Raw genomic sequence first — 45,743 nt, 5'->3', positions numbered from 1 at the left:
TATTAAATTTATTAATAATATTTTCTATAAATATTATTATACAATAAATAATGACTATATTAACGAAGAAATCTAATACATTAATATTTATTCCATAATTTCCATGAAACAAATTATAAAACAATCTAAAATTATTAATATTTTCTTGATATATAATTAAATAGCTACACGGAAACCCAAACGATAGCCCTTGGTCTTGAAGTATATTTCCTGATAGAAGAAATGAAATAAATATAACTATAAATACAGCCAATTTAAGCTCCCAAGTATTTATTCTTCTAATACCATTATTGCCAGAACCTAAACGCTTAATTATTTTTTGCATAACTCCTCCTCTTATATCCTTCCAATTCTATTTCCTTATTATAACATAAAATTAAAATCAGTAATAAAATCTTTAAACATATCTAAGAAATAATTATATATAGTATGTTTCAATTAGTTTCATTTATTTTTCATTTGATATTTACTTAGCCCACAGACATTCCAAATGTAATTTCATTATTGGAATATATATTAAATAAAAAACTATAATACTTATACAACTACATTTCCTTAACTCTGATAAGCCATTCTTTTACTAGTGAATTAAATAAATCTTCCTGTTCTATTTGCAGATTATGTCCAGCCCTATCTAATACTGCAAAAGCTGCTCGAGGAAAACTATCTAATAATTTCCACGCATCTTTGTAACCTACACAATCATCTTGTCTTCCCAATAAAATTACTGAAGGTTTATCATAAATTATACTTAACCTATCTACATCAAATGAAAATCCATATCCACCATTTTTCATAATATTTTGTAAAAATTCACTGTTTGCAATTTCTACTCCACACATTATTTCTTCCTTATATCGTTTATATATTTTTTCATTTTGAACCACTACATTATTCTCAAAATCTTCCGCTTCTTCTGATGTTAATCTTGATAATAATTCTGAATCTTTTACTAAAACAACATGTTCAGGCACATTTCTATCTTTATATTCTGGTATTATAAGTGGACAAATTAATGCCACACCATCAATTCTATCCTGCATTTTATAAATTATGCCTCTAGAGATATATCCTCCATAAGATTCCCCTACTAATAAAAACTTTTCGTTAGGCACAGCCTTCTCAATAAATTCAATTACTACATCAAGCATAATATCAGAATTTGAAATCCAATCAGCACTTTCTGATTTACCCATGCCTGGTAAATCAACATATATTCTTTTGTAGTTATTTTCGTCTTTAAATAAAGGTTCCATACACCCAGTCATTAATCTATGATCTGGATAATACCCATGTATCATAATAATTGGTTTTCCTTCTCCTATTACTTCATAATTTATGTATATATCTCTTATCTTGCACTTCATAATCTTGCCTCCAATCTCATCTCTTATAATTTATTATAATACTGCTTATGTGGAATTAATAGGTAATAATAATTTCTATATTATTTGTTACACAAAAAGAGCTATCACTAAATTAAAATAGCAATAACTCTTTTATACTCTTATTCATCCTTTGAATATATAATTTTTCTTATACTTTCCAAAGAAAGAAAAAACTCTTCGGATAATTCTTGAATTTTATAACCAGATTTATGTTTATTTTTTATTTCAGCATTTCTATTTCTTATATACATCCTACTTCCTGAATTTTCGCCCCACTTTTTTCTCTTTTCTGCTTGAGTAGGAACATATATATATTCACCTTGAATATATTTTTGAATTTCCTTAACCAAATCATCTGGTAAAATCATTTCAGCTTTTCTATATTTCACAAAGCTCAGCTCCTTAAATTAATATTTCAAATTTAAGATACAAAGCCTGTACTCTATGATAAACAACATAGAATTATAAATATTTTATTTACAACTGCCTTTGTGCAAATTATCATACATTCTGATTACAGACTTTGCACAAAATCTTTTGAGTTCTTCGCGTTCTAAAAGCTCAAACCTCATATTTTAACACCTCCAGTAAATTAAAACATTAAAATGAGTATTGCTTATTAGCAAAATTATATCGGAATATAATTCCTTTATATTAATATTCATTTAAATTAACTACATTTATTTATACTTTATAATAATACTTTTCTCGCAATTTCAACTGATTCTTTTGCATCTTTTGCATAGAAATCAGCTCCTATTCTTTCTGCCGTATCTTTTGTAAGTACCGCCCCTCCAACAAATATTTTTCCATTGTAGCCATCTTCCCTTAGTGCTTTTATTGTTTCTTCCATACTCTTAAGAGTTGTAGTCATAAGTGCACTTAATCCAATTAAAGAAACTTCATGGTTTTTAGCTTCTTCTACAACAGTTTTAATTGGAACATCTTTTCCTAAATCTATCATTTCATAGCCATAGTTTTCCAAAATAACTTTTACTATATTCTTTCCAATATCGTGAATGTCACCTTTTACTGTTGCCACTATAATTTTTCCTTTTGAGATACTCTTCGTATTACTTTTTACTATTTCTTCCTTTAAAATACTGAATGCATTTTTTACAGTTTCGGCTGATTGTATTAACTGCGGTAAAAATAATTCACCTTTTTCATATTTACTTCCTACTTCGTCTAAAGCTGGAATCAAATATTCATTAACTATTTCAAGCTCTTTTTTGCTCTTTAAAAGCTCTATAGTAGCTTGTTTAGCTTCCTCTTTTAAACCTTTAATAACAATATACTTTAAATCATGATCTGCATTTGCATTGCTATTAGCACCTAAATTATTCTTTGCTGTTCCTTTAGCAGTAACTTCTGTTGATACTTCTACATTGGCATAATTATTTATATAGCTTTCAGCACCTTTATCATAATTATATAAAACATTGTAAGAATCAATAACTCTAGTCATTCCCTTGGCATTAGGGTTAATTATTGGTAAGTCCAAGCCGTTTGCAAGAGCTAACGCTAAAAATGTTTCATTTATCAACTCTCTATTTGGAAGTCCAAAGGATATATTCGAAACTCCAAGTACTGTTTTAACCCCTAATTTTTCTTTAACCATTCTTACAGCTTTTAGGGTTTCTTGAACCTCTTCCTGCTGCGCTGATACTGTGAGTACTAAACAATCTATAAATACATCTTCTTTTTTTATCCCATATTCTACAGCCTTATTTATTATTTTTTTTGCAATCTCAAATCTTTCTTCTGCTTTTGCTGGAATTCCTCTTTCATCTAAGGTTAATCCTACAACACTTGCTCCATATTTTTTAACTAAAGGAAGTATTTTATCTAAGACAGTATCTTCCCCATTTACAGAATTTAAAATTGGCTTTCCATTATAATATCTAAGCCCAGTTTCTATAGCTTTATGGTCAGAAGAATCAATTTGAAGAGGTGTATCTATAATACCTTGTATTTCTTTTATAACTTTATGCATCATACTTGGTTCATCAATTTCAGGAAGTCCTACATTAACATCCAAAATGTGTGCTCCAGCTTCAATTTGTGAAACGGCTTGACTTAAAATATAATCTAAATCTCCATTTTTTAATGCCTCTTTAAATATCTTCTTTCCAGTTGGATTGATTCTTTCTCCAATAATTCTAACCCCATCTATTCTTACAACTTTTGATGGTGTACAAATTGCAGCGTAGCGCTCTCTTGTAATAGGAATAATTTTTTTCTCTTTGACTGTGTTCGATAATTCCTTAATATATTCTGGAGTTGTTCCGCAACACCCTCCAATAATTCTAACACCAGAATCTATAAAACCGCATAAAGTATCTGCGAATTCTTCTTTAGTAACATCATATCTTGTCTCATTTCCTATTGATAAGGTCGGAAGTCCTGCATTTGGCTGAACCATTACTGGTATATGCGCTATACTGCAGATTTCCTCAATTACAGGTTTTAATTGTTTTGGTCCAAGAGAGCAGTTAACCCCAAGTGCATCAACTCCTAAACCTTCCAAAACAAGCACCATAGCTTCTGGGGAGCACCCTGTAAAAGTTCTAAGGTTTTCTTCAAAGGTCATAGTACAAAACACAGGTAAATCTGAGTTTTCCTTTGCTGCAAGTATTGCTGCTTTAAGCTCATATAAATCAGTCATTGTTTCAATCAGGATTATATCTACCCCTGACATAGTTCCTTGAATTACCTGGCGTCTAAAAATCTCATATGCTCTATCAAAACTTAGAGTACCCATAGGCTCTAAAAGTTCCCCTATTGGACCAATATCTAAAGCAATATATGTATTGCTGTCACCTTTAGCTCTTTTTGCAATCTTTACTGCTGCATCTACTGCATCTTCAACTTCTAAATTACAAAGCTTAAGCTTAAGTTCATTGGCACCAAAAGTATTTGTTGTTATCACATTTGCTCCACTATTAATATACTCTTTATGAATTTCCTCTATAATATCTGGCTCCTTTATATTTAAAAGTTCCGGATTTTCTCCAAGTTTTAAACCTTTTTTTTGAAGCATTGTTCCCATTGCTCCATCAAAAATTAATATGTTATCCTTTATATATTCTTTAAGCTCCACAGTTTTCTCCCTCTCTTCTAAAGCTGCAATTCTCATAGTTATTACATTCTTTGCAGCCCTTCTTTTTCTTTTTAATTCCATTATCAATTATTCCTATTATAGCCGTAACAGATTTTCTAGGAAACAACAAATTATTTTCAGATACAGTAAGTCCTATTTTCCTTTGAGCATCTAATGACCTTAAAAAATTATTTTGTACATCCAAAGGTAAATCTCCATAACCTGGACTATACCTAAAAGTTATATCCATACCTTCTTGAATAGCTTTTTCCTTTATATTGCTCTCTACTATATCGCAAACTTCTTCAACTGCAGTTGTAGCACAAGCATCTAATATAAGCGCTCTTGTTAAATTAGTTTTCTCATACAATCTAGTTTTCCTTTCAATTTCATTTCCTAAGGTTACAGCCATAAGTACGCATTGTTTCGAATTTTTTAAATGTTCCCGTATATCCTTTCCTTTCAAAATCAAATTAGTAGTAATAACTTCTACACCTTCATCGTCTTGCCTTATATCATTATAACTATACACAACTCTAGGCATAATTATCTTTTTGATTTCCTCTCTGCATTCATCAATCATTGTGCTAATGTTTTTATCTATATCCTGTCCCTTATAGCCAAGATACCTAAGAACTTCTTCCTTATTTATATCTAATTTCAAAGATTCTATAATAACGCCCCCCTTTATACAGTTTGCAATTAAATGCTGATAAGCTTTAAATTTCAATAGTTATATTAAAATTGTACTTAGATGATTTACAGTGCACAGTTTTCTATTTTTAGTTCTATTGTTTTTTGCATAATAAAAAGCCTAAAGGCATTCCTTTAGGCTTAAAAGCAATCAAAAACACCTTATCTTTCAGCTCTATTACGCTGCAGGATTTAGCACCTTATATATAAATATATCGGTTGCTGGGTTTCTTCGGGCCAGTCCCTCCACCACTCTTGATAAGTCTTATAATTAATTATTATATCTTTGAAAATCTTACTTGTAAAGATTTCATTTCTAAGTTTTAGTTACTTGTCTTATATTATTTATCTATTACTTCTTAACTAATAATAAAATTATGGATAATATACTAAAAGTTAAGCTGATTAACATTATGTATTTTACAACTTGAACAGTAGTAAGTCCTCTTTCCTCTAATCTAAAATGAATTTGACTTCTATCTGCCTGATAAACTGGTTTTCCTTCAGAAAATCTTTTAAATATAACAAATAAATTATCAAAAATCGGTACTGCTAACGCTAATATTGGTATAAACAAACTAAAAACAGTTGCCTGCTTAAATGCTCCCTCTAATGCTGTGATACTCAACATAAATCCTAAGAAATTAGCTCCAGAATCCCCCATAAACACTCTTGCAGGAAATTTATTATAATATAGAAATCCTAAAATAGTTCCCACAAGCATTATAGATACTACTGCTGAATCATTTTGATTTAATATTATTGCTGCTGCAAAAAATGTTGCTGCTGATATTAAGGATAAACCTCCTGCTAATCCATCCATTCCATCAGACCAATTAATTACAGTGGTAACTCCAAATATCCAAGTTATCGTAAGTATAAATTGTACTATTGGACTTAGCTGTATATAACTACCTGTGAAAGGATTCGTAAATCCACCCAAAAAAATACCTGCTTTAAACACTAAAATTGCAGATAACAATTGAACAACAAGCCTAGGAAATATAGCAAATTCCTTTCCCTTTGTCTTATACCAATCATCAATTAATCCTATTAATAATATCATAGTAGCTGCAACAAACACTGTTAATTGCTTGTATGGTTGATCTTCGTCTTTATAAAAAATAAAATATGATATAAAAAAGCCAATATATAAAGCTATTCCTCCACATAATGGTGTTGGCATTTTATGCTGTTTTCTTTTATTAGGCTTATCCGTAAAATGTACTTTATTAGCTAGCTTCATAAGAAAAGGCATGGTAATTAATGCTCCTAAAAGAGATACTACCATTGCTAAAATATAATTCATCTTTTCTACTCCTTAGTTAAGTCTATGAAAGTAAATTATATCCAAATGTTCCATCTTGGCTTACTTCCTATTTGATTATACTATTAAAGATATCGTATATCAATTACAAAATTATTAAGGTTATACCCTAAAACTATTTATATTTTTTATTCTGTTTTGATATCACATCCAAATTCTTCGTAGATTATATTGCTAATGGGGATTTCAAATGCTACAATTTAATAGAAACAAATGTAAATAAGGTTTTACTAAATACAGTTATATAGTTTATTATTAACTTTTATATTAAGGAGTGACTTTGATGGAAAAAATAGCGAGTTTTACAATTAATCATTTGGAATTACTTCCAGGTGTATATGTTTCAAGACAAGATAAGTTTGGGGATACAGTTCTTACAACCTTTGATATAAGAATGACTAGACCTAATTTTGAACCAGTTATGAATACAGCAGAAATGCATGCAATTGAGCATTTAGCTGCTACTTTCTTAAGAAATCATAAAGTTTATGCAGATAAAACTGTTTACTTTGGACCTATGGGATGTAGGACAGGCTTCTATTTGATTTTACATGGTGATTATAAATCAAAAGATATAGTTCCTCTTCTTACAGAATTATATAAATTTATGGCCGATTTTGAAGGTGATATTCCTGGTGCGTCTGCTAAAGATTGCGGTAACTATTTAGACATGAATCTACCAATGGCTAAATATTTAGCAAACAAATTTCTTAACGAAATTTTATTAAACATAAAAGAAGAGAATTTAAATTATCCAGCCTAAAGTAAATATAGAAAAGCATTAAACCAGCATACTAAATAAATAGTATGCTGGTTTATTTTTTTAATTTCTAAACCTTTAACTCCTTATGCATTCTTACTAAAATTTTTGTATTGGTATTAGCTTTACAACATATTCACTTAGGTACCCATTAATTCATATAATGTAATAGACTTTTAACAAACAAACCATACTTTAAAAAATTGATTAACTAAAAAGGGTGTGAATATAATGAAATATACTGACGTACCTGTACAAAAAATTGATCCATCTAAACCAGATACAATCCCAAAATTTATAGATAAACTACAAATTCCAGAAGTTGCAAAACCAGTTGACTGGATTGGAAAAGCTGCATATTATGAAATTCATATGATACAAGCATATCATAAATTTCACAGCTCATTCCCTTTTACCAGAGTTTGGGGATATGAAGGCCGTTATCCAGGGCCAACTATTGAAACTATGAAGGATAAGACCATTTATGTAAAATGGATCAATAGCCTGCCTTATAAGCATCTTCTTCCAATAGATCATACTCTTCATGGAGCTATTGATACACCTGATGTAAGAACTGTTGTTCATGTACATGGTGCCAATATAGAACCTCATAGTGATGGTTATCCAGAAGCTTGGTATACTCAGAACTATTCGATTACCGGGCCATCATTTACCAGAAAAATATATGAATATACAAATCATCAACAATCTGCTACACTATGGTATCACGATCACAGCATGGGAATAACAAGACTAAATGTATATGCTGGACTTGCTGGTTTTTATTTAATTAGGGATCCTCAGGAAAAAAGATTACATTTACCAGGAGGAATCTATGAAATACCAATGATGATACAAGACAAATCATTTAATGCTGATGGTTCATTATTTTATCCTGATACCCCTCCATTTCCTGTACCTGTTAAACCGTCAATAGTGCCAGGATTTTTAGGCAATACAATAGTAGTGAATGGTAAGGTGTGGCCTTATTTAAATGTTGAGCCTAGAAAATATAGATTTAGAATATTAAATGCTTCCAATAGACGAGATTATAACCTAAGCCTATCCAATAATTCTGAATTCTATCAAATTGGTACAGACAGTGGGCTTTTACACCACACAGCTAAAATATCTTCCTTCATCCTATATCCAGCTGAAAGAATAGATATTGTAATAGATTTTTCAAAATTTAAAGGTGAAGAAATAACTCTTCTAAATGCAAACACTGATCCTAATTTGTCAGTAATAATGAAGTTTAAAGTAACACTTCCTCTAAAATCTAAGGACACTAGTGACGTTCCAGAAGAATTATATCCTTTTACTCATATAGATGAAGAAATGGCTACAAATGTTCGTGACTTACCTTTAAATGTATCTACTGATCATTATGGCAGGCCAATGCTTTTACTAAACAATAGAATGTGGTCAGATCCTGCTACAGAAAAGCCTGAACTAGATAGCATAGAAATATGGAATTTAATTAATCCTGTTGCGAACCTTTCACATCCTATTCATGTTCACTTAGTTCAATTTAAGATACTAGACAGAAGACCTTTTGATATTCAGAAATATCAAACTGATGGTAAGATCGAATATACTGGTCCAGCTGAAGCTCCTCTACCTTTTGAACAGGGCTGGAAGGACGTTGTCAGAGCTGATGGTGGAAAAGTCACACGAATTATTATGCACTTTAAAGACCATTCAGGTGACTTTGTATGGCACTGTCACTTTCTCGAACATGAAGATCACGATATGATGAGGCCTCTTAAAGTAATAAAAGATTCCTTTTCTATAAATTAGAGCCGTATGAAATATCGTACAGTTTCATAAAACAATATAAAATTAGGAAACCATTAATAGGTTTCCTAATTTTATGCTTTCAATATATTAGTTAAACTCTTTAGCAATCGAGATATAATCAGCTTTTTCATTAAATAGATAATAAGTATTTTCCTCTAGTATCTCACCAGTTTCAATATATTTTTCAACATTAATTTTAAACTTCTCCAAATGATATTCTTTAAATGAATACTTTTCTTTTAACGTCTCTTTTATGCTCTTTTCCTCTTCTTTTTCCATATCACTTCTTATAAACTCTGGTAATCCCCTTTTTTTATAATAAATCAAATAATTGAACCTTATTATTTCTTTTACATATTTATTACTTTCTCCCAATATGTCTTCATTGAAGTCTAAAAATACTTTATAATATTCTACATTCCCTATATTCTTATTAAAATATCCTTGACTTTCAAAAAACATTCCTAAACTATAATAAAATTCAAATGGTGAATTGAACTTTTTCTCAAAATACCCAATTATATATTTGAACTTTTGTGAGTTATAATATTTATCCACCATTTCTTCAACTTTCTTAAGCTTTAATAGCTCTTCATAAGAAAGTTTATCGGTTTTTAAAATTTCATATGGTGGATATGGTGAATATTCCATCCCATATTTATCTGCATCTTCTCTCATAGAAGATCCCTTTAATAGTTTTAAGAAACCAAGTTGAATTTCTTCTGGTCTTATTTCATACATATCATTAAAAGATTTTTTAAAAGATTCATAATCTTCTCCCGGAAGTCCTGCTATTAAATCTAGATGCTGGTCTATATTTCTCAACGCTTCAATTTCTAGAACCTTTTCTTTTATATCATTAAAATTAACAAATCTATTTATATTTCTTAAAACTTCGTCATTAGTTGTTTGAACTCCAACTTCAAATCTAAATCTTCCTTTTGGAGCCTTTGATAAAAGTTCTATTTCCTGAGGCTTCAATATGTCTGCTGATATTTCAAAATGAAATTGAGTATTTGTATCTTGTTTTATTAAAAAGTCCCATATTGCCATAGCAAATTTAGAATTGCAGTTAAATGTACGATCAACAAATTTAACTAATCTGACTTTTTTATTAACAAAATACATTAACTCTTTTAAAACTCTCTCTATTTCTAAAAATCTAACTCCATGACTTGTAGACGAAAGACAATATTTACAATTAAAAGGACATCCTCTTGAAGCTTCATAATATACAATCTTATTGCTTAAATCCTCATCTTCATCATATGGAAATACTATTTCATCCATAGACATTAATGGACGCTTCTCATTAGAATAAACCTCGTCATTAATTTTATAATGTAACCCTCTAACATCTTCAAGCTTCATTTTTCCTAGTTTATATAAAATAAAATCTTTATAAGTCTTTTCACCTTCCCCTTCAATAACGTATTCTCCTACATTATTTTTTAGAAAGCTTCTTGAATCAAATGAGACTTCTGGCCCACCATAGAGAATTTCTATTTTAGGATTTACCTTTTTTATTAAATTGGAAACTCTTGAAACAAGTTCAACATTCCAAATATATGTAGAAAATGCTACAACATCTGGCTTTTCTTCAATTATTTCTTCTAATATTCTTCCTTCTCTATCATTTATAGTAAATTCCTTTATTCTTCCTTCATAATCCATATCTCTTGTAAAATTCTTTAAATATCTAACTGCTAAATTACTATGAATAAATTTAGAGTCTATTGCCGTAATCAGTACCTTCATCCTTAACTTTCTCCTCTGCTATAACTTTGGTTTCCAGTTTCCTTCCTCTAATAAAAAAAACATCTTCCCATGCTTTAGTTTCTTCTATTTTGAAGTATTTTTCAAGGATTTTTTTTAATTCTTCTATATTTGAGCTTAAAAGTATATTTAAGTTCTTAAATATAAATTCTTTTATTTTCCTATTCGGTAATATAACTCTTATTTTGTTATTGAATACTTTTCCTCTTTCCTTTTTTATGTCCCATATGAATATTTCTCCATCATCTCTTATATATGAGCTTACTTCCTTAATCAATCTTTCTTTTTCTAAACTAGTCCATATTTTATTTAGATCAAAAAAAAACGTACACGCATCATATTTTCTACTCTTTAATTCCATTTTTGTATCGCTACGTACATAATCTAAAGATAATTCTTCTTCTACTTCTTTAGAAATATTATATATAATACCGAGATTTTTATCTCCTACATCTAATATATCCCCTTCAAAAACAACATCTTCTAAATTTATTACTAATGTTTTGCCCATGCTGTTCCCTCCTACTTCATCTGAACCTTTGGTTATATTTTAACATTTTTTACATATTTTTGAACACATTATTTTTATTTTTTTAGATTCAAAAAAGATTCCTATATTTTTAGTAAAAAAGCTGCCTCAAAACAAAATTAATCTTGAGGCAGCCTATTGCTTTTCCGAATTTTTATACTAAAAATATTCAACTAAATAAATGTGTTTATGCTATTTTGTACGTTTTTTAGTATAAATCTTATATATAACTAAACCGATTATTGTAGCTAAAAGAACTCCTATAAATATCCAGATTGATTTTGGAAGGTTGAATTTGAATCTAGGTCCTTCAGACTGCAACTTATAAATACATCCAGTTCCACTATCTAAAATATAAATATCTCCATCTAAATATTTTATTCCTTTTATATTGCTATTGTCCTTTAACTTCAATAAATCATATACCATACTTTTGCTATTTATTGCCGATATAACGTTATTCTTACTATCATAATATACTTTAGTATTTTTTTCTAATATTTTTCCTTCTTTATCAATAGCTAAATATCTTATGGCACTAACATTTTTAAATTGATAAATTGGCCCTGGAACAATTTTATTTGGCGGATTTTGAATAAGATTTGATACAAGCTTATCTCCTTTAAATCTAGAAGATGTTATGGGATCCCCTCCACTAAAATCTGGCCAACCATACCATTTACCTTTATCTATTTTATAAAGATAATCAAAATCTCTATTTATAGCCCTATCCCCAACATTCTCCATTCCTCCGACAATTCCAATAAGATTTCCATCATCATCTAAATCCCATCCAGTTATATTTCTTATTCCTGATGAATATAAGGTTGATTTATTAGTGCTTAAATTTATTTCTACAACACATGCATTGGCTAAACTCTGCGCCCTTATTTTCTGTCCTTCTTCACTAGAATTTCCATAAGGCATAAAAGCACCTGTTTTCTTTTCTCCATAGTTAAAACCATTTAATGTTATATCTATTGGACTCTTATCGTATGGAACTTTATTGATTGAATAATCACTTTCATATGCTGCTATCCCTGAATTAGTAACAGTTCCTATAGACAAAAGAAGTCTTGAATTTCTTATGATCATATTTCTATCTAAATATTTGCCTTCACAAGGTATATTATCTATTACTAACTGCAGACTCTTATCACTTAAATCATATTTGTATAAACTATCCTTAGCAATAAAGTATAATTTATTATTGTAAAATAATAAATTTTCTATTTTTAACGTATTATCTTGTAATAAAGTTTCTTCTCTCCCATCTTCCTTAATCACTTTAATATAATTTTCATATGCTACATAAGTATTTTTATTATTGTCTTGATCAAAAGCTACTGAGTCATTACAATTCTTATACGCGACGCTCCAACTTATATTGTTTTTTAGCGTATTCATTTTATATTGATTTGAAAAATTAAATACTCCAAATGCTACTACAACTATTATAATTGAAATAATTAAAAATTTTAGAAACCTTTTCACTTCATTCTCCCCTTACCGCTTTAATTAGAAATCTATAAAAACTAATTAACCTTCTTCTGAATCAAACTTTTCTTAATACATAATGTATAATATCTATATTAGATTTATATTGTAAATCTAATGAAATAAGACCTTTAATTTAAAAATGTTCTTTATATGATATACTATATATATTGGTCATATATAATTTTATTGGTAAATTTACCAGTAGCTTATTGATATCCATATATGGATATCAATAAAAATACATTATATTAAATTCTACATACTCTTTACGAGTATAAAGTCATTAATATAATTCTAAATATAAATAATTTATACAAAATATAAGGAGGAATGACCTATGACAGATCCTAGAAATACTAAACTTGCTAGCAATTTAATAAATTATTCATGTGAACTTAGAGAAGGTGAAAAAGTCCTTATTGAAGCTAATGGAGTAGAAACGCCTTTAATTAAAGAGTTAATCAAAGAAGCTTATAAGGCAAATGCAATTCCTTTTGTATCAATAAAGGATAATGAATTAGAACGTGAATTGCTTATGAACGCTTCAAAAGGACAATTAGATCTCAGAGCTAAATACGAGGCTTTAAGAATGAAAGACATGGATGCCTATATAGGTGTCAGGGCTAGTAACAATTCTTCTGAACTTTCAGATGTTCCTGAAGAAAAAATGAATTTATATAATAGATACTTTAAAGCTCCAGTTCATTCAGACATAAGGGTTCCAAATACTAAATGGTGTGTCTTAAGATATCCTAATTATTCTATGGCTCAAAGCGCAGATATGAGTACAGAAGCTTTTGAGGAATTCTATTTTAATGTATGTAATTTGGATTACTCTAAAATGTCAAAGGCTATGGATTCACTAGTAGAATTAATGAACAAAACTGACAAAGTAAGATTAGTCGCTCCAGGTACAGATTTAACTTTTTCAATAAAAGATATTCCTGCGATTAAATGTGATGGTAAGGCTAACATTCCAGATGGAGAAGTTTATACTGCACCAGTTAAAAATTCAATTAATGGTACTCTAGCTTATAACACACCATCTGCTTACAATGGATTTACTTTTACTGATATTAAATTTGAATTTAAAGATGGTAAAATCATAAATGCTACTGCAAACAATTCTAAGCGATTAAATGAAATATTAAATACAGATGATGGTGCAAGATATGTTGGTGAATTTGCAATTGGTGTTAATCCTTATATTCTTCATCCTATGAAAGATACCTTATTCGATGAAAAAATAGCAGGTTCAATTCACTTTACTCCAGGTGCTTCTTATGATGAAGCTCCAAATGGAAATAGCTCTGCCATTCACTGGGACTTAGTTTTAATACAAAGGGCTGATTATGGCGGTGGTGAAATTTACTTTGATGACGTTCTAATAAGAAAAGATGGAATTTTTGTAATTGATGAACTTAAAGTACTAAACCCAGAAAACTTGAAATAGCATTTATTTCGTTAATGATTAAAAGTTATGACTTAAGATTCAAATTATGAAAAGCTTTGGCTTTTCATACATATATACGAAAAGTTTAGAAAAAAAGTCATTCCTTCTAGAGTCCGCTAGCTAAAAGGAATGACTTTATTTTAAATAATATATTTATAATTGATTGGCTAATTCTTCAAGTTTCTTAGCTGTTGTATTTAATTCTGAAATAGAGGCTGCTATTTCTTCTAATGATGCTGATTGATTTTGCGAAACATCATTTGAATTTGTTAAACTATTATTTATAGTTACTATCGAAGAAGAAATGTTCTTTATAACAGAATCAATTTTTTTAATAGATTCATTAGAAGAATTTGATAATTTCCTAATTTCTTGAGCAACAACACTGAACCCTTTTCCTGCCTCTCCTGCTCTAGCTGCTTCAATAGCAGCATTTAATCCTAGAAGATTTGTTTGTGAAGAAATCCCTTGAATGAAAGTTAATATTTCATCAGTATCTTTTGCACTTTCAGTAGCTTCTTTAGTTTCTAATAATATTTGCTCATTCATTGTTGCTAATTCCTGTACTCCTTTAGAAATATCATTTATCCCAATTGATATCTGCGAAAGTGATTCTGATAATTTTTGTGTAATATCAATTAAATCATTTTTCTTTTCTAAGCTCTTACCTACTACCAAAACCCCAACAACTTCATTTTCTTCTTTTATAGGAATTGCATATGACTTAAATGCTACTCCGTACACATTTTCAGGTACTATTTTTATTATCTCTTTACCTCTGCTGATTGCATCAGCAACTGCACCACCACTTGGTATAGCATCCCCCTCTTTTGCATTTAGCTTTAAATTTTCACTCATATTTGTATATAAATATTTTTTAGTATCTGCTAATGCTAAAGATGCCTCTGAATCAAAAAGCGATTCTATGTACGGCATTGCATTGTAAAAAAGATTTATCATTTCCTTCTCTGAAACTTTATCCATTATTCTTCCCCCTTACTTTTTCCAATATATCGTTAGCTTTACGTATAAATATAATTATATCTTTTTTTTAGCTAATTTGTAAATATAAATAATATTTTAAGTTATTTTCGCTTTAACTTATTTAACTTAATATTTCTATCAATTCATATTTACACTTTATGACGAATATGCTTTATAGTAATTTAAAGGAGTGAATGAGCTTTGGATAGGGATAATTTTTTAAAGAATTCTTTTTTACTTGTATCTTCCAATATAGCAACAGGTATTTTAGGTTTTATATTTTCCATATATCTTTCTAAAATATTAGGGCCAGAAGGAATGGGCTTATATAACTTGGTTATGCCTATTTACAATTTATTTATATGTCTTATGACTGCTGGAATAGTAGCTTCTATTTCCAAAATAACCGCTGTCTATGCGCAAAAAGGTGAGCATAATAATATTGTGAGGACCATCAGGGTTGTTTCATTATTTAATATAACCTGGGCCTTTCTAATAGGTATAATAGTATTTCTTTTTGCGCCAATACTTGGTAAATATGGAGTTAATGATGTTAGAACTATAAATGCTATTAAAGTCATTTGCCCAGCCATGGTTTGTATTGCAATTTCAAATATACTTAAGGGATACTTCTATGGAACTTCTAAAATTACAGTGCCGGCAATAATTGATATTTGCGAAAAAGCCATGAGGATTTTAACCGTAAGTTTGCTTATATTTTTGACAAAAGCGCACACTCTTGAGGGAATGGTAACTTTAGCTACAGTTGCATTATGTATAGGCGAATTTCAAAGTCTATTTTTTCTTTATATTTATTATAAATACTCAATAAATAAAATACCTAAATCTCATGAAAAACCTGAAGGTAGAGTTCAACTTCTTTTTGATGTAATTATCATCGCAGTTCCTCTTCTGTTAAATGGATTTTTAACTAACATTTTAGGAACACTCTCTACACTGATTGTTCCAAGACGCTTACTTGCAGCCGGTTTTAGTTATTCAGAGGCCTTAAGCATGATAGGGAAATATACTGGAATGGCGCTTAGTATAATAACAATTCCTTTAATTGTAGTTTCTACAATTAACACTCTACTAATTCCAGATCTTTCTCAAAGTCTAGTACTTGGGAAACAATATGAAGCTTCTATTAGAATAAAAAAGGTTATTAAAGTTGCATTTCTACTTGGAATAGCAACCACAATAATTTGCAATGTAATTCCAGATGCTTTAGGAAAGATGTTTTACGACAGAGTAGACTTAGGTATGTATATAAGATTTGCTTCCCTCACTGCACCAATATTTTTTCCTGCAGTAACCATGTTCGGCATATTAAATGGTCTAAATAGACAAAACATAATTCTTAGAAATTCTATGATTGAAGCCATAATTGAATTGATATGTTTATACATATTTACCGCAATTCATTCTATAAATATATTTGGATATAGCCTAACTATGCTAATAGCCTGTACAGTTGGATTTATTCTTAATATATACGAAGTTAATAAGCATATTGAACTTAACTTAAACAAATCCAACATAGCAATATATATACTACTCGGTTTCTTGACCTTCATAATTATAAACATATTCTCAAAACATATGCTTACAAGTTCGTTGATTGTAAATAATTTTATTGTAATAGGACTTGTCTTCGTAATCTTTGCATATTTAGGGACATTTGGAGAAGCAGAAGATTAATAATAAATCACACTAAAATTAAACACATCGTAACTAACAAAAGATTTAAGAAACATTGATTTTCGTTGTAAGCTTGATTTATAACTTAAAATATGCATTCAATATTTACTTAGCTTTAAGTATATATGCACAAAAATAGATACATGTTTGCAGCACGAACATTTAAAAGTCAGCTGATAAACATATATCTATTTTCGATTAATATGCACTTAAATCTAAAGCATAAATTATATATTATTTAAGTTGTTTTCTTAAAAATCTTGGCAAATAGTTAAATATTCTAGGAGATATGCTATCTAAATCGCTCTTTCTAATTCCACCTAATATAATTATTGAATATAAATAAACAAAACCTGCTATTCCAATAATTAAAATTGTGAATAATACTTTTAATAGTGAATTATCATTTGCAATATTTATTAAAATCGATGTAAAAGACTTTAATAAATATATACTCAATGCCATTATTGCCGATGCAATCAATGGTTTAACTGCACTTCTAAACAAAGGAATTTTTACTTTAAGTGCTTTTCTAAGTGCTCGCTTATTTAAAAACATAGGTATCGCAAACCATAAGAAATTTCCTACTACTACTCCTAAAATATTTATTTCTGGCATTCCAACTAATATGTAATTAGCAGCTATCTTCGCAGCTATACCGATACTAAATGTTCCAAGTACAAAATAAAGTTTATTCATACTTTGAAGTATGATAGTTTGTATTTGTACAACTGCCATAAGAACTAATACCACTGATCCCCATACCATTAATTCAAACCCTTGACTTGTTCCATACAAAAGTTCAAATACTTCCTGTGATAGACATGATAGTCCAACAGCTGCTGGTATTGTTATTATTAAAGTTATTCTAAATGCAAAAGTAGTCTTTTTTCTTATTTCCTTCTTATTCTTTAAAGTCATTGCCGCCGTTACTGCTGGCAATACGGTTGTCCCAAGTGCTGTCACAATTATAAGTGGAACAGACAATAAAGTTTTATATCTTCCAAGTACTCCGTAAAGCACTTGAGCCTGTTGTAAACTAAATCCTGCAAATGCTAACCTGCTATTAACATTTACCATATCCACCAAGCTTCCAAAGTTTTGAAGCCCAGAACTCAAAGTAATAGGTAATCCATATTTGATTAACTTTTTAATTATATGCTTTGTTCTTATTCTTTTTTTATTATTCTGATCTTCTATTGAAATCTCTTCAAATTTGCTCTTTCTATATATATATACCATATATATACATGCGACCAATGCTCCTACTGAAGTTCCTATAGTTCCTCCAGCACTACCATATTCTACACTTATATGCACTAGGAAATATGCACATAAAAGGCTGACTGCAATATTTATAATTTGTTCTAATACTTGAGATATCGCAATAGCTTTCATACTGCTTATACCTTGGAAATATCCTCTGTACGAGGATAAAATTGATGTAACAAATATGCTTGGTGCAAGCATTAGAATCCCATAAGATGCTGCAGGATTTTCGATTGCATTCCCAATTGCAAACGCAAACAGCATTAAGAATATTGTTAAAAATGCTCCAGCTAGGGCTAAAAGAGTTCTAGATACCTTAAGAGCTCTTACAGCATCATTAGGTTTTTCAAGAGCTGTAAGCTCTGCAACCACTTTTGCGATAGCTGGCTGTGTCCCAAGATTTGTAACTGCGTAAACAAATAAAAATACTTCATAACAATTTTGGTATATTCCATATCCATCAAGACCTATTATTCTTTGAAGGAGAGGTATATAAAATACTGATATTACTTTAGTTAAAAGTCCTGCTACTGAAAGAATTAAAAAGCCTTTACTACTACTCCCAACGGCTGATCTCTCTTCCATAATTACCTCCTATCTAAGTGAAAACTTAAACACATCTTGTTTTATTTTTTTTAATATTGGAGGTAATGCTACTGCTATGGTCTTATTTCTTAAATATTCAAGCTTACCGTTTATTTTTCTAAAATTTAATTTATAAGCATACAAATATTGATAATTTAAACCATATTTACTTTCAAAAAATGAATTTAATTTCTTATCTCCATATTTGCTATCTCCAATTATAGGATTTCCCAAATGCGCCAAATGTGCCCTTATTTGATGACTTCTTCCTGTTATTAAATTAATATCTATAAGTGAATATGCACCATTACTTTCTACGGTGCTTATTTCCATCGCTATCCTTTTAGAGCCCTTAACTTCAGTATCATATATCTTAGATACATTTGTTTCAGGATTCTTTAATATGTATGCTTCATAAAGACCATCTCTTACTTTACCTTTAGCCAAAGTATAATAATACTTTCTTATTTCATCATCTCTTATGGCTTCATTTATGCATTTTAAACCTTCAAAGCTCTTGCCAAAGATAACCATACCAGACGTATTTCTATCTAATCTATTACAAGATGCTGGAGTAAAGGTTAATTCATTTTCTGGCAGATAGTCTCCCTTATCATTTAAATACGAAAGAACATAATCTGTAAGGGTTGGTTCCTCATTATTCTTTGTATCCGAATGTACTAAGACATCTGGCCATTTTTCAATTATTAGCATATTATCATCTTCATATATGATTTTAACTCTTTTAGGATCTACTTTAATAAATTTATCTTCCTTATTTTCTTTATTGCTTTGTATATATTTAATCTCTACAATATCTCCTTCTTCAAGAAAATACTTTTCATTTTGTTTTGTTCCATTAACTCTTATATCTTTTTTTCTCAAGGCCTTAAATATTGCACTTAAAGGTACATCTTTTAATAATTTCCTTAAAAATTTATCTAATCTCTGACCTGCTTCATTTGGACCTATTTCAATTTTCAAATATAATCACTCCTAAGTTTTTGTTAACAATAAACAGTTAACACTCATCGTACAATATGACAAAAATCTCATGTTTTTACAACATACCGATTTCTTCATTCATTGTGCATTTTACATTGTAAATCATACATTGTCAATTTAAATATTTTTAGGCATATTTAAGAAAACAACAAGCTATCGTGACAGTTTATTATATATTATACGTCATCATGTTAACTTGCTGTTTAAAAATATACTTAAATATATTATCTAGTTAAATAATTATATGCTGCTAATGCTTGAATAGAAACACCAATGGATAAACATTCTTCGTCTATATTAAATAGATTACTATGAGCAGGCTCTGTAGTTTTCTTTTCCTCATTTCCCGAACCTAAAAAATAAAAAGCACTTGGTCTCTCATTAGCAAAATAAGCAAAGCTTTCAACACCCATTTTAGGAGCCCTTTGTTCTAAAACATTTTCTTTTCCCAAAATTTCACTAGCACTATCAAATACTAAATCTACAAACTCATCATTGTTATAAAGACATGGATAACTTTCTTCAACTTTTATTTCAGCCTTTGCTCGTGACATAACCGCGATTCCATTTACAATTTCATTTAATCTTTGAATAGCAAATGCTCTATCTTCTTTAGTCATAGTTCTAATCATTCCGCTTAATACAGCCTCTCCAGGAATAATATTTTGTGCTGTTCCAGCATGCATAGTTCCAACTGTTATAACTATTGGATTCACAGGTGCTATCTCTCTGCTTACTATTGTTTGAAGTGCTACTACAATATGACTTGCAATGACAATAGGATCAACAGTAGTATGAGGTGAAGCTCCATGGCCTCCTTGGCCTGTAATCTTTATACTAAATGGATTTGATGCAGCATTTACTACACCTTTTTTTATCTTTATAGTACCGCATTTTGTTTCCTCATCCACATGGAGTCCAAGAATACAATCAACTTTTGGATTTTCTAAAACACCTTCATTTATCATAGGAGTAGCCCCTCCGGTTGTCTCTTCTGCCGGCTCAAACAATAGCTTCACTGTTCCTGAGAATTTATCTTTATTATTATTTAACAATTTCCCTACTCCCATAAGTATTGTTGTATGAGCATCATGACCACAAGCATGCATTTTTCCAACACTCTTTGATTTAAACTCACAATTTTTCATATCCTGAATTGGAAGTGCATCAATGTCTCCTCTTAAAGCTATAGTCTTATTATTTCCTGCTTTAGTACCATTTATGATTCCACATACTCCAGTTTTTGCAACTTCCATATATTGAATTCCATTTGCTGTTAAAAAATCTTTAATCACTTTGGATGTTCTGACTTCTTCAAATCCAAGCTCTGGGTGTTCATGTAAGTCTCTTCTTATTTGTATAAGTTCATCTTTTATAAGTTCGGCTTCTTTTTTAAAATCTATCACGCTAACATTTCCTCCATAATCTAATCAAATTTACTACTTAAAACAATCTTATTCTACTATTATCTATCACTCCAGAAAACTTCTATCATATCACCATCTTTTATAATGGCAGTATACTGTGCATTTTCACCATTCAAAATTAAATTAATTATTCCTTTAGGCACTGTCAAATCAAAATCTATATAATCAAAAATATCTACAATTACATACTGAGATTTCCCATTTAATGTTTTATTTTCCCCATTAATATTAACTGTTATACTAGAGAATTCTTCTTTAATAACTTCTTGTTTTTTTTGAACCCCTACTTCAAATTCATTTGAAATATCTAAACTGTTATTCTCAGTCTCATTATAACTTTCTTTACTAATATTCCTTTCTGTATCTTGGCTTTTTTCAGTAACTTGATTTTCACTTAATGACTCACTTTTCCTAAACAGATGCTCCCCTTCTAAAATTTCGTAATCATCTTCTAAAGTTTCCCCAGCTTTTGATAAAGCAATTTCATCTCTTAGAACATATTTTCTAAACTCACTTACCTTGCATGGTAAAAATACTTTTACCTCGTCACCACTTTTTATTATATATTCTAAATTCTCTACCTGTTCATTGACAAGTATTACAGGTTCAATATTTACTATATCTTCATCTAAATAGATTGAAACTGAGTTAATACTTTTAATATGTTCACGTAATTTAGGAGCTGCATCTTTTCCATTTTGGGCAAATTCTAATTTTATATTATCATTTGCCTTAACTTCTGTTTCAAGGGTTGCTTCTTCCCCATTAATTGTAATCTTAGCATTAGTTCCATATTCCCCAAAAGCAATTCTCTTGCTTCCATTATAGCTAAATCGTACGCTCTTACCATTTTTACTTATAAGTAAAGAAGGATTTATTCCTGCTTGAAGTACTACATCCATTATGGTATGTTTATGTGAATTAAATAAACTAATAGGGTCATCATTTAACAGCACATCAATAAAATCATTTCCTAAACTTCGTATCGCAGTTAACGCTATTCCTAGGACAGTTACCCCAGATGATCCTAATTCATTATTTGCAACACACTCCGGCACTGCTTGCCTGTCCTTAATGGCAATTCTTTGTGCCGGCAACTTTAATTTTTCAGCAATTGCTTCCAAAATACCTGGAGTATGTGCTCCACCTCCAACTACAAATACAGCACTAGGTGCTTTAGCTCCATTTAATTCTAAAATCTTTTTTGATATTTCTTCTGCCGTCTTATTTACAATAGAATTAATAAGTTTAAATACGTCTTCTGAAAATACACTATTTTCCATTCCGATTACATCAATATATTTTACCTCTTTTTGATTTACAATTGATCTTTTTATATGCTCAGCAGTATTAAAATCAACTAAGTATTCTTGAACAATAGTTTCGGTAACTTCATCTCCTGCCATCGGTACCATACCGTAAGCTGATATACTTTCCTTAGAACTTATTGCTATATCCGATGTACCTGCTCCTATATCTACTAGCGCAATATTTAGCAGTCTTAAATTTTTAGGAATTGCTGCTTCTATTGCAGCTATTGGTTCTAATGTCAAATTCACAACCTTTAAATTTACTCTGTTCATTACTGCATAAAGAGAATCTATTACAGACCTTGGTAAAAATGTTGCAATAACTTCAGCACCAATCTGCTCCCCTTTATGTCCTATTAAGTTAGATATTAAAAAACCGTTTAAATAAAAATTTTTCACCGAATATCCAACGCAATATAATTTTCCTTCAGTTGTAGCTGTTATCTCTTCTTCCGCTTTTTTTACGGCACTCAATTCAAGGCTTCTTACAATTTCTTTATTAATTTCTTCATCGTCATTAGGCTCTATATCAGCTCTTACCTCAATTGTTCTTAAAAATCTACCTGCTGCTGCAATAGATACTTCATTTAGTTGTATTTGAAGTTCTTCTTCAAGATAGCTTTTTACTTTCTGAACAACATTTGCAACTAAATTAATATCATGTATTTGCCCATCCACCATGGCTCTTTCTTCATGTTCTAGGTATTTTTCGCATACTACTTGGAACTTTTTATCCTTTATGATCCCAACTGTTCCTATAATGGACCTTGTCCCTATATCTAAAGCAAAAATTATATCTTTTTGATTAAATCTTTTTAATTCCATCTAAACCCAACCTTTATTGTTTTATTTATATGTTAACAGCCTTTCTGATAAGCCTATTTTTTAAATTATTAGGCTTATACATTCTAACAGATTTAATTAAATTACCTACAATAAACCACTCTCTTAAAAAAGTTTACTATCTATCCTTAAATTTTTACATCAATCTACTATAAATTATATATTATAAGCTAAACTCATACAATGGTTTCTAACACTGTTTACATTTTTAATCTGTTTTAGATAAATTTCATCCTCTACGAAAATTTTCTTATCATTTACCTTCTTAAATTCCATATATATTTTCTATCTTATTTTGTTGAATTATAAAAATATACAAATATTTGTTTAAATTAATATTATTGTGCAATATTGCCAATGCAATAATATTGATTTAAAATTGTTATATGTGGATAAAAATAAATAATTATTAAATTATAAATATTATATTTAAATGAAAATCTCACTGTTTATAGTTAACTTATTTCCATTAATTTAAAATATATTTATATAAAATTCAAAAAGGAGATTTTATGAAAATACTTAAGGTAATAGCAATTATAATCAATTCAATTTTATTATTTAACACAACTTTATTTTCTTTAAGTGTAAAAGCTGAGACCAATGAAGATTTAACTGGATGGGATCTCACCTGGAGCGATGAATTTGATGGTAATGAAATAAACCATTCAAACTGGACTTATGACATTGCTTCTCATGGTCTAGGAAATAATGAGCTTGAATATTATACAAATAGACCTGAAAATTCAAGAATTGAAAATGGTAATCTAGTCATTGAAGCCAGAAAAGAACCTTATGGTGATTGTGATTATACTTCTGCTCGTCTAAAAACTCAAGGTTTACAGAATTTTCTTTACGGCAAAATTGAAGCTAGAATTAAACTTCCACAGGATCAGGGACTTTGGCCAGCCTTTTGGATATTAGGTTCTAATATGGCTGCAATAGATTGGCCTGACTGTGGAGAATTGGATATTATGGAACATATAAATTTTGACGAAAATATTTGGGGTACTCTCCATTGGAGAACTTCTGATGGAATGCAGTCAGAAGGAAGCAAATTAAAAGTAGATGTTACTCAGTATCACAATTATTCTATTGAATGGAGCCCTGAATCTATTAAATGGTTTGTAGATGGTACTCAATATTTCGAATACAATATATCGAATGGTATTAATGGAACTGCTCCATTTCAAAAACCATTCTATATAGTTTTAAATATGGCAGTTGGTGGTAACTGGCCTAAAAATCCTGATGCTTCAACTAAATTTCCTGCAAAAATGTATGTAGATTATGTCCGTGTATATAATAAGCACTCTGATAACTCTCGAAAAATAAATGGCCGCAATACATGGTATAGAGATAATACAACTGGTTTTTGGTATTACTTGGATGGGGATGGTAATCCATTTAAGGGCTGGTTGTTTACTAAAGATTATTGGTACTACCTAGATACGAATGGACAAAGAAAAACTGGATGGTTAAATTACAATAATGATTGGTATTACTTTGATACTTCAGGTATTATGAAAACTGGATGGATTTATGACAAAGGTAATTGGTATTACCTTGATACAAATGGTGTTATGTTAAAAAACACAAACATTAATGGATATAACTTAAATGATAACGGTGTTTGGATTTTCTAATCTTTTTTATCAAGCTTTTTCTCGCCTCTGTATTTTATAGTAAATTCGATATAAAAGGTTTAATTGACACTTAAAATATGCTATTATACATATTAAATGGAGTTTTTTTCATTTAATTGAAATTTTAATCTTAAATAACTATGGAACATGATTTGTATTCCATATTGGTACTTATTTTTCTTAACATAAAAGGGAGGTAGTAGGTGTGAGCATTATAGATGTGAATATTATAAAAGAAAATGATATAGTTAAATTTATTACCCCAGACAAGACATTAGTTGACGGAAAAATAAAAAAGATATCCAATGATTTTTTAGGGATTATCATCGACACTAGGCAAGATACTTTTATTGTTTTACATAAAGATAAACCTATTGAATTAATTTTAATTCAAAAACATCAAGCATTAAAATGTACTGCTACTATACTTGGATGCACTCAAAATGATTTCGAGCAAGTTGTAATTATCAGTATTCCTGAATTAGTATTGAGTATTGAAAGAAGAAAATTCGAAAGGCTTCCTATTGTTATGGACATTGAATATTCACTGCTTCCGGATGAATTACACTGCCAAACTATGAATACTATTAATCCCAAATATTTTAGATCTTTCAAAAAAACTTATACTGTTAATATTAGCGCTGGAGGTGTATATTTCATTATTTCAAAAAAAGAAATTGATGCTAAATGCGCACTAGTGTCACTGTTAATAAAAAACGAGAAGATTATAGCACTCTGCGAAAAGCTGCGAACTGACCATGATGATGATGATCCAAAACATTACAAAGTTGCTTATAAGTTTAATGATATAAGTGCACAGCATAGACAATTAATTTTAGACTTTGTTACGGAAAAATCTAAAGAAAACAATATCTCAAGTTAATTTTCCAAACTACTTAACTATCTTATAAAATGAGAGATATGAAAATCATCTCTATAATAAGCAAAGAAGCTAGTAAAATCTACCTACTATTACTAAGCTCCTTTTTTATTTTCTACTGCTATATCTAATGTTTTCTTATTATCATTGCTTCCAATTATTTGGTATACTCCATATTTGACGTCCGCTTCCATCATCTTCAGGCCATAAATTAACTATAGTTCCATCTGCACTGCAACTTAGATATTTTCTATCCGAACAAACACCATCATAAACTTTAATTAAATACGTACTATGACCGGAAAAGCTTTGAACAGGTACTAGCTGCCATCTTTGGCGCCCACTTCCATCATCCTCAGGCCACAAATTAACTAAGTCCCCATCTGGAGTGGCACTTAAATACGTGCGACCTGAATAAACTCCCCTAACAACTGTAATATTATAAACATCATTATAACCTTTAACACGTGTGAATCTCCACTTTTGGCGTCCACTTTCATCATCTACAGACCACAAATTAACTACTGTTCCATCATCTGTACAGCTTAGCAAGTTCCTATCAGTATCTAATCCATGAAGTATTTGCAAATTAACTGGATTGGCAACATAATCGCTTGTTGTTGAGATTCTCGGAGTAGAAACTACCCAAGCGCCATCAGAACCTAACTTATATCCATCAATATAAGTGTCGTGCAGCATATAACCATTATCACTAAAATAATAATACTTTCCATCTATTAATCTCCAACCTGTTGCATAGGAATCTCCTTCTGCATACCACCATCCTGTACTATTTTGTCTCCATTCTGCACTGGCCCCTATTGGATTTAATACTATTAAAGAAACTATTATTAATGGAGTAGCTATTACTTTGGTTAATTTTGATTTCTTCATTATATTTACCTCTTAATTAATATTTTTACATTATTATATCATAATTACTATATTTTACAAATAGTCAATAATAAAATATCGCTACAACCAACTTCTTCTGTATTAAATATATTTCACCATGATTATTAATAGATATCAATAGGCATATAACTTAACTTTCCTCCCACTATGAAGCACTAACCATCTTTAGATCATCCTTTTTCAATCAAATTATTATCAACCAAAACCTTCAAAGAAAAACTCCTAAAAGTTCCATCACTAAATTTTAGTTTAATTTTATCTTTATCCTTATCATCAAATTCTTCTATCTCTGCTATTCCATAAGTCCTATGAACAACTTTTCCCCCAACCTCATAGCCAAAGGTGTCAACAGGCATATCATTTAACTTACCTTCAATAATGAACCTTGATACATCTTTAAACTGTCCTTTTCTACTTCTAGGTGAAAACAGATAAAGGTTATCTATAGCTCTTGTTATTCCAACATAAAAAAGCCTACGCTCCTCTTCTAAGTTATCCTTTATGCTATTTGAATGAGGTATTGTTTCTTCTACACAGTTGATGACATAGACATTTTTAAACTCCATCCCTTTCACGCCGTGTATGGTACTTAAAATAACCCCTTCTCTTTTCACTTTTTTCTTACTTGCTTCTATTGTTTGATTAACTTCTTCAATATGTTGTAAAAATTCAAATATGGTTTTATATCCTTCTGCTGCTAATTTAAATTCTTCTATTATGTCTTCTAGATCCTCTAAACTTTGATTGAATTTTTTTGCATATTCCTTTAGATAATCTAAATATCCTAAATCCATCACTATATATGCTATTGCAGATGATAACGAGATTTTATTCAAATAATTTATATCTCCTTTTAACTCATCAAGCTTTTTCTTCTGAAACGGTGGTGTATCATCCTTATTTATTAATATTGTAAATGGATTTTCTTCATATTTATAACTTCTTACATACGCAAAATTTGCCTTACTGATGTATCTAAAGGGCTTATTTATTATCTGTAGAAAGCTATCTTTATCAAATTGATTAATAGATAATTTTAAATAAGCAATTAAATCCTTGCATATAAAATGTTCAAAGAAATTATATTCTCTATCTAATAATGTAAATGGGATCTTTTTTCTAATTAAAATATCTATGACCGTCATAGCTTCAATATTAGTTCTATATAACACTGCATTATTCTCATATGAAATATTCTGATTCTTATTATTTAAGACTATGTTAACTAGACTTTCCGCCTGCATTTTTTCATTATACGAATTAATCCACTGAATTATCCCAAGCTCTTCCCTATTCCATTTTATCTCTTTCTTATTTCTATTTGTATTAAAACTTATTACTTCCTTTGATTTATCAACTATATTTGACTTACTTCTATAATTAATCGATAAATAATATTTCCTCCCTTCCTTAAACATTGTGTCAAAGCTTACCATGTATTCAGGCTTGGATCCTCTGAAGGAGTAAATACATTGATCTTCATCTCCTACAGCAAAGAGACTATTTTCATCTCCACCATTTATTAACTTCAAGAAATCTATCTGCATTTCATCACAATCCTGAAATTCATCCACCAAAACATATTTAAATAATTTTCTATATGATAGAAGAACATTTTCATTTTTGCTTAATAATTCTAATACTTCTATAGCTAGATCATCAAAATCTCTTTTATTATGTTCCCTTTTATAGCTTTCATATTTCTCTAAAGCTTCTTCAAAAATCTCTTTGGCTAAAGATGGTCTAAATTCACCTAATGATGATCTGGATGTCTTATATAAGGAAATATTGTTTATTGCTTCTTTCACCTTGTCTTCATTTACTTCGTCAAAATATTTACTTAATACGCTGCTTACTATCTTGTGAACAATTGCTCCATCCACTATATCTATGTTTTTTCCATCTCTTACAAGCATTTTATAAAACAGACCATGGAATGTCCCAAAAAACGGAGATGTGCTTTTACTAAAAGCATGTTCATATCTCATTTTCATATTCTGTGCAGCTGCTTTCGTAAATGTTATTACAATTATATTTCCATTAGAAACCTTTTTATTTTCTACTAAATGATTAACCTTATTTATTATAACAGTTGTCTTTCCAGATCCTGGCGCAGCAACTATCAGTGTATTTTTTTCTTCAGCCTTTACTGCACTCATTTGATATTTATCAAGCTTATACCCCACTATGTAATCCTTCTTTCTTATAACTCATCGTAATTAATGTTTATTATCTACACATCTTACTTATACTTCTTATTAAATTCTATCCACAATCATTATATAAATTTCAAATTTATATCAAGTATATCCTAAATTTAAATTATAGTATGTTTATCTTTATAAATTATCTAGATATTTTATAAAGATAAATATTCATTATCAGTAAGTTATCTTTATACTTACATTTATATTTCCTACTAACATCTATATATTGTAATCAAAGAGGTATAGATGTACAATAGTTTTATATATCTAATTAAGCATATTCTAAAGATAACAATATGATTTATGTTAAATTGTTATCCAGATTTTTAAAGGAGACCAACTATGAATAATAAATCTAGTTTTAATGTAAAAGATGAGAGAAACTTAACAATGCTAGTTGATTTTTATGAATTAACTATGGGAAATGGCTATTTTGATAAAGGATTAGAAAATCAGATAGCTTATTTTGATATGTTTTTCAGAAAAATTCCCGATGACGGTGGATATTGTATAATGGCTGGAGTAGAACAGCTAATAGATTATTTAAAAAACCTAGAGTTTTCCAATGATGATATTACTTATTTGAGAGATAAAGAAACCTTTTCCGAGGAATTTCTTAACTATTTAAAAAACTTCAAGTTCAGCTGCGATGTTTGGGCGGTTCCAGAAGGAAATCCAGTATTCCCTAATGAACCACTTGTAACAGTACGCGGTCCTGTCATCCAGGCTCAATTTCTTGAAACAATGATTCTTTTAACTGTAAATCATCAAACTTTAATTGCTACAAAAGCTAATAGAATTTGTCGAGCTGCTGATGGACGTCCTGTAATGGAATTTGGTTCAAGGAGAGCACAAGGATATGATGGTGCAATTTACGGTGCCAGAGCTGCAATTATAGGGGGATGCAGTTCAACTGCTTGTACTATTTCAGACAGGATGTTTAATATTCCTGCCGTAGGAACAATGGCTCATAGCTGGGTTCAATTATACGATACTGAATACGAGGCTTTTAAGGCATGGGCTGAAATTTATCCCGACGATTGTGTATTATTAATTGATACTTACAATGTTATAAAATCAGGTATTCCTAATGCAATAAAAGTATTTGACGAAATTTTAAAACCACTCGGCAAAAGACCACGAGGCATTAGAATAGATTCTGGTGATATAACCTATCTTACAACTAAGTGCAGACAAATGTTAGATGCTGCTGGATATGAAGATTGCAACATTGTAATTTCTAATTCTCTTGACGAGCATATTATAAAGGATGTTTTAGATCAAGGTGCATGTATAGATTCATTTGGAGTCGGAGAAAGACTTATTACTGCAAAATCAGAACCGGTCTTTGGTGGAGTTTATAAGTTAGTCGCATTAGAAAAGGATAACAAAGTAATACCTAAAATTAAAATAAGTGAAAATGAAGAAAAAATAACTAATCCAGGTTTTAAAAAGATACTAAGGATTTTTGATAAAACTTCTCATAAAGCATTGGCGGATTTAATTGCCTTAAGAGATGAAAAAGTCAATGAAAGCGAACCTTTAGTAATATTCGATCCTACATACACTTGGAAAAGAAAGAGAATAAAAAATTATTATATAAAAGATCTTCAAGTGCAGATATTTAAGGAAGGAAAATGCATATATGAATCACCTAGTGTTCTAGATATAAAAGAGTTTTCCAGAATTGAAACTGAAAAATTATGGGCTGAAGTGCTTAGGTTTGAAAATCCTCATACCTATTATATTGATTTATCACAAAACCTATGGTCTTTAAAGCATTCTCTTCTTCATAAATATACAGATTCATATGAAACTCAAGATTAAAAATATTAAACAAAAAAGATTAGAATTCATAGAATTCTAATCTTTTTTGTTTAATATCCTATACTAATATTATTACTATTTTCATCATATATGGATAAATCTAAAAAATCATACTCTTCTTTTACAATATCCTTAATATTTATATTGCTTGACTCAATACACTTATGAAAAATGCACTTTTCCCCTCTATGTTCCATTAATTCACTAGATAATATCGGACATTCATCATAGCATTCAATTTCTTCCATTGATGTTGACCAAAACGGACACCTACTCATACCCAGCCCCTTCTCTCATCTTAATAAAATTTAACTGTTTTTAATTTTATTATATTACATATTTTGTAAAAAGTAAATCTTTTCTATATTTCAAATATAAAAAAGCCACTTAAAATAAGTGACTTTTTTATACTACTATTTATTCTTATTTACAGAAATATCTATTACTTCATTTTGGAATGCTTTAAGTAATGCTTTCTCTAAAACTTTCTCTTTATCAAAGTTTGCTATATCTTTACATATTGCAAAAACTTTATTTTTTTCTCCATTAACGTTTTGGTAAGTTAAAGTTACATTGGGTTTATCATATTCGACATTTAATATTTTTACTCCCCATGATATTTGAGCAAAATCACCATCCACACTCAAATGTGTTAATTCCTTTAACTTAGCATTATCTTGAGTTGGATCATTTACAATTATTAACTCATCTCCAACCTTATATTTTCCCATAAAAATACGCCTCCTTAATAATTCCATCTTAATATTTTCGTCATAGGCCATATAACTAAGTTTTTAAAAAATTATTATTCCTAACTGAACAACATATGCCGGAGAATGTTAATTTATTAACATTCTCTATACTATTATTTTAACAGACTTTTCTTCAGTATACAATATTTTTTTTAAATTTAACAAAATAGCTATAAAATTTAACTCCTAATAATAAAACACTTGTCATATTAATTAACAATCATTATTTATAAATAATATAAATTAATACGATTGATATTAGTTTATATTTATGTTATAATTTCTACATAAAATTCTTATAAGTGAGGTATGAAATATGGACCACATAGCTTCTATTTTTAAACAAAAAAAGCTAAAATTAACTCCTCAGAGGCTTGCAGTATATAATTATTTAATTAATACAACTTCGCATCCATCTGCTGACGTTATTTATACAGACATTCATATTCAATATCCAACTATGAGTTTAGCTACAGTTTACAAAGCGCTAAAAACATTAGTTGATGTTGGATTAATTCAAGAAATAAATGTTGGTGAAGGTAACTTTAGATATGATGGGAATTCTACTCCACATCCACACTTGCAATGCCTTGGTTGTGGTAGAGTTGATGATTTCAAAGATTTTTCTCTTGATAATCTTAACTCTATGGCTAAGGAGCATACTGATTATCAAATCATTTCAAATAAGGTTTATTTTTATGGTTATTGTACCAATTGCCAATAAATCTTACAATTTGACTATAGCTTTAAGCAAATGTATTTTTAATTACACTGTTTTAAAGCCATAGTCTTTTTTTGTTTTATCACTTCTATAGGATTAATATGTAGATGATAATTAACATATAATTTACTGAGGTGATACATAATGAAAATTCCAATATTAAGAAAAAATTTTTTAGCAAGCACACTATTTAATATAACATTGGTCATTTTGACTATAACGATTATTTACTTTACGTTAAACAAACTTAAAACTATGCAAACTATATCCCCTATAAATATTTCTCATAACATACAATGTGATTTAACAGGTGATGGCGTAGAAGATACTTTAGAAACATTAAATTCTCAAAATAAAATTGATTTTTCAATTAATTGTTCTAATAATACTTATTATCTTTCAAATTCTGTACCTGATAAAATACTTTTTACCACTAATAATACTTTAGAGCCAAAAGTATTTCTAAATGATATTTCTCGAGATAATGTACCTGAAATTATACTTATGGGGTATAAAAATAATAAGTATATAAGCTATGTATTTCATTGGAATAAAAAAAACTTTGATTTAGTTTACTCAAGCGAAAACAATATATTGGGTATATTAGATTGTAAGAATTCACGAACTCCTAGATGTTATTCACTGTCATCTTCTAAAGGACTTTCTTCATTAGACAGTTTTATGCTTATTAATGATTCTCCTTTAGATTCTAAGGAAACTAATACTACTCTACCTTCATTAGATTCTGTAACAAGTTTTATAAATTTAATTGAACTTCCTTATGTCCTTGATGATCTTCCTGATATTTTTACTACTTCTATAGACAAAGAAAATTTATCTTTACTTTGGAATTTAGATAAAGATAATTATTACTATACATTTCAAAATGCCTTTTTCTATGATTATAGATGGAATGAATTTGGAGATCCTTCAGCAATAAGGTGGAGACTATCCTTTGAAAAAAGTAACTCCAAGAGCACTGTTAATTCTAAAAGTGAACTAATATTCTTAGTAGATCTCGTAAAAGATGGGTCATCATATAAAATTAATGCTATACAAAAAACAAAATAAAAATATGAAGGCCGCTTAATGCGGCCTAAAGGGGGATGAGGGGTTACTTAATGAAATAAAAAATTCAATTCATCAAGCATGTAAGAGAATGTATTCTCTATTACATTAATATTATTTACATTTTTTTCTTTTTTATACACTAAGTTTATAAATAATTTGAATTTTAAACATCCTTAAGCTCTCCACGTTTATACGCTTCAATGATTCTATCGATTAATTTTATTCTATCTGGGTGAACATAATTTCTTAATGCCATTAAAAATTCTAGATTCACATCATTATCCTTAATGTTCTTAATGCTGCTTACATTCTTTTTATTATTCTTATCCACACCAGAATTCTCAGTACTTTTTGAAGTCATACTACTCATATTATGATTAACATTTGAATACATATTCTTATTACTATCATTACTATGATTACTCATATTCCCTTGAAATAAATTATTATCTAAATTTAGTCCCATCATCTGAGCTATTGAGTTCAAATTTCCTAAATTAAATCCATTTGTGTTCATTGAAGCCAACATATTTCCAATATTATTCATATCAAAATTTCCACCTAGTAACCCCATAAGTTGCATTGGATCTATACCAAAGGGTACATTTCTATTACTACTACTAGCATTAGCATTAGTATTAGCATCATTTACTGCTGGATCCGGTTCTCTATGTTTATGCTTAGCCATTTTTTAATCCTTTCAATATAATTGCCTCTCTTTAATATATGTATATATTAATAAAAATGTTTATGATTTTTGACATTTTTTTAGAGGGCTATAATGCCCTCTATCCACTATCCTAGCAGCAAGATCCTTGGTTATTTCCATCACCGAAAAGGCCTGAAAAACATCCACCACATAATATGAATAGTAAAATAATTAAATATGATTTATTACAATTTAATAATCCTGATCCACATGCTATTAATAGAAATATAATTGGTGTGCAGCCGCTTCCGCCTCCAAATAGACCACCAGAATAATTAGATCCCGAATTACAGCAGCAACACTCTTGATGATAGCTATGGTGTTTTTTCCCACAGCAACATTTCTTCTTAGACATATTTATCTCTCCTTCCTAAAAATTCTGAATTTTAACAACCAGTACCGCAACCCAAATTATTATAAGGATTTATTCCTCCACCAAAACCATTGAATCCACAACCATTACCAAATCCACCGCCATTAAAATTATTATTGCAAAGGAATAATATTACTAATATAAACAAGTATGGTGAACAATTACTTAATAAACCGCCATTTCCTTTATTGCAGCAACAGTCACATTTTGGTTCACAGCAACATTCGCAGCATTCACAACAGTCACAGCATTTTGGCTCACAGCAGCAGCAGCTATTTCCGCCTCTTCTACCATAACCACCTCTGCCACAACCACAATAAAACAATATTAATAAAATCCAAATCCAGCTACCAAATCCACAACCGCCGGCAAATCCTGGTCCAAAACCTCCTATTCCTCCTGGAAAACCTCCTATTCCTGGTCCACCGAAGTTTGGTCCGCAACTACAATTGTTAGATGTTGAATCACAACAATCGTCATCACATGAATTTAAACCGTTTAGGATATCATTCATCTCCATATTTATTCCTCCTTGGAAATATTTTTTCTTTTTTATACTATATATTATTCTTACTCAAAATATTTGACACTATTTTTTATTCTCATCACCTTATAAATAATTATTTATTACAAATATAAGTATAAAACTATATCAAAAAAAATTAACCTCTTACAAACAATAAGTTTGTAAGAGGTTAAAAGCTATTTTACTAAATATATTAAGCAGATTAATCTAAATCAATTGCAAATTCTAAAAAAAGATTATTAATAAGATCATCTTTTCCTTCTTTATTTAACGATGAGAAAAAGTATAATTTATCATTATTACCTAGTTTTAATGTTTCAATTATTACCTTTTCACTCTTTTTCAAATTATTTCTAGTAAGCTTATCACTCTTAGTTGCAACTACAATGACATCATATCCAAAATGCTTAATCCATTCATGCATCATTATATCATCATTTGTTGGTTTATGCCTTGAATCAACAAGTAATACAACTCTTTTTAATTGTTCTCTGCCACTTAGATACATCTCGACAGTCTTTCCCCAACTGTCTTTTTCTTGCTTTGATACTTTTGCATATCCATATCCAGGTAAATCCACTAGATAAAAATCATCATTTATAAGAAAAAAGTTGACTAAGCGCGTTTTTCCTGGAGTTTGACTGACCTTCGCTAGTTTTTTTCTATTAGTTAAAGAATTGATTAATGAACTCTTCCCCACATTAGATCTACCAACAAAGGCAACTTCCACTCTATTATCTACTGGATATTGGTTTTTCTTTACTGCTGAGGTAATAAACTCCGATTTTTTAATTCTCATTAGTATCCTCTCCAATTAGTGCATTTTTTAATACCTCATTTACTTCTTTAGCAGAAATAATATTCAAACTATTTCTAATTGAATTTGGTATCTTCTCTATATCTTTCTCATTTTCTTTTGGAATTATTATAGTATCTACTCCTGCCCTAAATGCCGCTAAAGATTTTTCTTTTAACCCACCAATCGGAAGTACTCTTCCTGTTAATGTAACTTCTCCTGTCATTGCTACATTATGCTTCACTTTTTTTCCTGATAGTGCTGATACAAGTGCAGTTACCATTGTCACACCTGCAGAAGGACCATCTTTAGATACCGCTCCTTCAGGCGCATGAATATGAATATCCTTTTCCTTATAAAAAGTTTCATTTATTCCAAACTTATTTGCATTTGCCCTAACATAGCTGTAAGCCGTCTTAGCTGATTCTTGCATAACTTCACCCAGCTTACCTGTAAGCTCTAATTTACCAGAGCCTTTCATAACCATAGCTTCTATTGGAAGAGTATCTCCTCCATAAGCAGTCCACGCCATTCCAGTTACAACTCCAACCTTGTCCACTTTATCTATACTATCAAAATCAAATGTTTTCTTTCCTAAAAGCTCTTCGACTTTTTTACAGTCTACTCCAAACTTTTCTTTATCAGATTTTAGCATTTCAGCCAATGCTTTTCTAATCAGTGAACCTAACTTTCTCTCTAAGCCACGCACTCCAGATTCCCTTGTATATCCCTCTATAATTAGCCTAATTGACTCATCATCAATACTAATTTTATCTTCTGGTATATCAAGTTCCTTAAATATCTTAGGAATCAGGTAATTCTTAGCTATATTAAATTTTTCATCATAAGTATATCCTGATACTTCAATAACTTCCATTCTATCTAAGAGCGGCCTTGGTATGGTTTCTAAAGTATTTGCCGTTGCAATAAACATAACCTTAGATAAATCTATAGCAACTTCTAAATAGCTATCTCTAAATTCTTTATTTTGCTCGCTATCTAATATCTCTAATAAAGCATCGGATGGATCTCCCTTATAATTTGAACTAATTTTATCTATCTCATCAAAAAGCATAAGTGGATTCAAAGATTTTGCATCTTTCATAGCATAAACTATTCTACCAGGAATTGCACCAACATATGTCTTCCTATGCCCTCTGATTTCAGCTTCGTCTTTCATTCCTCCAAGGGATATTCTTGTATATTTTCTATTTATAGCATGAGCTATAGATCTAGCTATTGATGTTTTCCCAACACCTGGAGGTCCAACTAAACATAGTATAGGTCCTTTTTGTGACTTACTAAATTGCTTTACAGCTAAATACTCGATAACTCTATCTTTAACATCTTCTAATCCATAATGTTCGTTATCTAAAACTTCTCTTGCTTTAACAACATTTATGCTTTCCTTTGTATACTTTCCCCAAGGAATGTCTAATATCCAGTCTAAATATGCCTTAACAACGTTGCCTTCTGATGATGTGCTGCTCATACTTTTAAGCCTTGATAACTCATAGTTAACTTTGTCTTTAACTTCTTTATTAAGTTTTAGCTTTTTAATTCTTTCTTCATATTTTATTATTTCTCTTTTCTCATCATCTTCTTCGCCAAGTTCCTCTTGAATTGCCTTTAATTGTTCTCTTAAGTAGAATTCCTTTTGTTCCTTTGCAACAGTATTTTTTACTTTGTTTGCAATTTTTCTCTGAATTTTAGCTATAGAAATTTCTATTTTTATTCTTTCTAATACCTTCTCAGCTCTTTTAGTCAAATTTATTGTTTCTAATATTTCTTGCTTTAACTTTTCGTCAGTAATTGCATATGAAGCTATCATGTCTATAAATTGACTAGATTTCTCTGAAGAATCCATTAACTTAACAGCATCTCCATAACTATCCTCATTAAGTTTCAATAACCTTGTAAATTCTTTATTTAAATATTTTACATAAGCATCCAACTCTTCATTTTCAGTTATCTCGTCATCTAATTTTTCTACTGAAACCTTTATATAATTTTCTTCTTCATCTATATACTCAATTATTTTAGCTCTTTCTTTACCTTCAACAAGAACCCTAATTGTATTATCAGACATCTTAAGAATTTGTTTTATTTTACATATAGTCCCAATTGAATAAATTTCATCTTTACTTGGTTCTTCTACCACCGAATTTTTTTGACCTGCAAGGAAAATCTCTTGCTCATCTAGCATAGCTTGTTCAATAGCTGCTGTAGATTTTTCCCTTCCTACATCAAAATGTACAACTACATTAGGAAAAACAGTCAATCCTCTTAAAGGAATTAGCGGAATTGTATATAACTTTTTCATAATACTATTTCCCCCCATATCATAATCACATTATTTATTTTGACTTATCTAGTATACACATAATATCTATTTTTTTCAATGATTCTTCATATAAAAACTTTTAGTATTATATCATGTTTTTACAAGATGAGTTAAAACAAAATTTTTCCTCTTTCAAAGGTATTATAATAAGTTCGAATTAAACTCGTATATTAATTTTTTAATGAAAATCATTGTGTTTAATTTATCTATTATAACATATATATATTAATTTAAAATAGAAAATGTGTAAAAAAATATTAATGTACAATTCATACTTTAATTATGTCAATCATATAATTTATAAAAATCATATGATTATTTATTTTCACTTATAAATTGTACATTAAAATCATGTGTATATAAAAATATTGTTTATTTAAATAATACTTTTAACTCTTTGCAATTTCATTTCCCTGCGCTGATAATATCTCCATTTCATTTTTAATATTCCCGTCTTCAATAGCAAACTTAAGTACTTCCCTAAAATTTGTGACTGGAATTATTTCTATTTCCCCAATTTCACTCAATGACTCTTCATAATTTTCTTGTGGAATAATGACTTTTTTAGCGCCGCCTTTAAATGCTGCAGATATTTTTGCTTTTACTCCACCTATGGCCTTTACTGAGCCTAATATACTTATCTCACCTGTCATTGCGACAAATCTATTGACTTTTTGCTTATTTATAGCACTGTATATTGCTGTTGCAATGCTTATTCCTGCTGACGGTCCATCTACCGGCATCCCACCTGGAATATTTACATGTATATCAAATTTATCAGTACATAAATCAAATAGATTATCTAAAGCTGTTAGCACGTTTTGAACAGATGCATATGCAGTACTTTTCATCTTTATCTTTTTATTATTGTTAGTAATTTCTTCTTCCTCAACTATTCCAGTTACTTTAAGTTCTCCTCTCCGTCCACTAACCTGTTTGCAGCTAACTTCAAGAGGCATTAGCATCCCTATATTAGCTCCATATACTGCTAATCCATTAACGACACCTATTTTGGATTTTGATGGTATTTTATTACATACAATTTTATTATACTGGCCATTTTCCAGCACCCACTTTATATCATCAAATATTATTTCTTCCCTATTTTCATTGATTGCAATACCGGAAGCTAATTGTATTAAATTTATTACTTCTCTACCATTTGTGCAATATTTGCTCACTTCTTCAACACTATTTTGAGTTATTTTTAATCCAACCTTGTTAACACAATTTACTGCTATTTTCTCTATTTCCTCTGGCAGCAACGCTCTAAAAAAGATTTCAACACACCTTGACCTTATAGCCGGTACTATTTCATGAGGTGCTCTTGTCGTTGCTCCAATTAATCTAAAATCAGCTGGAAGTCCATTGTCAAATACTTCCTTTATGTACTTAGGCATGTTACTATCTTCAGAACTATAATACGAACTATCCAAAAATACTTTTCTATCTTCTAATACCTTTAGAAGCTTATTTAGTTCAATTGGGTGCAATTCGCCTATTTCATCTAAAAACAAAACGCCTCCATGAGCCTTTGTGACTGCTCCTGCTTTAGGCTGGGGAATACCTGCTATACCGAAAGAGCCTGCACCTTGATATATAGGATCATGTACTGAACCAATAAGTGGGTCAGCTATTCCCCTTTCATCAAATCTTAATGTAGTTGCATCTATTTCAACAAACTTTGATTTTTCTGTAAACGGAGATATTTTTGACTTTCTAGCTTCTTCTAATACTAGTCTAGCAGCCGCAGTCTTTCCTACTCCCGGTGGTCCATAAATTATAACATGCTGTGGGTTTGGGCCACATAATGCCGCCTTTAATGCCTTTATGCCCTTTTCCTGCCCTATAATCTCATCAAAAGTTGATGGCCTGCTTTTTTCTGTTAAAGGCTTTGATAGCGTTATTTGTCTTAACTTATTCAAATTATTTAATTCTTTTGTATTTTCTCTATCAATTACGACTTCTCTATTTTTTTGAGGCCTACTCATTGCACTGCACATTACATATACCATAAGAATTAGAACTATTATTTGTAAAATCATTAATATGTTTGTCATAACTTTTAAAATATATTTATATAAACAATAAAACAAATTTATTATCAAATACTATTTATATTAAATATACTTTTCCTCCTTCTATTTTTATTACTAGTATTATTTGCTTAATCTTACAAATATATTCCCAATTTTATAAATATAATTATTTAATCTATTATTTAATTTATATTAGAAAAATTAACAAAATCATTTAAAATAAGCCAGTGTACTATAATTGCACACTGGCTTGCTTTTTCATTTAATTAAATTTTATGCTGATTCAATATCCTTCTTTGTTCTAGCTTTCACTAAAGTAGGTCTAACTTTACCCTCTTCAATTCTTTCAATTAAAGGTTCCTTTTTATCCTTAATAGCATCTTCAGTTATTGTAACCTTAGTAATTCTATTATCTGAAGGTATTTCATACATTACTTCATTCATAATATCTTCTATAATAGCTCTTAGTCCTCTAGCTCCTGTTTGCCTGCTTATAGCTTCATCAGCAATAGACTCTAAAGATTTGTTATCAAATTCTAACTTAACATCATCTAGCTCAAATAACTTCTTATATTGTTTTACAAGAGCATTTTTAGGTTTAGTCAAAATTTGAATTAAAGCATCTCTATCTAAAGATTCTAAAGTAACGAGTATAGGAAGTCTTCCAACAAACTCTGGAATTAAACCAAACTTTAATAAATCTGCTGGCATAATATCTTTAAGTAATTTCCCAACATCTTTTTCATGCTTAGCTTGAATCTCTGCACCAAATCCCATAGAACTTTTTCTAGTTCTATTTTCAATTATTTTATCAACTCCATCAAAAGCTCCACCACAAATAAATAATATATTAGACGTATTTATTTGTATAAATTCTTGATGAGGATGCTTTCTTCCACCTTGTGGTGGAACTGATGCAACTGTTCCTTCTAAAATCTTTAATAAAGCTTGCTGTACACCTTCACCTGATACATCACGAGTAATAGATGGATTTTCAGATTTTCTAGCAATCTTATCTATTTCATCAATATATATTATTCCTCTTTCAGCTTTTTCCACATCATAATCTGCATTTTGAATTAACTTAAGAAGAATGTTTTCTACATCTTCTCCAACGTAACCTGCTTCTGTTAATGTTGTAGCATCAGCTATTGCAAAAGGTACATTTAAAAACCTTGCTAAAGTTTGTGCAAGCAATGTTTTACCTGATCCAGTAGGACCTAATAATAAAATATTACTCTTAGATAATTCAACATCTATATCATCTTTATTAGTATTTATTCTTTTATAGTGATTATAAACTGCTACCGCTAAAGATTTTTTTGCTCTTTCTTGACCAATAACATAAGAATCTAAATATTCTTTAATTTCATTTGGTTTTGGGACACTTTTAGGGTCAAAATCAACAGCTTCTTGAAACTCATCTGCTATAATTTCAGAACATAAATCAATGCATTCATCACAAATATATACTCCTGGACCTGCAATTAATCTTTTTACTTGTTCTTGAGTCTTACCACAGAAAGAACATTTTAACTGTTTCTTTTCATCATATTTAGCCATACATTCACCTCACTTAACGTATAAAAAATTACTCTTCTATTTATCTTTTCCTATTTTATGATTAGTTATTACGTCATCTACTAATCCGTAAGCTTTAGCTTCTTCTGCAGTCATAAAATTATCTCTTTCTACATCTGCTTTAATTGTTTCTAAAGGCTTACCTGTATTTTCACTTAAAATCTTATTTAAGGTTTCTTTCATTTTTAAAATTCTCTTCGCATGAATTTCAAAGTCCGTTGCCTGACCTTGGAATCCACCTAGTGGTTGGTGTATCATAACTTCTGCATTTGGAAGTGCATATCTCTTTCCTTTTGCTCCACATGAAAGTAAAAATGCTCCCATTGAAGCTGCCATACCAATGCAAATTGTTGATACATCGCACTTAATATATTGCATAGTATCATATATAGCGTTTCCAGCAGTTATTGATCCTCCTGGACTGTTTATATATAGATAAATATCTTTATCTGGATCTTCACTTTCTAAAAATAATAATTGTGCTACTATTAAATTAGCACTATCATCATTCACTTCACCACTTAACATTATTATTCTTTCTTTTAACAATCTTGAAAATATATCATAGGAACGTTCTCCCCTACTTGTTTGTTCTACAACCATTGGTACTAAAGCCATATAAATCCTCCTTTTACTATTATACTTTTATTAATTTTAATTATATATATTTTTTTATCATTTGTTAATTATTATTTGAATAAATTGCCAGAAAAAATTTTTCTGGCAATTTATATTCTATATTCTTATATTATATCTCAAAATAAATTATTTACAATTTTCTTTTATAAATTTAATAGTATTTTCTAATATTATGTCTTTTTCAATCATATTCTTTTGAGATTTAGCCAAAATCTTAGCCATTTTTTCTGGATCCTTTGGCCCATATATTTTTCCTAATTCTAAAGCTCTTGCATCAATTTCTTCATCAGTAGCATTAATATCTTCTGCTTTAGCTACTGCATCAAGAACTAAATCAGCCTTAACTTTTCTTTCTGCATTTTCTTTCATGAACTCTCTCATTTTTTCAGTTGTATTTCCTGTGAATTCCATATATTGTTCTAGACTTAATCCTTGATATTTTAATCTTCCTTCAAGATCCTTCATCATAGCATCAATTTCACTATTTACCATAACTTCTGGTATATCCATCTTAGAATTTTCAATTATTGCAGTTATAACGGCTTCTTCAAATTCTCTTTCAGCTTTTTCATCATTATTCTTTGCTAATGTATTCTTAAGATTTTCTTTTAATTCTTCAAATGTATCAACTGCTGACACATCTTTTGCAAATTCATCATCTAATTCTGGCAGTTCCTTAACTTTAATTGCCTTAATTTCAACTTCAAACATTGCAGGTTTTCCATTTAGATCTTCTTTTCCATAGCTTTCAGGGAAAGTAACATTTACCTCTTTCTTATCACCTATAGCTAAACCAACTAATTGTTCTTCAAAGTTATCAATGAAAGTACCTGAACCTATTTCTAAAGAATAATCATGACCTTCTCCGCCTTCAAAAGCAACTCCGTCTATGTATCCTTTAAAATCTATAACAGCTATATCGCCTTTTTCTATGCTTCCGTCTTTTTTAGTTTCAATTCTAGCATTTTTTTCTTGCATATCTTTGATTTGTTTTTCTATTTCAGCATCTTCTACTTCGTATGTTGGTTTCTTTATATCTAATCCCTTGTATTCTCCAAGTTCTATTTCTGGATAAGTAGTTACTGTTGCTGTGTAAACTAACTCTTTACCTTCTCCTACTTCCACTATATCTACTTGTGGATAATCTACAGGTCTAATATTTTCTTCTTTTAGTACTTCTGGATATGATTCATCAATTGCAAAATTAACGGCATCATCATAGAATACTTCTACTCCATAGAATTTTTTAACCATTGCCATTGGCACTTTTCCTTTTCTAAATCCAGGTATGTTATATCTACTTTTATTCTTATTGTAAGCTTTAGTTAATGCTGCATCAAACTTTTCAGCTTCAACTCTTATCTCTAATTTTACCACATTGGTTTCTATTTTTTCCACTTTAGCTTTCATTTTATTCTTTCCTCCTAAATAGTGTGCATCTAATTTAACTAAGTCATTATACCATAAACCATTAATTCTTATCAAATAATTTATTAATATTATCTCTATTGAATATAATTTCCATCTGCATCTATATAATATATCTTACCATCAATTGTAACTTTTATTCCCTTTTCTTCTTTTTCACCAATTTCTATATCTCTACCTGATAAATCCCATAAAGTTTTATCTTCTCCAGTTTGAATATCAGTTATCCATAAATATTTATTTTCAGCACTAGTTCCAAAATAAGGCCTATTACTTATAAAAATTATTTTGTCTTCACTAATAAATTTCGGGTTAGCATTCCATAAATATTCAGGCTGTGCTTGCATTGTTGCTTCCTTAGTAAAAACGCTTCCCTTAGTGGATACATACTGCTCTTTAGATATTACTTTTGAACTTCCATCGACATTATAAAGCGTAATTACTGAATTAGTATCAGCTACTAGCATCTGTTTTCCTGATACACTAATATCAAAGCTTACACCACTATCAGCATTATTTAGGCTCTTAAATGTTTTTCCATTGCTTTCATCATTTATATAAATTGCTTTTGCAACATTTCCACTAACCAACTGAATATCCATTGATTCTTCTGCAGCTTTTTGTGGCTCGTCATTTACTTCCTCTTTAGTATTTTTATTATTTATCTCTTCCTTTGCTTGAGTTTGATTCGCACTATTAACATCATCACTATCGATCCATGCCTGTATATTCTCCTTAATATTTGCATAATCTATAGGATTTGTAATAAATTTAACTGATATTGAAAACATCACTAATAATATAACTAAAGAAATCACAATTATATTTCTTCTTCTTCTTTTCATTCTCTTTTCATATTCTCTACTGAAAATACTTGGCTTTCCCAAAGATGGCCCCCTCCAAATCTTTTTAAGTATTAATAATAAACAAATTTATTATATATTATTCCTTTCCTTAAATCTACAATATATTTCATTTTTTTGTATCTAAATAAGTTTTAATCATATGTAATTATTTTTTGCAACTATCTTTCTTTTTACATCCATTGCATTTATCTTTTTCTCCATTTTTATTCTGACAACATCCTCCACATTGTAATAATCCCTCTTTTCTTAGCTCATCTATTGTGGGTTTATAAATATTTTCCGAATATTCTTCATAATCTATAGTATTTTTTAATAAATCTTCCTTGCCAATCTTAATCATATTTTTCTCCTATGCTAATTTTATTTTTATGAATATGTTTCAAGTCATATGTGCAACTACTTATAGTATATATCTATTTTATCATATACATATGTTTTACTAAAAATTCATCATAAAATCAATTCATTCATTTAATTTTTAATTAAATATATTCAGAAATAATTACTTCCTATGTATTGATATTTCTTTGATTTTATAATCTTCCCTAAAATCTATATTTTTCCACTTTTTCACATCAAATTCGCCTTGTTTTTAATTGTCGTAAAATAAAAAATTATTGTTTTTTTATTTGTTTATTGTATAATAAAGTTAAGAGATATTAATTTGCCCATACACTTTATAGTACATAGCTATAAAGTTTTATAAACCCACACTGACGTGTTCATTTATACCCTTTCTCAAATGAACATGTGAAAACCTGTACTTTGAGCATGCAGGTTTTCTTTTTTTTACCCATTTCAATTTTATAAATTAAACATCTACCTGGAATTTCCTTTCAATTATTTCTAAAAGAAGAACAAAATCGCAGGCGACTGTGGAGCCGGAGATTTTTTTATGCATCTGCCTTTTCGAACGCATGTGAGAAAAATCTGGCAGGCGAATAAGATTTATTTTTTATTCTTTTTGACA

At 29.5% G+C, this 45,743-nt stretch carries 38 protein-coding genes and 1 riboswitch; of the genes, 9 read left to right on the top strand and 29 right to left on the bottom strand.

All coding sequences use genetic code 11. The features are described from left to right. The 6 genes from CLOBL_RS16655 to CLOBL_RS16630 form a co-directional block, all read right to left on the bottom strand. The coding region (locus tag CLOBL_RS16655; protein ID WP_179117779.1) for a hypothetical protein at nt 1-325 on the bottom strand (325 nt) is incomplete at its 3' end. 220 nt (nt 326-545) lie between these two features. Then, nucleotides 546-1,367 carry an alpha/beta hydrolase gene (locus CLOBL_RS16650; RefSeq protein ID WP_077860065.1) on the bottom strand — a complete coding sequence of 274 codons (822 nt, stop codon included), beginning with the start codon at nt 1,365-1,367 and terminating at the stop codon, nt 546-548. Between the two features lie 140 nt (nt 1,368-1,507). Beyond that, nucleotides 1,508-1,777, bottom strand: coding sequence for a CD3324 family protein (locus tag CLOBL_RS16645; RefSeq protein WP_077860064.1), 270 nt, complete (start codon nt 1,775-1,777; stop codon nt 1,508-1,510). Nucleotides 1,778-2,079: 302 nt separating this feature from the next. Further along, nucleotides 2,080-4,491, bottom strand: coding sequence for a homocysteine S-methyltransferase family protein (locus tag CLOBL_RS16640; protein WP_077860068.1), 2,412 nt, complete (start codon nt 4,489-4,491; stop codon nt 2,080-2,082). Continuing rightward, nucleotides 4,481-5,164 (bottom strand): vitamin B12 dependent-methionine synthase activation domain-containing protein, encoded by a 684-nt coding sequence (locus tag CLOBL_RS16635; RefSeq protein ID WP_077860069.1) that lies wholly within the window; start codon nt 5,162-5,164, stop codon nt 4,481-4,483. The genes CLOBL_RS16640 and CLOBL_RS16635 overlap by 11 nt, the downstream gene beginning before the upstream one ends. A 179-nt stretch (nt 5,165-5,343) precedes the next feature. After that, nucleotides 5,344-5,449: riboswitch (SAM riboswitch) on the bottom strand. 87 nt (nt 5,450-5,536) lie between these two features. Beyond that, nucleotides 5,537-6,493 carry an MraY family glycosyltransferase gene (locus CLOBL_RS16630; RefSeq protein WP_077860063.1) on the bottom strand — a complete coding sequence of 319 codons (957 nt, stop codon included), beginning with the start codon at nt 6,491-6,493 and terminating at the stop codon, nt 5,537-5,539. 301 nt (nt 6,494-6,794) lie between these two features. On the opposite strand from CLOBL_RS16630, the gene CLOBL_RS16625 reads away from it, so the two are divergent. Next, nucleotides 6,795-7,274: an S-ribosylhomocysteine lyase gene (locus CLOBL_RS16625; RefSeq protein ID WP_009169589.1), complete on the top strand. Its 480-nt coding sequence runs from the start codon at nt 6,795-6,797 to the stop codon at nt 7,272-7,274. A gap of 228 nt (nt 7,275-7,502) precedes the next feature. Continuing rightward, the gene (locus CLOBL_RS16620) at nt 7,503-9,071 is read left to right on the top strand and encodes a multicopper oxidase (protein ID WP_077860062.1); all 1,569 of its coding nucleotides are present in this window, start codon (nt 7,503-7,505) and stop codon (nt 9,069-9,071) included. A gap of 87 nt (nt 9,072-9,158) precedes the next feature. Here CLOBL_RS16620 and CLOBL_RS16615 read toward each other — a convergent pair whose 3' ends face one another. The 3 genes from CLOBL_RS16615 to CLOBL_RS16605 form a co-directional block, all read right to left on the bottom strand. Further along, complete coding sequence (locus CLOBL_RS16615; protein WP_077860061.1) at nt 9,159-10,829, bottom strand: B12-binding domain-containing radical SAM protein; 1,671 nt, start codon at nt 10,827-10,829, stop codon at nt 9,159-9,161. Next, entirely contained in the window at nt 10,798-11,358 is a 561-nt protein-coding gene (locus CLOBL_RS16610) for a hypothetical protein (RefSeq protein ID WP_077860060.1), read from the bottom strand. The genes CLOBL_RS16615 and CLOBL_RS16610 overlap by 32 nt, the downstream gene beginning before the upstream one ends. A gap of 210 nt (nt 11,359-11,568) precedes the next feature. Continuing rightward, nucleotides 11,569-12,870: a PQQ-dependent sugar dehydrogenase gene (locus CLOBL_RS16605; protein WP_077860059.1), complete on the bottom strand. Its 1,302-nt coding sequence runs from the start codon at nt 12,868-12,870 to the stop codon at nt 11,569-11,571. A gap of 343 nt (nt 12,871-13,213) precedes the next feature. Between CLOBL_RS16605 and CLOBL_RS16600 the strand changes: the two genes are divergently transcribed. Then, on the top strand, nt 13,214-14,329 hold the full coding sequence (locus CLOBL_RS16600; protein ID WP_077860058.1) for an aminopeptidase: 1,116 nt from the start codon (nt 13,214-13,216) through the stop codon (nt 14,327-14,329). Nucleotides 14,330-14,482: 153 nt separating this feature from the next. Here CLOBL_RS16600 and CLOBL_RS16595 read toward each other — a convergent pair whose 3' ends face one another. After that, entirely contained in the window at nt 14,483-15,313 is an 831-nt protein-coding gene (locus CLOBL_RS16595; RefSeq protein ID WP_077860057.1) for a methyl-accepting chemotaxis protein, read from the bottom strand. 201 nt (nt 15,314-15,514) lie between these two features. On the opposite strand from CLOBL_RS16595, the gene spoVB reads away from it, so the two are divergent. Next, a complete protein-coding gene (gene spoVB / locus CLOBL_RS16590) occupies nt 15,515-17,014 on the top strand; it encodes a stage V sporulation protein B (protein ID WP_077860056.1) in 1,500 nt (499 codons plus the stop codon). A gap of 234 nt (nt 17,015-17,248) precedes the next feature. On the opposite strand, the gene CLOBL_RS16585 is transcribed toward spoVB, so the two are convergent. The 4 genes from CLOBL_RS16585 to CLOBL_RS16570 all read right to left on the bottom strand — a co-directional run bounded on the left by CLOBL_RS16585 (nt 17,249) and on the right by CLOBL_RS16570 (nt 23,435). Beyond that, nucleotides 17,249-18,868 (bottom strand): polysaccharide biosynthesis protein, encoded by a 1,620-nt coding sequence (locus tag CLOBL_RS16585; protein ID WP_077860055.1) that lies wholly within the window; start codon nt 18,866-18,868, stop codon nt 17,249-17,251. A 9-nt stretch (nt 18,869-18,877) separates the two neighbouring features. Continuing rightward, nucleotides 18,878-19,852: an RluA family pseudouridine synthase gene (locus CLOBL_RS16580; RefSeq protein ID WP_077860054.1), complete on the bottom strand. Its 975-nt coding sequence runs from the start codon at nt 19,850-19,852 to the stop codon at nt 18,878-18,880. 245 nt (nt 19,853-20,097) lie between these two features. Then, nucleotides 20,098-21,279 (bottom strand): M20 family metallopeptidase, encoded by a 1,182-nt coding sequence (locus CLOBL_RS16575; protein WP_077860053.1) that lies wholly within the window; start codon nt 21,277-21,279, stop codon nt 20,098-20,100. 59 nt (nt 21,280-21,338) lie between these two features. Beyond that, nucleotides 21,339-23,435, bottom strand: coding sequence for a cell division protein FtsA (locus CLOBL_RS16570; RefSeq protein ID WP_077860052.1), 2,097 nt, complete (start codon nt 23,433-23,435; stop codon nt 21,339-21,341). Between the two features lie 530 nt (nt 23,436-23,965). On the opposite strand from CLOBL_RS16570, the gene CLOBL_RS16565 reads away from it, so the two are divergent. Continuing rightward, nucleotides 23,966-25,099 (top strand): glycoside hydrolase family 16 protein, encoded by a 1,134-nt coding sequence (locus CLOBL_RS16565; protein ID WP_077860051.1) that lies wholly within the window; start codon nt 23,966-23,968, stop codon nt 25,097-25,099. A gap of 205 nt (nt 25,100-25,304) precedes the next feature. After that, nucleotides 25,305-25,982 (top strand): PilZ domain-containing protein, encoded by a 678-nt coding sequence (locus CLOBL_RS16560; protein ID WP_077860050.1) that lies wholly within the window; start codon nt 25,305-25,307, stop codon nt 25,980-25,982. A gap of 141 nt (nt 25,983-26,123) precedes the next feature. On the opposite strand, the gene CLOBL_RS28370 is transcribed toward CLOBL_RS16560, so the two are convergent. Both CLOBL_RS28370 and CLOBL_RS16550 read right to left on the bottom strand, forming a co-directional pair. Next, complete coding sequence (locus CLOBL_RS28370) at nt 26,124-26,873, bottom strand: hypothetical protein (protein ID WP_207652362.1); 750 nt, start codon at nt 26,871-26,873, stop codon at nt 26,124-26,126. Between the two features lie 191 nt (nt 26,874-27,064). Next, nucleotides 27,065-29,080, bottom strand: a complete 2,016-nt coding sequence (locus CLOBL_RS16550; protein ID WP_077860049.1) for an ATP-dependent helicase — start codon at nt 29,078-29,080, stop codon at nt 27,065-27,067. 363 nt (nt 29,081-29,443) lie between these two features. Between CLOBL_RS16550 and CLOBL_RS16545 the strand changes: the two genes are divergently transcribed. Continuing rightward, nucleotides 29,444-30,928 carry a nicotinate phosphoribosyltransferase gene (locus tag CLOBL_RS16545; protein WP_077860048.1) on the top strand — a complete coding sequence of 495 codons (1,485 nt, stop codon included), beginning with the start codon at nt 29,444-29,446 and terminating at the stop codon, nt 30,926-30,928. A 50-nt stretch (nt 30,929-30,978) separates the two neighbouring features. On the opposite strand, the gene CLOBL_RS16540 is transcribed toward CLOBL_RS16545, so the two are convergent. Both CLOBL_RS16540 and CLOBL_RS16535 read right to left on the bottom strand, forming a co-directional pair. Continuing rightward, the gene (locus CLOBL_RS16540) at nt 30,979-31,206 is read right to left on the bottom strand and encodes a hypothetical protein (RefSeq protein WP_077860047.1); all 228 of its coding nucleotides are present in this window, start codon (nt 31,204-31,206) and stop codon (nt 30,979-30,981) included. A gap of 135 nt (nt 31,207-31,341) precedes the next feature. Further along, complete coding sequence (locus CLOBL_RS16535) at nt 31,342-31,659, bottom strand: hypothetical protein (protein ID WP_077860046.1); 318 nt, start codon at nt 31,657-31,659, stop codon at nt 31,342-31,344. A 337-nt stretch (nt 31,660-31,996) separates the two neighbouring features. Between CLOBL_RS16535 and CLOBL_RS16530 the strand changes: the two genes are divergently transcribed. Together CLOBL_RS16530 and CLOBL_RS16525 are read left to right on the top strand one after the other, a co-directional pair. Then, on the top strand, nt 31,997-32,404 hold the full coding sequence (locus CLOBL_RS16530; RefSeq protein WP_009169570.1) for a Fur family transcriptional regulator: 408 nt from the start codon (nt 31,997-31,999) through the stop codon (nt 32,402-32,404). Between the two features lie 141 nt (nt 32,405-32,545). Further along, a complete protein-coding gene (locus CLOBL_RS16525; RefSeq protein WP_077860045.1) occupies nt 32,546-33,472 on the top strand; it encodes a hypothetical protein in 927 nt (308 codons plus the stop codon). Nucleotides 33,473-33,635: 163 nt separating this feature from the next. On the opposite strand, the gene CLOBL_RS16520 is transcribed toward CLOBL_RS16525, so the two are convergent. From CLOBL_RS16520 to CLOBL_RS16470, 11 genes are all read right to left on the bottom strand, one after another. Continuing rightward, nucleotides 33,636-34,160, bottom strand: a complete 525-nt coding sequence (locus CLOBL_RS16520) for a hypothetical protein (protein ID WP_077860044.1) — start codon at nt 34,158-34,160, stop codon at nt 33,636-33,638. A 112-nt stretch (nt 34,161-34,272) separates the two neighbouring features. Continuing rightward, nucleotides 34,273-34,536 carry a hypothetical protein gene (locus tag CLOBL_RS16515; protein WP_077860043.1) on the bottom strand — a complete coding sequence of 88 codons (264 nt, stop codon included), beginning with the start codon at nt 34,534-34,536 and terminating at the stop codon, nt 34,273-34,275. A 31-nt stretch (nt 34,537-34,567) separates the two neighbouring features. Beyond that, nucleotides 34,568-35,074 carry a hypothetical protein gene (locus tag CLOBL_RS16510; RefSeq protein ID WP_077860042.1) on the bottom strand — a complete coding sequence of 169 codons (507 nt, stop codon included), beginning with the start codon at nt 35,072-35,074 and terminating at the stop codon, nt 34,568-34,570. A 208-nt stretch (nt 35,075-35,282) separates the two neighbouring features. Further along, on the bottom strand, nt 35,283-35,879 hold the full coding sequence (yihA, locus tag CLOBL_RS16505; RefSeq protein ID WP_077860041.1) for a ribosome biogenesis GTP-binding protein YihA/YsxC: 597 nt from the start codon (nt 35,877-35,879) through the stop codon (nt 35,283-35,285). Next, on the bottom strand, nt 35,869-38,199 hold the full coding sequence (gene lon, locus CLOBL_RS16500) for an endopeptidase La (protein WP_077860040.1): 2,331 nt from the start codon (nt 38,197-38,199) through the stop codon (nt 35,869-35,871). The genes yihA and lon overlap by 11 nt, the downstream gene beginning before the upstream one ends. A 410-nt stretch (nt 38,200-38,609) precedes the next feature. After that, nucleotides 38,610-40,280: an ATP-dependent protease LonB gene (gene lonB, locus CLOBL_RS16495; RefSeq protein WP_077860066.1), complete on the bottom strand. Its 1,671-nt coding sequence runs from the start codon at nt 40,278-40,280 to the stop codon at nt 38,610-38,612. Between the two features lie 252 nt (nt 40,281-40,532). Then, nucleotides 40,533-41,822, bottom strand: a complete 1,290-nt coding sequence (gene clpX / locus CLOBL_RS16490) for an ATP-dependent Clp protease ATP-binding subunit ClpX (RefSeq protein ID WP_077860039.1) — start codon at nt 41,820-41,822, stop codon at nt 40,533-40,535. A 36-nt stretch (nt 41,823-41,858) separates the two neighbouring features. Continuing rightward, nucleotides 41,859-42,458 (bottom strand): ATP-dependent Clp endopeptidase proteolytic subunit ClpP, encoded by a 600-nt coding sequence (clpP, locus tag CLOBL_RS16485; protein WP_009169561.1) that lies wholly within the window; start codon nt 42,456-42,458, stop codon nt 41,859-41,861. Between the two features lie 147 nt (nt 42,459-42,605). Beyond that, nucleotides 42,606-43,889, bottom strand: a complete 1,284-nt coding sequence (gene tig / locus CLOBL_RS16480; RefSeq protein ID WP_077860038.1) for a trigger factor — start codon at nt 43,887-43,889, stop codon at nt 42,606-42,608. 95 nt (nt 43,890-43,984) lie between these two features. Further along, a complete protein-coding gene (locus CLOBL_RS16475) occupies nt 43,985-44,794 on the bottom strand; it encodes a hypothetical protein (protein ID WP_077860037.1) in 810 nt (269 codons plus the stop codon). Nucleotides 44,795-44,918: 124 nt separating this feature from the next. Next, a complete protein-coding gene (locus CLOBL_RS16470) occupies nt 44,919-45,113 on the bottom strand; it encodes a hypothetical protein (RefSeq protein ID WP_077860036.1) in 195 nt (64 codons plus the stop codon). Nucleotides 45,114-45,743: the final 630 nt, after the last annotated feature.

The organism is Clostridium sp. BL-8 (assembly GCF_002006495.1).
Classification (GTDB): domain Bacteria; phylum Bacillota; class Clostridia; order Clostridiales; family Clostridiaceae; genus Clostridium.
This window is presented reverse-complemented; position numbering and strand designations above follow the sequence as displayed.

Bases quoted from the DNA above. Each gene is read 5' to 3' on its own strand.
- CLOBL_RS16520 (WP_077860044.1), bottom strand. From the start codon at position 34,160: ATGGCTAAGCATAAACATAGAGAACCGGATCCAGCAGTAAATGATGCT.
- tig (WP_077860038.1), bottom strand. From the start codon at position 43,889: ATGAAAGCTAAAGTGGAAAAAATAGAAACCAATGTGGTAAAATTAGAG.
- lon (WP_077860040.1), bottom strand. From the start codon at position 38,199: ATGAAAAAGTTATATACAATTCCGCTAATTCCTTTAAGAGGATTGACT.
- CLOBL_RS16600 (WP_077860058.1), top strand. From the start codon at position 13,214: ATGACAGATCCTAGAAATACTAAACTTGCTAGCAATTTAATAAATTAT.
- CLOBL_RS16650 (WP_077860065.1), bottom strand. From the start codon at position 1,367: ATGAAGTGCAAGATAAGAGATATATACATAAATTATGAAGTAATAGGA.
- CLOBL_RS16595 (WP_077860057.1), bottom strand. From the start codon at position 15,313: ATGGATAAAGTTTCAGAGAAGGAAATGATAAATCTTTTTTACAATGCA.
- CLOBL_RS16470 (WP_077860036.1), bottom strand. From the start codon at position 45,113: ATGATTAAGATTGGCAAGGAAGATTTATTAAAAAATACTATAGATTAT.
- CLOBL_RS16515 (WP_077860043.1), bottom strand. From the start codon at position 34,536: ATGTCTAAGAAGAAATGTTGCTGTGGGAAAAAACACCATAGCTATCAT.
- CLOBL_RS16545 (WP_077860048.1), top strand. From the start codon at position 29,444: ATGAATAATAAATCTAGTTTTAATGTAAAAGATGAGAGAAACTTAACA.
- CLOBL_RS16540 (WP_077860047.1), bottom strand. From the start codon at position 31,206: ATGAGTAGGTGTCCGTTTTGGTCAACATCAATGGAAGAAATTGAATGC.
- CLOBL_RS16525 (WP_077860045.1), top strand. From the start codon at position 32,546: ATGAAAATTCCAATATTAAGAAAAAATTTTTTAGCAAGCACACTATTT.
- CLOBL_RS16625 (WP_009169589.1), top strand. From the start codon at position 6,795: ATGGAAAAAATAGCGAGTTTTACAATTAATCATTTGGAATTACTTCCA.
- clpP (WP_009169561.1), bottom strand. From the start codon at position 42,458: ATGGCTTTAGTACCAATGGTTGTAGAACAAACAAGTAGGGGAGAACGT.
- CLOBL_RS16530 (WP_009169570.1), top strand. From the start codon at position 31,997: ATGGACCACATAGCTTCTATTTTTAAACAAAAAAAGCTAAAATTAACT.
- CLOBL_RS16510 (WP_077860042.1), bottom strand. From the start codon at position 35,074: ATGGAGATGAATGATATCCTAAACGGTTTAAATTCATGTGATGACGAT.
- CLOBL_RS16570 (WP_077860052.1), bottom strand. From the start codon at position 23,435: ATGGAATTAAAAAGATTTAATCAAAAAGATATAATTTTTGCTTTAGAT.
- CLOBL_RS16565 (WP_077860051.1), top strand. From the start codon at position 23,966: ATGAAAATACTTAAGGTAATAGCAATTATAATCAATTCAATTTTATTA.
- CLOBL_RS16610 (WP_077860060.1), bottom strand. From the start codon at position 11,358: ATGGGCAAAACATTAGTAATAAATTTAGAAGATGTTGTTTTTGAAGGG.
- CLOBL_RS16620 (WP_077860062.1), top strand. From the start codon at position 7,503: ATGAAATATACTGACGTACCTGTACAAAAAATTGATCCATCTAAACCA.
- yihA (WP_077860041.1), bottom strand. From the start codon at position 35,879: ATGAGAATTAAAAAATCGGAGTTTATTACCTCAGCAGTAAAGAAAAAC.
- CLOBL_RS28370 (WP_207652362.1), bottom strand. From the start codon at position 26,873: ATGAAGAAATCAAAATTAACCAAAGTAATAGCTACTCCATTAATAATA.
- CLOBL_RS16615 (WP_077860061.1), bottom strand. From the start codon at position 10,829: ATGAAGGTACTGATTACGGCAATAGACTCTAAATTTATTCATAGTAAT.
- CLOBL_RS16630 (WP_077860063.1), bottom strand. From the start codon at position 6,493: ATGAATTATATTTTAGCAATGGTAGTATCTCTTTTAGGAGCATTAATT.
- CLOBL_RS16535 (WP_077860046.1), bottom strand. From the start codon at position 31,659: ATGGGAAAATATAAGGTTGGAGATGAGTTAATAATTGTAAATGATCCA.
- CLOBL_RS16585 (WP_077860055.1), bottom strand. From the start codon at position 18,868: ATGGAAGAGAGATCAGCCGTTGGGAGTAGTAGTAAAGGCTTTTTAATT.
- clpX (WP_077860039.1), bottom strand. From the start codon at position 41,822: ATGGCTAAATATGATGAAAAGAAACAGTTAAAATGTTCTTTCTGTGGT.
- lonB (WP_077860066.1), bottom strand. From the start codon at position 40,280: ATGACAAACATATTAATGATTTTACAAATAATAGTTCTAATTCTTATG.